The organism is Kitasatospora sp. NPDC101108 (assembly GCF_055584725.1).
In genome coordinates, this window is sequence record NZ_JBVJLM010000029.1 from 1 (window position 1) to 54862 (window position 54862).

Consider the following 54862-nt stretch of genomic DNA (forward strand, 5'->3'; position numbering starts at 1 on the left):
ACCGTTGGCAGTCTGAAAATCACCCGTCACGCCCCCTTCCGCACCCACCCCCTCCACCGCCCCCTCCCGCAGCGCGTCCCTCTCGCCTGGGTTGGGTGTGGGGGTGAGGGGTGTGGGGTGGGCGCGCGGGGCGTTGCCCGCGCGCCCTGGGAGGGGGAGGAGGCCGCCTCCTGCAGGGCTTTCCGCGGTCGCTCCACGGACGGGGCAGGCGCGGGGGCGGTGGGGTGCCGAAGGGGTGACAGCTGGTGGTTGTCGTTGCTGTCCGGTGGTTGTTGGACCCGGGGGTGGTGGGGGCGGTGGAGTGGGGGCTCCGGTGAGGTGAGGAGTGGGGATGAAGGCGCTGGTGGCGACGGGGGATGCGGGGGAGCCGGTGCGGTTGGCGGAGGTGGAGCAGCCGCGGCCGGGGCCGGGGGAGGTGTTGGTGAAGGTGGAGGCGTTCTCGGTGAACCGGGGGGAGACGTTCCAGCTGGAGGCGCCGAGGGACGGGTGGCGGCCGGGGAAGGACGTGGCCGGGCTGGTGGTGCAGGCTGCGGCTGACGGGTCGGGGCCTGCGGTGTGTCGGCGGGTGGTGGGGCATCCGCCGGCGGCGGGGTGGGCCGAGTACGTGTGTGTGCCGGTGTCCTCGTTGGCGGAGCTGCCGGACAGTGTGGATGCCGTTCGGGCGGCTGCGTTGCCGTTGGCGGGGCTGACGGCGCTGCGGCTGTTGCGGACGGTGGGGGCGGTGGCCGGGCGGCGGGTGCTGTTGACGGGGGCGTCCGGTGGGGTGGGGCACTACTTCACCGAGCTGGCCGCGGCGGCGGGGGCCGAGTTGACCGTCGTCACGGCTTCTCCGGAGCGCGGTCGGAGGCTGGCCGAGCTGGGGGCGGCCGAGGTGGTGCACGAGCTGGGCGAGGCCCGGGGGCCGTACGACCTGGTGCTGGAGTCCACCGGTGGGGCGAACCTGCCGCTGGCGCTGGCCCGGTTGGCCCGGCGGGGCACTCTGGTCTGGTTCGGGCAGGCCTCGCGCACGCCGGCCACGCTGAACTTCTTCGACTTCTTCGCCGGGCCCGAGTCGGCCGTCCTGCGGCACTTCCACTACGCCGACTCGGACGTCCCGGACGGCGAGGACCTGGCCACCCTGGTGCGTCTGGCGGCGGCCGGCCGGCTGACTCCGGAGATCGGCCTGGTCGCGCCCTGGGAGCGGACCGCGACCACCCTCACCGACCTGCGCGACCGGCGGATCCGCGGCAAGGCCGTGCTGACCGTCGCCTGATTGCTGGAAAGGAACTCTCATCGTGTCATTCGTCGATACCCCTGGTCTGCTGCCCGCGTTCATCGCGGAGACCCGACCGCGCGCCCACGGTGCCGGTCTCGACCTGTACGAGTACGACCGGGTGACCGGTTCACTGGGTTCGCTGCGCGACTGGCCGGCCGCGTTCGGGGCCGTCGGGCGCCGGTACGCCGCCGAGGCCGGGGTCGCCGCCGCCGAGGGGCGTACGGTCACCGCGGGCGGCGCCTACCGCAGTGCCGCCCGCTGGTTCCACGCGGCCGGACTGATGCCGCACCCCGACCGGGCCGGCGCCGCCCGGCTGGCCGCCGAGGCCGACGAGGCGATGCGGCGGTCGTTGGCGCTGCTGGAGCCGGAGGCGGCGCGGGTCGAGGGCGAGGGCTTCGCGGGCTGGCTGCGTCGGCCGGCGGCGGGTGGCGGCCCGGTGGTGCTGATCGTGCCGGGCATGGACTCGGGGAAGGAGGAGTTCCACGCGCTCGCCGACGCGCTGCTGGCCAGGGGGCTCGCCGTGCTGGCGATCGACGGGCCGGGGCAGGGCGTCCTGGCCGCGGGCAGTGCGCCGGAGCCGGACTACCACCGGGTGGTGGGCCGGGCGCTGGACGCGCTCGCGGCGTACGACGGTCTGGATCTGGGTCGCACCGCGGTGGTCGGGCTCAGCCTGGGCGGTTACTACGCGGCGGTGGCCGCCGCCCACGAGCGGCGGCTGCGCGCCGCGGTGGCGGTCAGCGGGCCGTACCGGCTGGACTGGGCGGGCCTGGTGCCGTTCGTCACCGAGACGCTCGGCCAGCGCTGCGGCGGCCCCGAGGCGGCCCGGGCCTTCGCCGACCGGCTCGACCTGACCGAGCTCGCGCCGACGATCACCCTTCCGTTGCTGGTGGTCGAGGGCGGTGAGGACCGCATCCCCGGCATCACCAACGCCACCGTCCTTGCCGAGCGGGCCCCGAACGCCGAGCTGCTGCTCGTCCCGCACGGCAACCACCTGCTCGGCACCGCCCTCCCCGACTGGCTCCCGGCCACCGCCGACTGGCTGACGGCCCGGCTCGCCCGATGAGGGGCGGTCAGCCGCCCGCTGCGGCAGGGAGGTAGCGGGAAAGCCCCGGAGAGTTCTCTCCGGGGCTTTCCCGGCGGTGGCCGGGGCCGGGGTCGAACCGGCGGCCTCGGTGCCGGTCAGCGGGTGGGGCTGCCCGTGGCGTGAACCGCTCGTCCACGCGCCGGCGGGCCGCACCCGATCGCGATCACCGTGGATCGGGCGGGGTCAGCGCTGGAGGGTGAGGACGCCGGGCCGCCACGGCAGTCGGTCGTAGGGGCCGGTGGCGGTGGGGGACTTGCCTTGGTAGAGGAGTTGGAGGTTGCAGGGGTCGATGGTCATGGTCTGGTCGGGGTTGTTGCGGACCAGGTCGCCGTGGCTGATGTCGTTGGTCCAGGTGGCACCGCTGTTGGCCTTGCCCGCGAAGGGGTTGTTCTCGCTGGCGGCCTGCGGGGTCCAGGAGCCGTTCAGGCTGGAGGCGGTGAAGGAGCGGAAGTAGCGCTGCTCGTTCGCGCCGCGGGCCTCGACGATCATCAGGTACTGGTTCTGGCCCTTGACCTTGTAGACCTGCGGGGCCTCGAAGAGGTTCTTCTCCGAGTCGCTCATGACCGTGGTGTAGGAGGAGCCGAAGTTGCCCGGGAAGTTGCTGATGGGCATGCTCGCCCGGTAGATGCTGCCGTTGTCACCGGCGAAGAACAGGTACATGTTCTGGTCGTCGGCGATCAGGGTCTGGTCGATCGGGCCGGTGCCGGAGTTGGGGATGCTGCCGGTGAACAGCGGCTGCGGCGCGGACCAGCCGTTGGGGTTGGTCGGGTCGCTGGACGTGCGGTAGACGAACGGCCACTGGCCCCACTGGTAGGCCAGCACCCAGATCTTCTTCGGCGCGAAGTAGAACAGCGTCGGCGCCACCGCGGCCTGGCTCATCCCGGTCTGGGGGGCCGAGGCCATGTCGGACCAGTTGGTGAAGGGGCTGAACATCATCGAGCCGTACGAGGAGCCGTTCACGTTCGACGCGTAGACCAGGTGCTTGCCGTTGTAGACCACGTCGGTGAAGTCCTTCACCGCGCCCCAGCCGTTCGCCGGCTGGGCCAGTGCGCCGGTCGAGGACCAGTGGTACGTCGACGGGAGGGTGCAGGTGCCGCCGGCCGTCGGTGCGGACGAGACGAGGTTCCAGTGCTGGTTGGCGGCGCCCCAGGAGTCCCAGACCTGGACGGAGGTGCCGTTGGCGCTCTGGCCGCCGGGGAGTTCGAGTGCCCGGCCGCTGGCGACGTTGATCAGGGTGTAGGAGCCGTCGGCGTTGCGCTCGGCGCGCCAGTGCTGGTTGGCACCGCCGTTGGCGTCCCAGACCAGCGGCTTGGTGCCGTTGGCCGTCCGGCCGCCGGGCTCGTCCAGGACCCGGCCGCTGGCGAGGTTGGTGAACGTGTAGGAGCCGTCGCCGTTGCGGTCGGCGCGCCAGTGCTGGTTGGCCGCGTCGCCGTTGGCGTCCCACACCTGAAGCGGGGTGCCGTTGCCGTTCTGTCCGGCGGGCTCGTCCAGAACGCGTCCGCCGACCGCTGCGGCGAGCGAGTAGACGGTGCCGGAGCTGATGCCCCCGCCCTGTGTGCCGCCGCCGCCGCTGCTGCTGCCGCCGAGGGCGGTGAGCGCTGCGGCGTAGGCGGGCTTCTTGTTGCCACTGGCGTCGAACAGCAGCGGGTTCTCACCGCCGCGCCACGAGTCGCTGTCGCGGATGCCCCACACCGAGATGCCCGTGCAGCGGGCGACGTCGAGGCAGTCCCGGACGGCGTCGGTGTACGCGCTCGCGGGGGCCTGGGCGATGTCGAGCTCGGTGATCTGGACGTCCACGCCGAGCGCGGCGAAGCTCGACAGGGTGGTCCGGAAGTTCGCCGGCGGGCCGCCCGCGCCGAAGTGGCTCTGGAACCCGACGCAGTCGATCGGCACGCCGCGGGACTTGAAGTCCTTGACCATGTTGTAGACGCCCTGGGTCTTGGCGTCGGACCAGTTCTCGATGTTGTAGTCGTTGTAGCAGAGCTTCGCCCCGGGGTCGACGCCCCGGGCGGTGCGGAACGCCTCTTCGATGAAGCCGTTGCCCAGCACGTTCTGGAACACCGAGCTGCGGTGCTGGCCGCTGGGGCCGTCGGCGAAGGCCTCGTTCACCACGTCCCAGGCGTAGATCTTGCCCTTGTAGTGGGTCATCTCCTGCGTGATGTGGTTGTCCATGACGCTGCGCAGGGTGTTGGCGTCGTTGATCGAGCCGACCCAGCCGGGCAGCTGGGAGTGCCAGACCAGGGTGTGGCCGCGCACCTTCTGGCCGTGCGCGGCGGCGTGGCCGACGATCGCGTCGGCGGGGCCGAAGTTGAACGAGCCCCGGGAGGGTTCGGTGCTGTCCCACTTCATCTCGTTCTCGGGGGTTACCGCGTTGAACTCCCGGTCGAGGATGGTGGAGTACGTCGAGTCCCCGAGCCTGCCCGCGGCCACCGCCGTGCCGAAGTAGCGGCCGCTGCCGGCCGCCCCCGCGCCCAGCGTGGTCGGCGTGCTGGCGTTCGACGTGAACGCGGCCTGAGCGACCAGCGGCACGGCGGCACCCACGGCGGCGAGGACAACGGCGGCGGCGACCACGCGGCGGGTTGCCGGACGGCGGCGATGAGAGCGGTTCTGTTCTGGCAAAGGCTTGTCCTTCTGGCGCTGGGGGCCTCCGTCTAACGCCCCGGTTACCCGTCAGTTGCCGCGGCCCGCGGGAAGGTTGCCGTTCGGAAGAAGAATTTTCCGCCGGACGGATGGGCACGGCCCCGCCCGTTGTTGTGTCATGCATCCTTCAAGTCCCGCGACGCCGACGTGCACGGGCAGGGCCACTTGATGAACCGGGGCAGGCTACCGATTGGTACGCTTCCGCTCCCCCGCTTTCGGATGTGAGCGCCAACAACGCACTGAGAGGCTGCCGACGGACATGCTCTTCGATGATGCGTCCGCGGAGTTCCATGGATTCTTCGAACGCCATTACGCCGAACTCGCCCGCTTCGCCCACCTCCTGACGGGCGAAGCGGATGCGGCCGACGACCTGGCGGCTGATGCGCTGCTCGCCCTGTGGCAGCGATGGGACCGGCTGCGCGCAGCGGAGCAGCCGCTCGCGTATGCGCGGGGCGTCGTGGCCAACCTGGCGCGGGCCCGGATCCGGAGTTCGGTGCGTGAAAGGCGGCGGATCACCTTGTTCTGGTCCCACCGGTCGGAGCGGACCGAGGGCCCGGACGTGGCTGCCGTGGTGGACGTGAGGACGGCTTTGGCGCGGTTGCCGTTCCGCAAGCGGGTGTGTGTGGTGCTGCGGCACGCCTTCGACCTGTCGGAGCGGGACACGGCGCTGGCTCTCGGAGTGTCGGTCGGTACGGTGAAGAGCCAGACCTCGAAGGGTATGGCCGAGCTGGAACGGATGCTGGGCGCTCGCGCGGCCGGAGAACTGGTGACGGGCAGGAGGAGTCGTTGAACGAGGAGGTCGCTGGGCTGCTTCGCGATGCCGCCGAGCAGCATCAGCCCGACCGCGCCCGGATCCAGGCCCGGATGGAACGCGGCATGACACCCGCCGCGACCCGCCACCTCGGGCCGCGGGTGAGGCGGTCCTGGCCGAGGGCGGCTCTCGTTTCCGTCGCCACGGCGGGCATCCTGGCCCTCGGCGTGGCAGTCGCCGCCGTGGTCCGGAGTTCGCCACCACGGCCCGACATCGCGACCGCTCCCACATCCACCGCAACGGCGACGGTGAGTCCTACGCCCTTCGTCCCGCCCACCGGCAGCCCGACCCCGACCGTGCCGACGGGTGGCCCGAGCTCGACCGTGCCGACGGGCGGACCGACCCTGAACCTGCCGACGGGTGGCTCCGCCCCGAGCGTGTCGTCGGGCAGGCCGGTCCCGACCGTGCCGACGGGCGGCCCGAGCTCGACCGTGCCGACGGGCACTCCGAGCCGGTCACCGTCCGGCGGCGTGCAGGCCCAGCAGGGAGCGCTGTCGTCGGACGGCTCTGTCGACCCCCACAGCACGATCTACTGGGCGCAGAGCAACCTCACGCTCAAGACCACCCAACCGCTCGCCACCCTCACCGTCGAGCTGCGGATCGCCCAGACCGGCGGGGTGCAGAACACCGGCTACTGGCAGACCCTGCCCGCCGAGTGGTTCGCCGCCACCGTGCAGGACCAGGGCGGTGCGCTGGTCTACCGCTGGACGCTCAAGCCCGGCTGCACGGTGCCGCCGGGGCAGCACGTCTTCGCGGCCCAGTACAACCACGCCACGGGCCAGCGGGATCCGCGGGACGACACCTACCGTGCGGACGCCTCGGACTCCGACGGCGCCCTCGCAGTCGGGGGGCACTTCTCCTCCCCGCGGTGAGACGTGCGCCCGGAGGCGGCGCGCCCGGCCGGAAGGAGCACGCGCTTCCGCACGGCAACCTTTCGTGTCCCGACGGCAACTGATGGAGAATCCGGCCCGCGTCCGCGGGCCGCCGCTCCAGAAGGACCGACCGTTGCCAGATCTCGACCGACGCCCACACCGCCGACGCCCGGCGACCCGTCGCGTGCTCGCCACCGCCGGAGTCCTCGCCGTCCTGGGCGCCACCGTCCCCCTGATCGCCCAGGCCGCCCAGACCCCGAAGGCCCACACGCGATCGACCGTGCCGGCCGCAACAGCGACCGGTGACACCCGCCATGTCACCGAGCCCGCACTGCCCACCAGCGTCTGTGCCACCGTTCCCGCCGCCCGGACCATGCCCACCCGCACCGCCGACCAGGGCAGCGAAACCAGCCCACCGGACACGACCCGCATCCAGCACGCCCTCGACACCTGCGCCCGGACCGGACAGCAGACCGTGGCCGTCCGCCTGCAGGCGACGGACTCCAGCCGCAACGCCTTCCTCACCGGACCGCTGGCCGTCCACCAAGGCGAAGTCCTAGTGCTGGACAGCGGAGTCACCCTCTACGGCTCACGCAACCCCGCCGACTACCAGATCAGCGGCAAGCCGCGCTGCGGCACCCTCGCCTCCTCCGGCGGCGGCTGCAAACCACTGATCAGCGTCGCCGGAGCCAACGCCGGCATCGAGGCCGTCCGCGCCGCCGACGGCAGCCAGGGCCGGATCGACGGCCGCGGCGACCAGACCGTCCTCGGCACCACCACCAGCTGGTGGCAGCTCGCCGGCGACGCCCAGAAGGCCGGCTCCAACCAGAACAACCCTCGCCTGATCCAGGCCGACAACTCCGACAACTTCACCCTCTACCACGTCGACCTGCTGAACTCCCCCAACTTCCACGTCGTCTACAACGGCGGCAACGGCTTCACCGCCTGGGGCGTACGCATCAGGACCCCCGCCACCGCCCGCAACACCGACGGCATCGACCCGGCCGGCGCCGCCAACGTCACCATCACCGACTCCTCCGTCATGGACGGCGACGACGGCATCGCCATCAAGGGCGGCAACAGGCCCAGCAGCAACATCACCGTGACGAACAACCACTTCTACGGCACCCACGGCATCTCCATCGGCAGCGAGACCACCAGCGGCGTGACCAACGTCCTCTTCCGCGACAACACCCTCACCGGCACCGACGCCCTCGGCAACGCCAGCGGCTCCAGCACCGGCCTCCGCATCAAGAGCTCCCCCGCCAACGGCGGCCGGGTCACCGGCGTCACCTACCTGAACACCTGCCTCGACGCCGTCCGCGCCCCGCTCGTCTTCGACACCCACTACTCCGGCGGCAGCGGCCCCAACACCCCCTGGTTCACCGGGATCACCGTCGACGGCGTCACCGCGACCCACTCCCCCCGGGGCGCGAAATCCACGCTCGTCGGACTGGACAGGACCCGCCCGCTCGAACTGACCCTGCGACACGTCAACCTCGACGTCACCGCGGCGACCGCCGCCAACGCCCGCATCACCGCCACCGACACCAACCTCCAGCCGTCCGGCCCCGACGTCACCCTGACCACCGCCAACGGCCCGGGCAGGGCACCCACCTGCACCTTCCCCGCCTTCCCGGCCCTCTGACACCACCACCGGCCGAGCGGCGCCCGCCCCTCCGGACTCGCGGGAGTCCGCCCGGCCGGGAGAACGACTGTGGCCCCACCGAAGGGCGGGGCCACAGTCGTTCCTTCGCCTACTTGAGCGCTGTACCGCCCGAGTTGCGGTACGCGATCGTCTTGTTGATCAGGTTTCCGCCGTCGGTCTCGGGCGAGGTCTGTTCCTGCTGCCCCGAGCCGAACATCAGACCGGCGATGTGCGCGTTCGCCACCTGGTCCATGTGGGCGAAGAACCAGTCGACCTTGTCGTCCTTGTAGTGGTTGAGGGTGTTGTTCTGCGCCATGTTGCCCACGGGGATCTGCCACAGGACCACCGGCTTGCCCACGGACTCGGCCATCGTCTTGTAGAACGACATCTGGGCGGCGGCCTTCTGGTCGTTCCAGAACTTGTCGAGGCCGCCGTGGGCCGGCTGCGCGTACCAGCCCGCGTCGCGGTCCGACACGTCGGTGGCCAGGAAGTCGGCGTTCCGCGCCCCGAGGCTCGCGTAGTCCTTGACGCACTGCGGGGTGTTCTGCTGCCAGTCGAAGCAGGACAGGTGCATTCCGACGGCGGTGTTCGGAGCGTACTTGTGCGCCATCGAGATCAGGCACTGGGCGAGGCCGGCGGCGCTGTTCTCCTGCGATCCGCAGTCCGTCGAGTTCGAGGCCGTGACCTGCGCGGCGACCTGGTGCGGGTCGCCGAGCGACCGGACGTAGCCCCAGAAGTCGGGTTCGAGGTCGATCATGTCGTGCGAGGTGCCGATCTTCTGGAGGAAGAAGCGGTAGTCGTTCAGGTACCGGGTGAGCAGGTCGGCCCTGTTGATGGCCTTGACCTCGCCCGGACCGTCGCCCTGGCCCGCCGCGTCGCCGAGGTCGCGCAGCGAGTACCAGGTCCAGAGGAACTTCTGCGGGCGCGGCTTGCCCTGGTAGGTCTCCTGGGCCGCCTTGGCGTCCCGCCAGGTCACGTATGTGCCGGGCGCCGTGGTGCTGCCGTTCCAGCAGCCCCACCAGCCCGTCCACCCGTCCTGGCAGCGGGCCGCCGTGTAGTAGTCCGAGGAGGGCGCGGGCTGGCTGTGCACGTAGGCGTACTGCACGTCGAACGGCGCGGCGCTCGCCGACGCGTCGGACATCGAGCCGCCGATGAGCACCGTGTTGCTGCCCATGAAACTCTTCGCCGAGTTGCCGCCGCCGCCGCCGGCCGGAGCCGGCGCCGCAGACGTCGGGTGGTTACCGCTCGGGGCCTGGCCCGTCGGAGCGCTGCCGCCCGGCGTGGCAGGTTTGGTGGGCGTGGCGCCGCTGCCGGAGCCCCCCGGGTTCCCGGAGCCCCCTGGGTTCCCGGTGCCTCCGGCGCTGCCGGCCGGGACGAGCTGCCACTGCTGGTTGGCGCCGTTCCAGTCGTGGTACTGGGCGATCTGGCCGCCGTCGGTCTTGGAGCCGAGCGGGACCTCGACGGCCTTGCCGTTGAAGGTGTTGATCAGACGGACGTAGCCGTCCGACGACTTCTCCAGATGGAACTGCTGGTTGGCGCCGTTCAGGTCACGCCACTGCCTCACCTGGGAGCCTTCGGCCTTCGACCAGCCGTAGTCGTCCAGCACCTTTCCGGAGTACCGGTTCTGCAGCCGGTAGTTCCCGTCACCCGCGTCGATGAACTTCCACTGCTGGTTCGCATCGCCGGTGCGGCTCCACTGCACCACCGGGGCGCCGTCGTACCCGCCGTAGCCGTAGTCGTCCAGCACCTGGCCGGTGCCGCGGTTGACCAGCAGGTACCAGGGGTTCGTGTCCACGGCCACGGTGCCCGCCGAGGCCGTGTTGACGACGGTCACGGTGGCGCCCACGACCGCCAGGCCGACGGTCGCCCAGAAACCCCGGCGCTGGTACAGCCGACGGGCGCGATGCGACGGACGGGTTCCCCGCCCGTGCCCGCCCACCCGTGCGGCGCCACTGACGGCGTGGGGTGGGCGGGGGGCGTCTCTGTGCTCTCGTTCAAGGGACACGTCTGTGCTCTCTTTCAGCCGTCGCATCTGACCGAACCACTTGGCCGGACACCACTGAGTGGCCACGGAGACCGGAAAGGTTGCCGCGGAGAGCCGGAGATTTTTCGCCTTGACCGCCTGCGGTCCGCCGCGGAGCACGAGGGGCCCTCGGGTCGCTGAGTGACAAGCTCGGCTGAGCCGTTGGCGCACCGGTTGGCGCACGGGACATGAAAACGGCCCCGGAGAGCAATCTCTCCGGGGCCGTTCTGCCTTTTCAGGCGACTGTGGCCAGGGCCGGGGTCGAACCGGCGACCTTCCGCTTTTCAGGCGGACGCTCGTACCAACTGAGCTACCTGGCCGTACTGCGCCGTCTCTTGCGAGACGGAGCGATCCCGACGGGACTTGAACCCGCGACCTCCACCTTGACAGGGTGGCGAGCTAACCAACTGCTCCACGGGACCTGGTAGTGGCGAACCACTAAGGTCTTGCGGCACTGCACTTTACTACGGTACTGCGTGCCCCCAACGGGATTCGAACCCGTGCTACCGCCTTGAAAGGGCGGCGTCCTGGGCCACTAGACGATGAGGGCTTGCGGCCCGTCCGGCTGTTTCCAGCGTTCCGGGGACGTCGAGAAGCATATGGGATGCGGGGCGGATCGCCAAAACGGGTTTGCGCCGGGCGGGGCGGAGGTCAGGACCAGCCGAGTTCGTCGAGCTCGTGGTCGTCGAAGCCGAAGTGGTGGGCGACCTCGTGGATGACGGTGGTGCGGACCTCGTCGACGACCTGCTCGTGGGTCTCGCAGTGCCGCAGGGTGGGGCCGCGGTAGATCAGGATCCGGTCGGGCAGGACGCCGGCGTACCACTCGCCGCGCTCGGTGAGCGGGGTGCCCTCGTAGAGGCCGAGGAGTTCGGGGTCGCTCGGGTCGGGCTCGTCCTCGACGAAGACCGCGACGTTGTCCATCATGGCCGCGAGCTGCGGGGGGATCTGGTCCAGGGCGTCGCCGACCAGCGTCTCGAACTCTTCCCGGGTCATTTCCACCGGATCATTGTCGGGTCTCGGGTGACGGTGTGCCAGGCAGCGGACAGCGGTGTTTGATGGGATTCGTGGCGACCTCGGAGGACACGGTGGAGAGCACGACGCCGGTGCGCGAACGGCCGTCGGTGCTGCGCGGGCAGGGTCCGGTCGTGGCGGTGGTCGCGGTGGGTGGGGCCATCGGGGCGGTGGCGCGGTACGCGGCCGGGCTGGGCTGGGGGACCGGGCCGTCGGCCTTCCCGTGGACGACGCTGCTGGTCAACGTGGTCGGCTGCGCGGTGATCGGGGTGTTCCTGGTGGCGATCGCCGAGGGGCGTCCGGCGCACCCGCTGCTGCGGCCGTTCTTCGGTACCGGGGTGCTGGGCGGGTTCACCACCTTCTCGACGTACGCGGTGGACATCCGACGGCTGCTGGTGGCCGGGCGGCCGGGGCCCGGGCTGGCGTACCTGGGGCTGACCCTGGTGGGTGCGCTCGGCGCGGTGTGGGCGGCGGCGGCGCTGACCCGGCGCGTGATCCACCGCGGCGGTGCCCGGTGAGCCGGCTGAGCGGACCGGCGCTGCGGCTGACCGTGCTGGTGGGCGAGAGCGACACCTGGCACCACCGCCCGCTGTACAGCGAGATCGTGCACCGGGCGCGGGCGGCCGGGCTGGCCGGGGCGAGCGTGTTCCGGGGGATCGAGGGGTTCGGGGCCTCCTCGCTGGTGCACACCGCGCGGCTGCTGTCGCTGAGCGAGGACCTGCCGGTGGCGGTGGTGGTCGTGGACCAGGAGGACCGGGTGCGGGCGTTCCTGCCGCAGCTGGAGGAGCTGGTCACGGAGGGTCTGGTGCTGCTGGACCACTGCGAGGTCGTCCACCACCGGGGCCGGGGTGCGGGCGGGGGTTCGGAGTGAACTGGCTGCTGGTGGTGGCGGGCGCGGTGGTCGGCGCTCCGCTGCGGTACCTGGCCGACCGGGCGGTGCAGTCCCGGTACGACTCGGTGTTCCCGTGGGGCACCTTCGCGGTGAACGTGTTCGGCTGCCTGGTGCTCGGCCTGCTGGCCGGGGCGGTGGCGGCCGGCGCGGCCTCCTCGCACGTCCAACTGCTGGTCGGTACGGGCTTCTGCGGGGCACTGACCACCTACTCGACGTTCTCGTACGAGACGCTGCGGCTGGCCGAGTCCGGCGCCGGGCGGTACGCGCTGGCGAACGTGGCCGGGAGCCTGGCGGCCGGGCTGACGGCGGTGTACGCGGGGGCGGAGCTGGCCTCGGCGATCTGGGGCTGAGGCGGCCGCGGGGGCCGAGGCGGCCGAGGGAGCTGGGGCGGCCGCGGTTCCGGGCCGCCGGCGTCCTGCGGCGGCCGAGAACTGCCGCACCGACCCGTGTCCCGCGGGGCCCGGCGCGCGTTGGGCACCGAAAGCGGCCGCGCGCCAGTGGGCGGCCCGGGTGGGGCGGCAGGAGAGTGAGCGCGGTGGCTTCGGTGCGGGCGGTGCGATCGGGAGCGGCGGTGCGGGAGCCGGTTGCGCTGCGGTCGCGCGCGGTACGGGCGGCGGCGGTGCTGGCGGTGGCCGGGCTGGGGCTGACGGGGTGCATGTCGGTCGGTCCGGCGGCGGACGAGAAGCACGGCGGGGTGGCGCCGGTCGGGCAGGCCGGTCCGGCGGGCCGGCCGGGGGTGACGGGCGGTCCCTCGGCCTCGCCGGGCGTCGGGCACCCGGGGGGCGCCTCGGGGCGCGCGGAGCACCAGGGGGGCCTGCAGGCCGAGAACGCGCCGGCCGGGGCCACGACCGCCGCGCCGGGCGAGCTCACGCCCGGCGCGAACGGCACGGTGGCCGGCGTGGTCCCGGTGCCCGGGGCGCCCGCTCCCGAGGGCGCGCCCGGCGGCAACACCTCGACGGGCGGCGCGAATTCCAGCCCCGCACCGCACCCCGGCGGCACCTCGGGCGGCACCTCGGGCGGCGGTTCGACGGGCACCGGCGGTACCGGCGAGGGCCGTTCCGGCGGCGGTCCGGCGACCCCGTCGGCCACGCCGAGCGCCCACCCGTCCAGCACCCCCGCGCCCGAGCACACCACGCCTGCCGCGACCGTCCCGCCGGGCCCGGAGCCCTCCGCCGGCAGCTCCGGTTCCTCGGCCCCGAGCCCTCGAGCGGCCACCCAATAGCGGGCTGGCCTGGGCATTTGCCTCCGATCCCCAGGGTCCTCTATGGTGGTAGATCGTTCGTTTGATCCATTTGACTGGCGCCCCATTCCCAACTGGCGCCCTTGGCGCGTTCCGGCGATCCGTGGCTGACCGCATAGAGGCGGTTGTGAAACAGAACCCCGGACTTTGGCGCGTGCCACTTCCGGAAGGTTTTGCATGTCTCTCGTTGACGACGCCCGCTTCGCCATGCCCGCGAACGAGGCCGCCGCCGATGTCACCGATTCCACCGATCTGATCACCGAGGCCGCGGAGTCGGCCGAGGAGATCACCGCCGAGACCGTCGAGGAGACGGTCGAGGCCACCGAGCCCGCCGAGCCCACCATCACCTTCGGCGACCTGGGCCTGCACGACGACGTCGTCCGTGCCCTCGCCAAGCGCGGCGTGACCACCCCGTTCCCGATCCAGGCCGCGACCATCCCGGACGCCCTGGCCGGCAAGGACGTGCTGGGCCGCGGCCGCACCGGCTCCGGCAAGACCCTCAGCTTCGGCCTGCCGCTGCTGACCCGCCTGGCCGACGGCGAGCGCACCCGCGCCAAGCACCCGCGCGGCCTGATCCTGGTCCCGACCCGCGAGCTGGCCATGCAGGTCGCCGACGCCCTGGAGCCCTTCGGCTCGGTGCTCGGCCTGCGCCTCAAGGTCGTCTGCGGCGGCACCTCGATGTCGAACCAGATCTACGCGCTGGAGCGCGGCGTCGACATCCTGGTCGCCACCCCCGGCCGTCTGCGCGACCTGCTGAACCGCGGCGCCGCCAAGCTGGACGACGTCCGGACCGTCGTCCTCGACGAGGCCGACCAGATGGCCGACATGGGCTTCCTGCCCGAGGTCACCGAGATCCTCGACCAGGTGCCGGCCGGCGGCCAGCGCCTGCTGTTCTCCGCCACCCTGGAGAACGAGATCGACACCCTGGTGAAGCGCTACCTGAAGAGCCCGGTCACCCACGAGGTCGACCCGTCGGCCGGCGCCGTCACCACCATGACCCACCACATCCTCGTGGTGAAGCCCAAGGACAAGGCGCCGATCACCAACGCGATCGCCGCCCGCAAGGGCCGCACGATCATCTTCGTCCGCACCCAGATGGGCGCCGACCGCGTCGCCGAGCAGCTGATCGAGGCCGGCGTGAAGGCCGACGCGCTGCACGGCGGCATGACCCAGGGCGCCCGCACCCGCGTCCTCGGCGACTTCAAGGACGGCTACGTCAACGTCGTCGTCGCCACCGACGTCGCCGCCCGCGGCATCCACGTCGACGGCATCGACCTGGTCCTCAACGTGGACCCGGCCGGCGACCACAAGGACTACCTGCACCGTTCCGGCCGCACCGCGCGCGCCGGCCGCTCCGGTGCCGTCGTCACCCTGGTGCTGCCGCACCAGCGCCGCGGCGTCTTCCGCCTGATGGAGGACGCGGGCGTCGACGCCAGCCGCCACATCCTGGACCACGCCTTCGACGCCGAGGTCGCCAAGATCACCGGCGCCCGCTCGCTCACCGAGGTGCAGGCCGAGAGCGCCGCGAACATCGCCGGTGCCGCCGAGCGCGAGCTCGCCGACATGACCCGCCAGCTGGAGCGCGCGCAGCGCCGCGCCACCGAGCTGCGCGAGGAGGCCGACCGCCTGGCCGCCCGTGCGGCGCGCGAGCGGGCCGAGCTGGGCATCGAGGACGAGGCCCCGGCCGCCGCCGAGGCCGGCGAGGAGACCGCCCAGGCCGACGCCCCGGTCGCCGCGGAGGCCCCGGCCGCCGCCGCGCCGCAGGCCGAGGAGCGCGCCCCCTCGTACCGCGAGGCGCGCACCGAGCGCCCGGCCTTCGGCCGCGACCGTGACCGTGACCGCGACCGTGACCGCGACGACCGCCGTTCCGGTGGCTTCGGCGGCCGTGACCGCGACCGTGACGACCGCCGTTCCGGCGGCTTCGGTGCCGGCCGTGACCGCGACGACCGTCGTTCGGGCGGTTTCAACCGTGACGACCGCGGCGACCGCGGCGACCGTGGCGGCTTCAACCGTGACCGTGGTGGCTTCGGTGCCGGCCGTGACCGCGACGACCGTCGCTCGGGTGGCTTCAACCGTGACGACCGCGGCGACCGTGGCGGCTTCAACCGCGACCGTGGTGGCTTCGGTGCCGGCCGTGACCGCGACGACCGTCGCTCGGGTGGCTTCAACCGTGACGACCGCGGCGACCGCGGTGGCTTCAACCGCGACCGTGACGACCGCGGCGGCCGCTCCTTCGGCGACCGTCCGGCCCGTTCCTTCGGCGACCGCCCGTCCTTCGGCCGGGAGCGCGACGAGCGCGGCGGCAGCAGCAGCCGTCCGTTCTCGCGCCGCGACGACCACCGCTCCGGCGGCCGTCCGCAGTCCGACCGCGGTGGCTTCAACCGTGACCGCGGCGGCTTCGACCGCGACCGCGGTGGCTTCAACGGCGGCGGCTTCAACCGCGACGACCGCAAGCCGCGCTGGAAGAACTGACGCCTGACGCACACCCGAAGGGCCCGCTCCGTTTCCCGGAGCGGGCCCTTCGTGTTCCCCCGTGTTCCCCCGATCCCCCCGAACACCCCGCTGCTGCCCGCCCCCCGAGGTGTTGTTCTGGAGGTGAGAATAACCTGTGGCGCGCGATGCCGGTAGTCCCGTAGCGTCACGGCCATGAGCAGCAGACTGCATGACGTGGCACGGGTGAACGAGGAGATCGCCGCGCGGGGGAGCTACCGGACGGCCGGGGGCGAACTCGTGCAGGTGGGGGAGCAGCTGGCGGCGGCCAGGGCCGGCACGGTGTCGTACGCGCCGGCGGACCTCGACGCGATGCTGGCGGAGGGGGAGCGCGGGCCCGGGCCCGCGGGCGGGCGGATCGAGGTGACGGCCGAGGGGAGCATGGAGGCCGCCCGGCGGCTGGTCGCGGCCGGGGCCGGGCCGGTCGGGGTGCTGAACTTCGCCTCCGCCCGAAACCCCGGCGGCGGCTACCTGCGCGGCGCCCGCGCCCAGGAGGAGGACCTGTGCCGCAGCGCGCTGCTGTACAGCTGCCTGGTCGAGGCGCCGGACTACTACGAGGCGCACCGGGCCTCGACGGACCTGCGGTACAGCCACCGGGTGATCGTCTCGCCCGCGGTGCCGGTGATCCGCGGCGGCCGGGGAGAACTCCGGGCCCAGCCGTACCCGGTCACCTTCCTGACCTCGCCGGCGCCCAACGCCGGTCAGCTGGAACGGCGTTCGGCCGGTGCGGACGTCCGGCGGGTGCTCGCCGAGCGGGCCGTCCGGGTGCTCGCGGCGGCGGCCCGGCACGAGGTCCGCGCCCTGGTGCTCGGCGCCTGGGGCTGCGGGGTGTTCCGCAACGACCCGGCCCAGGTCGCCGAGGCCTTCGAGGGTGCGCTGGCCCGGTACGGGGGCGCGTTCGAGCAGGTGGTGTTCGCGGTCTGGGACCGCTCACCGGTCTCGGCGAACCGGGCCGCCTTCGAGGCGCGGTTCGGCGCGGCGGTGGTCCCGTCCCGTCCGGCGCGTCGGAACGCCTAGCGCCTGCGGGCCGACAGCACGGTCGCGGCCGCGGAAGCCGCGGCGACCACCCCGGTGACGGCGAACACGGACGGCCAGGCGCCGATCCGCTTCGCCAGCGGGTGCGAGCCGCCGAAGGCCGCCACGTACAGGCCGGTCAGCGCCGCCGCGGCGGCCGTGCCCGAGCTCCGGCGCCACTGCGCGGCCGCCCCGGCCCCGGCCACCGCCAGCACGGCGCCGCCCAGTTCGCGCCGACCGCTCCAGCGGGCCACGCCGTAACCGCCGACCAGACCGCTCGCCGCGGTCAGCGCGGCGGGCGCGGCGGCCGCGAGCGCGTTCGGGACCTTCGCCATCGTCGACTCCGTTTCGTGGGGCCCGTTCGTGGGGCTCGTAGGGACCGTGCGTCCGGCTTCCGACCATAACCCGGCGAACGGGAGGGCCACGGGCGGGTCCCTACCCGAAGGCCGAGACCGTGGACGTCCCCGGCACCGTCCGGGCCAGTCGGCGCGCCGCCTCCGCCGGGTCCAGCACCCGCTCCAGCCGCAGGTCGCCCGGGATCTCCTGGATGAAGCGCCCGGCCGACCAGCTGCGCTCGTACGGCAGCGGCTCCAGCACCAGGGTGCGCACCCCGTCCACCACCGGGATGTCGCTGGGCGTGCCCTCGTTCCAGAGCCAGGACCCGTCCGGCGCCACCAGGTTGAAGGCGCCGGTGGCGATCAGCCGGCGGCCGTCCAGGAACTCCGTGCGGGCCAGCGCCACCACCTCGGGGTCCTGCGGGTCGCCGGGCAGGTGGCCGCCGCCGATCAGCAGGTCGGCGAGCAGGGTGTGCAGCTGGAAGGTGTCGCTCAGGCCGCTCATCCGCAGCAGGTAGCCGGTGCCGGTGGGGCGGTCGAGCACCAGCAGCGGCTCGTCGTCGAGCATCAGCGCCAGGTGGGTCAGGCCCTTGAAGTCGTGCCGTTCGCCCTCGTAACGGTCGAACAGCTCCAGCAGCACCTCGGTGACGCCCGAGGCGCGGGCCTCGGCCCGGACCGATGCGTGGGCGTACACCGCCCAGGCGGCCTGCTGCCACAGGTGCAGCGTCCACCAGCCGACCACGGCCAGGTGGGCGTTCCAGGCGTCGAGGTGCCCGGGGCTCTCGATCCGGGCGTGCGCCTCGGCCGGATCGTCCTCCTCCTGGTCCGGCAGCGGGCCGCCGCCGGTGCGCGCCCAGCCCTCGACCAGCCGCTGGGCGCCGGTCAGCGCCCCGCGCAGGCCGGCCAGCACCGGTCCGGCGCAGGCCACCGGGTCGGCCCCGGACTCCACGCAGGCGCCCACCACCATCGCCAGGTGCGCCCGGGGGAACGGCGGGGCGTCCGGCAGCAGTGCGGCCAGCCGGGGCCCGGCGGCCCGTCGATCGGCCGGCCCGGCCGGGCCGAACAGCCCGCCGACCAGGCCGAGGGCCGGGCCGAAGCGCTCGTCGTCGCCGGCCGCGACCACCGCCTCCAGTTCGGCCACCGCCTCCAGGAGGGTGGGCTGCTGACGCTGCGACGGAAGCGGACCGGAGGTCGGCCCGGGGTGTTGTTCGGCGTTCTGCTCGGTGGACATTCGCCGCAGCATAGGCGGCCCGGTCGGTCCACCGGAAACGCCCCCGTCCCTCGCCGGGTGACGGTCACTCGCGCGGTGACCGCGTTCCCCCTTCCCCCTGGTGCCGGCGGGTGCACTTCGGGCCCGAGGACGCCGCCCGCGCCGGGCAGCACATGGCCGGGCCGGCCTCCGCCGAGCCCGACCGGGCGGCGCTGTCCGTCCACTACCCCGGCCACCTCGGGCTGCTGCCCGGCGGTCTTCGGCTACGAGGCGGTCTGTCAGCGCCCGGTGGGAGACTCCCGGCATGACTGACAGCGCGATCACCGACGGCCGCTACCGGATCCGCAACGTGGGCAGCGGCCTGCTGCTGGAGGTCGCCGAGGCCTCCCGGCGCAGCGGCGCCCGCATCCGCGTCGGCGCGGACGACGGCTCCGACGCCCAGCTCTGGCAGCTCGCCGCCGTCCACCCCGGGGGCGCCCTGTTCCACATCGAGAACGCCGGCAGCGGCAAGCGTCTCGACGTCACCGGCGCCTCCCCGGAGGACGGCGTCCCGATCCAGCAGTGGTCCGCCAATGCCTTCGGCGCCCAGGAGTGGCTGCTGGAGGCCCACGTCGACGCCCCGGGGACGTACGCTGTCACCAGCTTCATCAGCGGCAAGCCGCTGACCGCCCCCGAGGCCCCGGACGGGGTCGTCCAGCAGTGGGAGGACGTCGACTCCCCCACCCAGTGGTGGCGCTTCGAGCGCCAGGGGTGACGCTCGGGGTCCGACTCCTCAGGCCGAGAGGTTGGCCCGCAGGGCGTCCAGGTCGGTGTCGGTGACGCCGTGGGCGCGGAGGTAGCCGGGGAGGGTGCCGTGGTGGGTGCGGATCCAGGCGAGGGAGGAGGCGATGAGCTCGGCGCCGACCGGCCGGGAGAGGCGCTCGCTGCCGGTCTCGTCGATGTACGGGATCGGGCCCCGGTCGAGGCCGAGGCCGCGGTTGGAGAGCAGGAAGTCGGCGGTGACGTCGGCGTCCGAGGCGCCCAGCAGGGACTGCAGGACGGCGACGGTGAGGCCGGTGCGGTCCTTGCCGACCGCGCAGTGCACGATCACCGGCACGGCCTCCGGGGCGGCCAGTCGGCGGATGATCGCGCTGAGCGAGGGACCGGCGGTCTCCGGCATGAAGGTGTAGAGGGCGGCCTGGTCCTCGGGCCAGGGGCGGTCGAGGTCGGCGCGGTCGGCGGGCAGGGTGGGCAGGTGCAGGGACTCGTGGTCGAGGCCGTGCCGCTGGTCCGGCCAGGTCTCCAGCTCGAACGGGCTGCGCAGGTCGACCACCGTCCGCAGACCGAGGTCCTTGAGCTTCCGGGCGCCCTCCTCGGTGAGCGTGTGGAGGGAGCCGGAGCGGTACAGCACACCCCGGCGCAGCGCGCCGATCCCGCCCGCGTCACGGAAGTTGCGCACACCGGGGATGTCGATGAAGGCGTCGGTCATGGCCCCACGGTACGGGGGCGGACGGAGCGCGGGGAAGGAAACCGGAGAGGACCGTTCGGCGTCCGGTGGACGCCGAACAGGGTTCTCAGCGCCCGCCGGAGACCTCCAGGAACGCCCCCGTGGTGTACGAGGCGGCCGGCGACAGCAGGAAGAGGATCGCCTCGGCGACCTCCTCCGGCTCCCCGCCGCGCCGCATCGGCAGGTGGGGCGCGACCCGGTCGACCCGGCCCGGCTCGCCGCCGAGCGCGTGGATGCCGGTGCGGATCAGGCCCGGGCGCACGCAGTTGACCCGGATGCCCTCGTCGGCGACCTCCAGCGCCAGCCCGCGGGTCATCGAGTCCACGGCGCCCTTGGCGGCCGCGTAGTCGACGTACTCGTTGGGCGAGCCGATCCGGGAGGCGGCCGAGCCGACGTTGACGATCGCGCCGCCGCGTCCGCCGTGCCGGGTGGACATCCGGCGGACGGCCTGGGCCGCGCACAGGAACGGGCCGGTGATGTTGGCGGCCCAGATCCGGTTCAGCCGGTCCTCGTCGATCTCCTCCAGCCGGCACTGCCGCTCCAGCGTGCCCGCGTTGTTCACCAGCCCGGTGAGCAGCCCGAGTTCGGAGTCCACGACGGTGAACAGCCGTTCCACGTCGGCGCTGCGGCTGACGTCGGCCCGGACGGCGATCGCGGTTCCCCCGGCGGCCCGGACGGCGTCCACGACGGCGGCGGCCGAGGCCTCGTCCGTACGGTAGTTGACGCACACCCGGTAGCCGCGGCGGGCGGCCAGCAGGGCGGTGGCGGCGCCGATGCCGCGACCGGCGCCGGTGACGATCAGGACCTCGTCGGTGGTGGTGGTCGACATGGGCCGTACGCTACCGGGCCCGCCGGCCGACGGGCCCGAGGGCGGTCGCGGACGCCCGCAGCGCGGCGATCTTCGGGGCGCGGCTCTTCGGCGAGTCGAGGCTGAAGCCGCGGGCGTCGCCGAGTTCGTCCCGGACGAACGCCTCGGTGCGGGCCACCGCCTCGCGCAGCGCGTCGTCCGGGGGGACGAAGGACTGGTGGACGATCTCGGCCCGCTCGGTGTCGTACTCCCACAGGCCGACGATCCGGCCGCGGTCCAGGACCAGATGGGTCTGCGGGTCGGCCTCGCTGCCGAAGGTGCGTCCGGCCCGGCCGGCGGGCAGCGGGCGGGCGGCGTCGGCCGGGTCGAGCAGCCGGGACAGGTCGCGGTGCAGCAGGTGGATGCCGTCGATGCCGGCCAGCAGGGTGTAGTGCGGCTCGGTGGGCACCTCGAACTCGGCAAACTCCCGGGCGAGTTCCGGCAGCAGCAGCAGGTCGGAGCCGGGCGCGAGCGGGGCGGCTCCGGCCTCGGCGACGGCCCGGCGGGCGGTGGCCGCGGTGAAGCCGGAGAACCAGCGGAAGTGCCCCAGGGTGGCCGGCCCGGCCCAGGAGAAGTAGCGGCGGGCGAGGTCGACGGCGGCCCCGGCGACCGGCTGGTCCCAGCCGACGTAGCCGTAGCGCTGCTGGTCCAGGCGGCCGTTGACCGGCACCCGGCGGATCCGGCCGCGCGACTGCATCAGCCCGAGGGCGAGCGGCAGGGTGGTCGACAGGCCGCGCTTGCGGCCCGCCTCGCCGAGCGGCCGGACGGCGTCGCCGACCGCCTCCCGGATCGTGGTCGGATCCAGCGGACCGCTGTCCGACAGCGCCCGCTCGACGGCCAGGCAGAGCTGCTCCACCTCGTCCCGGCCGACCCCCAGGTGCTTCGCCGCGGCGGCCAGTTCACCCTCCGGGGCGGCCGCGCCGACCGCCAGGCCGAGCGCGAAGTCGGCGGCCGGCAGCACGTAGGTGCAGCCGCGGGCGGCCGGCAGCTCGTGCACCTCCAGCGCCGCCACCGCCGCGTCCACCTCCGCCCGCCCGAGCCCGGCCCGGGCGAACAGGCCCAGGTACGGGGCCGCGCCGCCGACCGAGCGGGCCCAGCCGGTGGCGGCCAGCACCTCGGCGGCGGATGCCCCGGTGTGCGGGCGGTCCAGCCACTGCCGGTGGGACCACCAGGCCCGCAGCTTCTCGATGCCGACGGTTTCCGGGAGGGGGGAGTGCTGCATGGGGCCAGTATCGACGGCCGGGCGGGCGCCGGTCCGGAAATCGCTCGCCCGGCGCGGCCCGTGAGGGGGAGGATGCGCTCTCCGGCCGCCCGTTCGAGAGGAGCCCCGTCCATGGCCACCGCTCCCGGCACCGTGCTGCTCTCCGGCATCGTCGGCTCCACCGCCTACGGCTTCGCCCACGCCGGCTCCGACGTCGACCGGCTGGGCCTGTTCGCCGTGCCCACCGAGGAGTTGCACGGCCTGCACCGCCCCGCCGAGTCGCACGTCACCACCGCGCCGGACGTCACCCTGCACGAGGCCGCCAAGTGGTGCCGGCTGGCGCTGTCCTGCAACCCGACCGCCTCCGAACTCGTCTGGCTGCCGGAGGACCTGTACGAGACCGTCACCCCGCTCGGCCGCGAACTGGTCGGCATCCGGTCGAGCTTCCTCAGCGCACCGGCCGTCCGCAAGGCCTACCTCGGCTACGCGGACCAGCAGTTCCGCAAGCTGCTGACCCGCGACACCGGCGTCGCCGCCACCCGTGCCCGGGCCGCCAAGCACGCCCGGCACCTCGTCCGGCTGGTCGAGCAGGCCGTCCGGCTGCACCGGACCGGCCACAACCTGATCCGGCTGCCCGACCCGGAACGCGTCCGCGACCTGGGCGAACGCATCGCCGACCGCCCCGACACCGCCGAACACCTGCTCGCCGACGCCGCCGACCACCTCGCCCGCCCCGGCGTCCTGCCCGACGCCCCCGACCCCCGCCCCGCCGAGGCCTGGCTCCGCCGGGTCCGCGCCACCCACTACGACCCGCCCCGGGTCCCGCTCCCCGCGCCCGGCGCGCCCAGCCAATCCACTGGCGGAGCCCTGGGGCCCACCGGGTAGGATCGCGGTGGCCCTCCCCACCCGGGACCAGCCCGCTACGGAGAGCCGCGGGGCATTAGCTCAATTGGCAGAGCTGCGGACTTTTAATCCGTAGGTTCAGGGTTCGAGCCCCTGATGCCCCACCCAACCGCATGGCTCGTGACCTGGGCGTTCTCCTCCGGGAGGGCGCCCTTCGTCGTGTCCGGGCCCGGGGAGGGGGCCGCCGGACCTGGGTGAAGGGGACTCAACTATCTTGACGGCATGGGACCTTTGAAGCCGGATCTTTCTCAAGTCGTCGTCGGACTCGTCTGCTTCTTCCTGATATTCGGCATTCTCGGAGCGGTGCTGCTGCCGCGGATAGAGAAGCTGCTGGGGGAGCGCCGGGATGCCACCGAGGGTGGTGTGGAGCGGGCCGAGGCGGCGCGGGCGGAGGCCCAGCGGGTGTACGAGGAGTTCCAGGCGGAGCTCGTCGCGGCGCGGCACGAGGCGGCGCTGATCCGGCAGACGGCCACCGAGGAGGGGGCGGCGCTGATCGCGCGGCTGCGGGCCGAGGGGCAGGAGCTGCGGGACCGGATGCTGGCCGAGACGCAGGTGCAGCTGGCGGCGGACCGGGTGCTGGCCGAGGCCGAGCTGCGGGAGGACGTGATCCGGCTGGCCGGTGAGCTCGCGGGGCGGGTGATCGGCGAGCCGGTCGCCGAGCTGCCGCGCACCCGGGCGATCGCCGAGGAGTTCTTCGCCGCGCACGACGGCAAGGCCGGCGTCGAGGCCTGACCTCCGGCTTCGTACTTCCCCACCAACGGCCCGGGTCCCGGGCAGTGGCTGAACCACTGCCCGGGACCCGGGCCGTTTCGGCGCGTGGGGCGGGACGCGTGGGGCGGGAGCGCGGGCGGGTGGGAGCACCGGTGGGGATGACGTTTGTCATGTCGCAGTGGTGCGCGCAGGCACTGACGGCGGTTCAGGGCCCGGCCGTAGATTCCAGGGCATGGAGATCACGAAGGACACCGAGACCCCGGCCCGCCGCACCGAGTGGAGCCTGGCCCTGCTGGGCGGGCTGAAGCACCGCGGCGGGTTCACGGCCCGCGAGCGCACGGTGCACATGGCCGCGGTGGGCGGGGCCAAGCTGGACCACACCGGGGCGGTGCTGCCGGAGGAGGGCACGCACCTGGTCAAGGCGGCGCTGGTCGGGGGCGCGGAGCTGGCCTACCCGGAGGGCGCCTCGGCCGAGGTGGACGCGTTCTCGGTGTTCGGCGGGGTCGACCTGACGGTCCCGGCCGGGACGTCGGTGGAGGTCAGCGGGTTCTCGCTGCTCGGCGGCCGCAGCAAGGGTGTGGCCGGTGAGCCCGGTGGCGCGGTGGTCAAGGTCCGCTCGTACTCGCTGGTCGGGGGCGTCAAGGTCCGCCAGGCCGGCTGACCGGGGGGCGTCACGGCCGGGCCGGGGCGGGTGTGGCGGTCCCGGGCGCCGGAGCGGGCTTCGGAGCGGGCGCGGGCGAGGGGGCCGCGGTCGCGCGGGAGAGCCGGACAGTGAGGCCGATCATGGCGAGGACGGCGGCGAGGGCGAGCCAGCTGGCGGCGGCCGCCGCGGTGGCGGGGCCGTGGTGGTCGAGGACGGCGAAGTAGCTGCCGCCGATCACGGCGACTCCGGTGACGGAGGCGAACTGCTGCGTGGTGGAGAGGGTGCCGGCGGCGGTGCCGGCCCGCTCGGGGGCGATGCCGGCCATCGGGGCGCCGATCAGCGAGGGCAGCACCAGGCCGTTGCCGATGCCGGTCAGGGCCATCGCGGTGAGCAGCCAGGGGAGGATGTCGCGCTGGTCGACGGTCTGCAGGGCGAGGGCGGTGAGCAGCAGTCCGAGGGCGGTGACCGCCCCGCCGACGACCGGGACGCGCAGCCCGTGGCGGGGGATCAGGCGCTTGCCGGTCAGCGAGCCGGCCATGGCGAGGACGGCCATGGGGGTGAAGACCAGGCCGGAGCGCAGCGGGCCGTAGCCGAAGCCGGTCTGCACGGTGAGGCTGATGACGAAGACGAAGCCGGCGAAGAAGGCCATGAAGGCGGCGTTGACGGCGAGGCCGGTGCGGAAGACCCGGCCGCGGAGCAGCTCCGGGTCGAGGAGCGGCTGTCCGCCGCGGGCGGCGAGCCGGCGCTCCCAGCGCAGGGCGGCGAGGAAGGCGGGGAGGGCGGTGGCGAGCATCGCCCAGGTCCAGAGCGGCCAGCCGGCCTCCCGGCCGAGGACGAGCGGGACGAGGGCGAGGGCGAGCGAGCCGGAGACCGCGAGCACGCCGATGCCGTCGAGGGCGGGGCGGCGGCCGGTGCTGGTGCGCGGCAGGACGGCGGTGGCGACGGTGAGGACGATCAGGCCGACCGGCAGGTTGACCAGGAAGACGGCGCGCCAGCCGAGACCGAACAGGTCGCCGTCGAGCAGCACGCCGCCGAGCAGCTGGCCGCAGACGCCGCTGAGTCCACCGGTGACGCCGAACCAGGCGAGGGCGCGGGCTCGGCCCTCGGCGGGGACGACGGTGGTGATCAGGGCGAGCACCTGGGGGACCATGGCGGCGGCGGTGAGTCCCTGGAGCATCCGGGCGAGCACCAGCTGGGTGGGTGACTGGGCCACTCCGCACAGCACGGAGGCCGCGGTGAAGGCGGCCATGCCGGTGAGGAACATCCGGCGGTGGCCGAGGATGTCGCCGAGCCGGCCGCCCAGGACGAGTCCGGTGGCGTAGCTGAACACGTAGCCGGCGACGATCAGTTCGAGGGCGGCCTGGCCGGCGCCGAGGTCGGCGCGGATGGCGGGGAGGGCGACGTTCACGACGTTGCCGTCGAACCCGTACATGAAGAAGGCCGCCAGGATGACGGGGAGCAGGGGCATGGGGTGTGGCCTCCGGCCGGAATAGTTATTGGTGGAAGTGCCAAAAACTTGGGTGCGAGGAAGCCCGGGCGGACCCGGGGCGGGGCGGTCAGGCGCGCAGGTCCTCGACGATCGCGTCGACGGTCGCGTGCAGGGACTCGGGTTCGAAGCCCGCCTTGGCCTGCAGCAGCAGGCCATGGAACCCGGCCATCACCTGGCGGGCGAGCACCTGCGGGGTGCGGTCCGAGCGGATCTCGCCGCGGAGCCGGCCGTTCTCGATCGCCGTCGTCAGCCGGGCCTCCAGTGGAACGAAGGCCTGGCGGGCCAGCTGGGCCAACTCGGGCTCGCGCAGGGCGAGTTCGGTGACGGTGTTGACCGCCAGGCAACCGCGGCGGTCGATTGAGGTCTGGTCCACCCCGGTCAGCAGCAGTTGCCGGATGAGCTCCAGCGGCGGCAGGTCGGCGGGCGCCGGGCTGCTCCCGGCCGTGCCGCCCTCGCGGTAGCGGCGCAGCGCCAGCTCGAACAGCTGCCGCTTCCCGCCGAAGGCGTTGTACAGGCTGCCGCGCAGCATGCCGGTGCTCTCGGCCAGGTCGTCGGTCGAGGTCGCGGTGTACCCCTTGGACCAGAAGGTGTTCATGGCCGCGTCGACCGCGGCCTCGGTGTCGAACTTCCTCGGGCGTGCCATGGGAGGAGCGTGGCAGTTGTTGGCTAACTTGTCAAAAACTCCGTCAGATCACGTCCCGGGGCTCGGCCGGGCGGGGCCAGGGCCCGAACTCGACCGCACCGCCCCCGATGCCACCTGAATCCCCCCGCCTCGCGGGCCCGGGCGCTTCGGACGTTGAGGTCGCAATCGCGCCAGCCGGGGCCCGGCACCGCTGTTGGACTGGCTGCGTGTCCACAACTTCTCTTCTCCCATCGCCGGTTGACGCTCGCAACCGGGTGCGCAGCTGGTTGGCCGTGGTCTCCGTGATGACGGGGATCTTCGCCATCGTGACCACCGAGATCCTGCCGATCGGCCTGCTCACCCCGATCGGCGGCACCTTCCGGATCTCGGACGGCACCGCCGGGTTGATGATGACCTTGCCGGGGATCATCGCGGCGGTCGCGGCGCCGGTCGTCACGGTCGCCGTTCGGCGGGTCGACCGGCGCCGTGTGCTCTGCGGGCTCATGTTGGCCCTTGCGCTCGCCGACGTCCTCAACGCGCTCGCACCGGGCTATTGGGCGGTGCTCGCCGCCCGGGTCGTGCTCGGGGTGGTGGTCGGAGGGTTCTGGTCGGTCGGGGCCGGGCTGGCGCCGCGGCTGGTGGTGGGGGAGGGGCGGCAGGCCCGGGCGAACACGGTGATCTTCTCGGCCGTTCCGCTGGGGTCGGTCCTGGGCGTGCCCGCCGGGGTGCTGCTCGGTCATCTGGCCGGGTGGCGGGCGGCTTTCGGGGCCATGGCGGTGCTGAGCCTCGCCGTGTTCGCCGCCCTCGCCGCGACGCTGCCCCCGCTGCCGCCGGAGGCACCGACCCGCCTCGCCGTCCTGCGCGGTCTGTTGCGCATCCGGGCCGTCCGTGCCGGGCTCGTGGTCACGCTTCTCCTGGTGACGGCCCACTTCGGCACGTACACCTACGTCACCCCGTTCCTGGAGGACGTCACCCACGCCGGGCCGGGCGCCGTCACCGCGCTCCTGCTCGTCTACGGGACCGCCGGAGTCGTCGGCAACGTCGTGGGCGGAGCCTGGGCGGGTCGGCGGCGCGCCACCTTCACCGCCGTCATCGGCCTGCTCGCGGCCGCCGTTCTGCTGCTTCCCGCCCTCGGGACCACGTCGTCGGGCGGGGCACTGCTGCTCGCGGCGTGGGGCCTCGCCTACGGCGCCGTCCCGGTCTGCGCCCAGACCTGGTTCGTCCGCGCGGCCCCGCACGCGCCGGAGGCGGCCACCGTCGTCTTCACCTCCTCCTTCCAGGCCACCATCTCGCTCGGTGCCCTGGTCGGCGGTGCGGTCGTCGACGCCTCGTCGCCGTCGACGGTGCTGCTGCTCGGCGGGTGCGTCGCACTCATCGCCGCAGCGGTGGCGCACGTTTCCGCCACTCGGGAACGGTAGAAGAGGAGCGGGAAGTCGGCCCGGCCGACTTCCCGCTCCTCGCTGTGCGTGCGGTGGCTATTCCGCCAGGAAGGTGTCGGTGAAGCTGGTGCCGCTGGAGCCGAGGCCGCTGGTGCGGGCCTCGTAGGTGCCGTTGGAGCTGGGGTCGAGCGCGACCGGGCTGTAGGAACCGAGGGACTTGCCGTTGACCGTCGCCGAGGTGAAGGTCAGCGTGCCGAAGTCGGGGTAGGACCCGGTCGGCGACTCGATGATGACCTCGGCGCTGGTCCGCTGCGCGGTGAGCGACTTGGTGGTGGTGAACGTCCAGCCGCTGGTGGAGTCGGTCAGCTTGAGGGTGTACCGGTTGCTCCCGGCGTAGGTCACCGACGCGCTGATGTGGTCGCCGGCCGACACCGGGTACGAGCTGAGGCTCAGGTAGACCGGGCTCGCCGGGTACATCTCGTACCAGGCCTGGTTCACCGGGCTGCCGCTGGAGCAGTCGGTCGCGACGCCGGTCTGCTCCACGCTGGACGAGCCGTACCCGTCGATGCCGACCCAGGGGGCGTAGAGGTCGTTGGTGGAGTTGCAGACCGCGTCCGGCTCGGTCCAGGAGGCCGAGACCGAGGTGAAGCCGCTGCCGGTGGCGGCGTAGCCGCCCCAGTTGTAGCCGTTGGTGTTGTACGAGAGGGGGCGGAACGGCAGGTTCTGGGCGGCTGCCGCGGTGGTCGGTGCCGCGGGGGCGGCGAGGGTCGTGGCGGCCGCCGCGAGCGTGACGAGGCGGATCATGAACGTGCGCATGCGGGCTCCTTCGTTGGGGGCGAGCAGGAGGTTCACGCGCCAGCCCGGCCGTGGGGGTCGGCCGTTGAGGGGTGGCAGTACAGAGTCCGCCGACTGTCATGTGCCCGGCAAGTCGGTTCCGGGATTGTTGGCCAGTCAATTGCCCTATGAAGCAAAAGAATTGGGAGAACTCATGACAGGCGCCTCTTCCCAAGGCGGGGGCCTTTCTGCTTCCGGCCGGGCGACGCGGCCGGCACCGAGCCCGTGCCGAGCCCGTTCCGTGCCCGCCCCGAGTGCGGGCGATTCTCTGCAAATGCCGCAGACAAACAGCAATGTGACGGTGCATCACTGATGTCGGGACGGTTCCCGGTTCCTCCGGCCGCTCCGCTCCGTCCAGGAGGCCGCGCCCGCCACCGTGGACGTGCTCAACGCCTCATCCGCCGCCGGCCACGTCGTGGTCGCCCCCCGGCGCCGCCGTCACCGGCGCCGCCGCTGACCGCCCCACCGCCGTCGCCGCTGACCGGCCCGGGCGCCCACGGGCACCGGCAGGGCCGATGGCCGACTCCCGGCCCGACGGGGGCCTTCCCCGCGTCTTCCGGCCCGGCCGACGGCACCGAGTCCGAATTGGGAGGTTTGGGGGGTTCTGTAGCGGGATCTCCCTGTGGCCGCCGGGGTCGTTGGTGTACCGGAGGTCAGTGATCACCTTTGGTCTCAATATGATCGGAAGCCACGATGGTCGGACTGTACCGACCTTCGTACGTACAACCAGGGAGCGGTTCTGACCGTCTCCCCCTGTGCGGTGCGCCAGATCGTCCGGGGCGTCGCTTCCGTCGGTGAAAGGTACGCGCATGTCAGGTCGGAGGGGCGAGAGCCCGGCTCGGGGCGAGGGCGCGCCCGACGCGCTCCCGGCGGAAGGTACACCGGGCACCGTGCCCGCGCCGCGCTCCGGCGGCCGGGCCGAGGCCCGTCGTGCCGCGCAGGGCAAGGGCGGCGGCGCGGCGGACGGCGCCTCCGGCGGACGGGCGGCGGCCCGGCGCGGGGCCAAGCCCAAGAAGAACGTGAAGAAGATCGTCGCCTGGTCGGCGGCCGGCGTGCTGGTGCTGGTCGCGGGCGCCGGCGGCGCGATCTACTTCAAGCTGAACGCCAACATCAAGTCCTTCGACGCCGACGCGATCGCCACCGACCGACCGCCGGAGGCCAAGGCCGACGCGGACGGCAACAAGCCGGTCAACGTCCTGCTGATCGGCTCCGACAGCCGGGGCGGCAACAACGCCGACCTCGGCGGCGGCGAGGACGGCGGCGCCCGCTCGGACACCACGATCCTGCTGCACGTCTACGCCGACCACAAGCACGCCGTCGGCATCTCGATCCCGCGCAACGCGATGGTGCAGATACCGTCCTGCAAGCTGCCCAACGGCAAGTGGACCAAGGGCGGCAACGACCTGTTCAACGCCGCCTTCTCGACCGGTGGCAGCGACAACGGCAACCCGGCCTGCACCCAGAACACCGTGGAGAAGCTCACCGGCATCCGGGTCGATCACACCATGGTGGTCGACTTCAACGGCTTCGCCGCGATGACCAAGGCCGTCGACGGCGTGGACGTCTGCCTGCCGAAGCCGATCTACGAGGGTGACATCAACCCCAACCTGCACAAGAAGGGCAACCTCGTCCTCCCGCAGGGCAAGCAGACCGTCCAGGGCCAGCAGGCGCTGGACTACGTCCGCCTGCGGCACGGCATCGGCGACGGCTCCGACATCGGCCGGATGAAGCGCCAGCAGGCCTTCATGAGCTCGCTCGCCACCAAGATGAAGAAGGAGGGGATGGGCCCCACCAACCTGCTGCCGCTGGCCGACGCGGCGACCAAGTCGCTGACCGTCGACCCGGGGCTGGACTCCGCGGACAAGCTGCTCTCCTTCGGCCTGTCGCTGAAGAACATCGACATGCACGACCTCAAGTTCGTCACGGCGCCATGGCGCTACCGCACCCAGGACGCCAACATCGACCTGGTCCAGCCGGACGCCAACAAGCTCTGGGAGACCCTCAAGGCCGACCAGACCATCGACGGCCAGAACGCCACCGGCCAGCAGCCGGACGCCGGCAGCAGTCCGAGCGCCGCCCCGCAGCAGGCCGCGCCCAGCACGCCCGCCGCCCCGGCCGGGGACGCCTCCAACGCCTCGATCAAGGTCGCGGTCTACAACGGCACCGTCGCCAACGGCCTGGCCGGCAAGGCGACCGACCTGCTCAAGGGCGCCAAGTTCACCGCCAGCACGGCGGGCCAGGCGGCGAGCACCAAGTACAAGACCACCACGATCGAGTACAGCTCCAGCCAGAAGGCGAACGCGGAGAAGGTCGCCGCGCTGTTCCCCGGCGCCAGCATGGAGCCCGGCAGCGCACGCGGCATCTCGGTGATCGTCGGGCAGGACTTCGCCGCGGCCAACGGCGTGGGGACGTCCACGGGCGGCACCGCGAGCAGCACCCCGGGCGCCCAGACGCCCGCGGCGCCGCTGCCCACCACCGTCACCAACGACGCCCGCTCCGCGGACGACGACATCTGCGCGAACACCACCTACGGCAGCGGCGGCTGACCGGGGGCAACGGAACGGCCGGCACGGCCCCGGGGCGCACGAGCCCCGGGGTCGTGCCATCGTGGGCGGGTGGAGGGGGCCCACCGGTCACCGAAAGGCGGATCCCGTGCCCGAGATCGCCATGCAGATCGACATCGCCGCGCCCCGAGCGGCCGTGCTCGACGCGCTCAACACCCACGACGGGCTGACCAGCTGGTGGACCACCGCGGTGGACCGCGACGGCGACGTGCTGCTCTTCGACTTCCCCGGCGTCCCCGAGCCGTTCCGGCTGCGCCGCGAGCGGGCCGACCGGGACCGGGTGCTGTGGGCCAACGCCGGGGCGTTCCCGCCGCACTGGGCCGGTACCTGGATCAGCTGGGACCTCTCCGACCAGCCCGACGCGCCCGAGCGCACCCGGCTGCTGTTCCGGCACGGCGGCTGGCAGCCGGGCAGCGAGGGGGGCGTCCCGATGGTGGCCGGCACCTGGGCCGAACTGCTGGTCCGGCTCAAGGACTACGCGCAGAGCGGCAAGGTGCAGCCGTACTTCGTCACCACGAAGCGCCACGACGAACAGTGACCGGCCCGGTGGCCTCCGGGCCGCCGGTCGCCCAGCAGGGCGCCGTCCGGTGGCGGGAACGCGGCGGCGGACCGAAGGTGGGCGGTGTACCCCCGTCGTACCGTCGTCCGTGCGGACGGCCGTACCGGCCGGGCCGGGCCCCCCGCCCGCCCGACGACCACAGCCGGCCACCACCGCCTCCGGGAGGCCCAGCAATGCCCGTAGTGACCGATCCGTACAAGCCCGGCACCCCGTGCTGGATCGACCTGATGGCGAGCGACCAGCAGGCCGCGCTCGACTTCTACCGCGACCTGTTCGGCTGGCAGGGCGAGATCGGCCCGGCCGAGTTCGGCGGCTACGCCGTGTGCACGCTGGGCGGCCGCCCGGTCGCGGGGATCATGGCGCAGTCCGGGCCCGAGGGCCAGCCGCTGCCGCCGGTCGCCTGGACCACCTATCTCGCCTCGGACGACGTCGACGCGGCCAAGGCCGCCATCGCCGACGCCGGCGGCACCGTCCTGTACGACCCGATGGACGTCGGCGCGCTCGGCCGGATGCTGGTCGCCGCCGACCCGACCGGCGCGGTGTTCGGCGTCTGGCAGGCGATGGACTTCATCGGCGCGGGCGTGGTCAACGAGCCCGGCGCACTGGTCTGGAACGAGCTCAACACCGCCGACACCGGCGCGGCCGGCCGCTTCTACCAGCCGGCCCTGGGACTGCGCCCGGCCACCATCCAGGGCATGGACGGCTACTACTCGCTGAACGTCGGCGACCGCACGGTGGGCGGCATGCAGGCGATCCCCGAGTACCTGGGCGCCGGCACGCCCTCGCACTGGATGCCGTACTTCTCGGTGGACGACACGGACTCCGTGGTGGACGCCGTGGTCAAGCGGAACGGCACGGTGCTCCAGCCGGCGTTCGACATGCAGTCCGGCCGGATGGCCGTGGTCAAGGACCCGCAGGGCGCGGTCTTCGCCGTCATCCAGACGGCCGAGGCCCAGCTGCCCGACTCGCCCTGACCCCACCGCCCGCCCCGACCCCGCCGCGGCGACCGACCCCGCCGCGGCGCCCGGAGCCGCCCTTCCCGCGACGCGCCGCCGGGATGGGCGGCATCCCTTGCGTTCCCTGGGGCAGACTGCACCCATGCTGGGGCTACCGGACGACATCCGTGCTTTCCTGTTCGACCTCGACGGGGTGCTCACCCAGACCGCCACGGTCCACGCCGCGGCCTGGAAGGACACCTTCGACGCCTTCCTGCGCGCCGAAGCCGCCCGTACCGGCGGGCAGTTCGTCCCCTTCGACGCCGTCACCGACTACGACACCTACGTGGACGGCCGACCACGCCTCGACGGCACCCGGGCCTTCCTGCACAGCCGGGGGATCGACCTGCCCGAGGGCAGCGAGGACGACCCGCCGAACGCCCGTACCGTGCAGGGGATCAGCCGCGCCAAGAACGACACCGTGCTGCGGCTGATCCGCGAGCAGGGCGTCGCGCCGTACGAGGGCTCGGTCGCCTACGTGCGCCGGCTGCGCGCACTCGGGCTGCCCAGCGCGGTGGTCTCCTCCAGCGCCAACTGCAAGGACGTGCTGCGCTCGGCGGGCATCCTGGACCTCTTCGACCTGATCGTGGACGGCGTGGTCGCCAAGCAGCAGGACCTGCCCGGCAAGCCCGCCCCGGACACCTACCTGTACGCCGCCCGCCGGCTCGGCGTCGAACCCGCGCACGCCGTCGTCTTCGAGGACGCCCTCGCCGGGGTCGCCTCCGGCCGGGCCGGCGGCTTCGGCGCCGTGGTCGGGGTCAACCGCACCGGGCAGGCCGACGAACTGCGCCGGGACGGCGCCACGGTGGTCGTCGACGACCTCTCCGAGCTGCTGGGGGAGAAGCCGTGAGTCCCGCCGACAACTTCAGCGTCGACCCCTGGCAGATCACCGAACACGGCGTGGACGCGACCTCGATGGCCCGCGCCGAGTCCGTCTTTGCGCTCTCCAACGGGCACATCGGCCTGCGCGCCAACCTGGACGAGGGCGAGCCGCACGGCCTGCCCGGCACCTACCTCAACGGCGTCTTCGAGCTGCGCCCGCTGCCGTACGGCGAGGGCGGCTACGGCTACCCGGAGTCCAGCCAGAGCGTCATCAACGTCACCAACGGCAAGATCATCCGACTGCTGGTGGACGACGAGCCCTTCGACCTGCGCTACGGCGAACTCGTCAGCCACACACGCTGGTTGGACTTCCGCGAAGGACTGCTGCACCGGCAGTGCGAATGGACCTCCCCGGCCGGGCGCACCATCCGGGTGCGCTCCTCCCGGCTCGTCTCGCTCACCCAGCGCGCCATCGCCGCCGTGGAGTACAGCGTCGAGGCGGTGGACGGGCCGGTGCGGATCGTGCTCCAGTCCGAGCTGGTCGCCAACGAGCAGCTGCCCGGCGGGCCCGAGGGCGACCCGCGTGCCGCCGCCGTCCTGGAGGCCCCGCTGCAGCCCGAGGCGCACCACGCCAGCGGCACCAAGGCCGTCCTGGTGCACCGCACCCGCTTCAGCGGCATCCGGGTCGCCGCCGGGATGGACCACGTGATCGAGGGCCCGGAGCGGCTGGACACCGTCGCCGAGGCCGAGTCCGACCACTGCCGGATCAGCGTCACCACCGTGCTGGAGCCCGGGCAGAAGCTCCGGCTGGTCAAGTTCATGTCCTACGGCTGGTCCGGCACCCGCTCACTGCCCGCCGTCCGGGACCAGGTCGAGGCCGCCCTGACCGCCGCCCGGTACACCGGCTGGGACGGCCTGGTCGCCGAACAGGCCGACTTCCTCACGGAGTTCTGGGAGACCAGCGACATCGAGATCGAGGGGGACGTCGAACTCCAGCAGGCCGTCCGGTTCGCCGTCTTCCACGTCCTCCAGGCCGGCGCCCGCAGCGAGGAACGCGCCATCCCCGCCAAGGGGTTGACCGGTCCCGGCTACGACGGCCACAGCTTCTGGGACACCGAGACCTTCGTCCTGCCGGTGCTCACCTACTGCCTGCCCGGCGCGGTCAACCAGGCCCTGCGCTGGCGGCACACCACCCTCCCGCTCGCCCGTGAGCGGGCCGCCCAACTCGGGCTTGCCGGCGCGGTGTTCCCCTGGCGGACGATCCGCGGCGAGGAGTGCTCCGGCTACTGGCCGGCCGGCACCGCCGCCTTCCACATCGGCGCCGACATCGCCGCCGCCGTCGCCCGCTACGTCCGGGCCACCGGGGACCACGAGTTCGAGCGCGAGTACGGCCTCGAACTCCTGGTGGAGACCGCCCGGATGTGGCGTTCGCTCGGCCACCACGACAGCGCCGGGAAGTTCCGGATCGAGGGCGTCACCGGCCCCGACGAGTACAGCGCCGTCGCCGACAACAACGTCTTCACCAACCTGATGGCGCAGTCCAACCTGCGCGCCGCCGCCGAGGCCGCCGTCCGCCACCCGCGCGAGGCCGGCGAACTCGGCGTCGACACCGAGGAGACCGCCGCCTGGCGCGACGCCGCCGCCGCGATGTACGTCCCGTACGACGAGGACCTCGGCGTCCACCCCCAGGCCGACGGCTTCACCCACCACCAGGTCTGGGACTTCGAGGACACCCCGCCGGAGAAGTACCCGCTGCTGCTGCACTACCCGTACTTCGACCTGTACCGCAAGCAGGTGGTCAAGCAGGCCGACCTGGTGCTCGCCATGCAGGTCCGCGGCGACGCCTTCACCGACGAGCAGAAGGCCCGCAACTTCGCGTACTACGAGCGGCTCACCGTCCGCGACTCCTCGCTGTCCGCCTGCACCCAGGCGGTCATCGCCGCCGAGGTCGGCCAGCTCGACCTCGCCTACGACTACACGGCCGAGGCGGCCCTGATGGACCTCCACGACCTCGGCGGCAACACCCGCGACGGCCTCCACATGGCCTCGCTCGCCGGTGCCTGCATCGCCCTGGTGGCCGGCTTCGGCGGACTGCGCGACCACGGCGAGGTGCTCGACTTCCGGCCCCGGCTGCCCGCCGGGCTGATGAAACTGAGCTTCTCCCTGATGGTGCGCGACCAGCTGCTCGGCGTCCGGATCACCCACGAGGGCACCACCTACACGCTGCGCCGCGGCGAGGTGATCCACCTGCGGCACGACGGCGAGGCGGTCCAGGTCAAGGCCGGTGCCCCGGTCACCCTGCCCACCACCGTCCCGCCGTCCCAGGAGCGCTGCGCCCAGCCCCCGGGCCGGGAACCCGCCCGCCGCCAGGCCCAGGCGGGGCTGGTCGCGGGCAAGCTCGGCCAGCAGGACCACCTGGCGGCGGAGTAGCCCACCCGACACCCGGAAGCGCGGGGCCGTTCTCCCGGCCCCGCGCCCGCCCGTCCGCGCGCACCTGTCCGCGCGCCCGTCCGCGCGCGCCCGTCCGCGCGCGCCCACCCGTTCGGCCCACCCCGGATGCACGCCCCCGCCGCCCCGTCGGAGGGTGCAGGTGTCCTGTGGCGATCGAAGGGAAGTCCCCGTGGCGACCGTGGCCGAACAGATGGTGGAGGTGCTCCGGCAGGCCGGGGTGGAACGGGTCCACGGCGTCGTCGGCGACAGCCTCAACCCCGTGGTCGACGCGATCCGCCGGGCGGAGGGCATCAGCTGGGTGCACGTGCGCAACGAGGAGGCTGGCGCCTTCGCGGCCGCCGCCGAGGCCGAACTCAGCGGCCGCCTCGCGGTCTGCGCCGGCTCCTGCGGCCCCGGCAACACCCACCTGATCCAGGGCCTGTACGACGCCCAGCGCAGCGGCCTGCCGGTGCTCGCGCTGGCCTCGCACATCCCGTCCGGGCAGATCGGCACCGGCTTCTTCCAGGAGACCCACCCCGAGCGGGTGTTCACCGACTGCAGCAACTGGTGCGAGATGCTCTCCACCCCCGCCCAGCTGCCCCGGCTGCTGCGGGTCGCGATCCAGCACGCGCTGGGCTCGCACGGCGTCTCGGTGCTGGCCTTCCCCGGGGACGTCGCCGCCCTCCCCGCCGCCGGACCGACCGGCACCAGCCACTTCCTCACCGAGCAGGCGGTCGCCGCGCCGCCCTGGTCCCAGGTGCAGGAGCTGGCCCGGCTGCTCAACGCGGCCCGCCGGGTCACCCTGTTCTGCGGCGCCGGGGTGCGCGGCGCGCACGCCGAGGTGATGGCCGTCGCCCAGGCGCTGAACGCGCCGGTCGGGCACTCGCTGCGCGGCAAGGAGTGGATCCAGTACGACAACCCGTACGACGTCGGGATGAGCGGCCTGCTCGGCTACGGCGCCTGCCACGAGGCGCTGCACGCCGCCGACCTGGTGCTGCTGCTCGGCACCGACTTCCCGTACGACTCCTTCCTGCCGCAGGCGCACACCGTCCAGGTCGACCACGACGCGACCAGGCTGGGCCGCCGCACCGCGCTGGAGCTGGCGGTGCACGGGGACGTCGCGGCCACCCTGCGGGCCGTGCTGCCGCTGCTGGACGCCAAGCAGGACCGTTCCTTCCTGGACGGCATGCTGAGCAAGCACTGCCGGTCCCTGGAGGACGTGATCGGCGCCTACACCAGGGACATCGAGAAGCACCTGCCGATCCACCCGGAGTACGTCGCCTCGGTGCTGGACGAAGTCGCCGCCGACGACGCGGTGTTCACCGTGGACACCGGCATGAACAACGTCTGGGCCGCCCGCTACCTCCAGCCGAACGGCCGCCGCCGGGTGATCGGCTCCTTCCTGCACGGCTCGATGGCCAACGCCCTCCCGCACGCGATCGGCGCCCAACTCGCCTGTCCGGGGCGGCAGGTGATCGCGATGGCGGGCGACGGCGGGATCGGCATGCTGCTCGGCGAGCTGCTCACGGTGGCCAAGCACCGGCTCCCGGTGAAGACGGTGGTCTTCAACAACGGCGCGCTCGGCATGATCAAGCTGGAGATGCTGGTCTCCGGCTACCCGGAGTCCGAGATCGACAACGGGGACGTGGACTACGCCGGCATCGCCCGGGCGATGGGCATCCCGGCCAAGCGGGTCACCGAACCGGCCCGGGTCCGGGAGGTGCTGGCGGAGGCGCTGGAGCGGCCGGGCCCGGCCCTGGTGGACGTGGTCACCGACCCCAACGCGCTGTCCATCCCGCCGCGGATCACCGCCGCCCAGCTGAAGGGCTTCGCGCTGGCGGCCGGGAGGACGGTGCTCTCGGGCGGCGTGGGGCGGATGGTCGACCTGGCGCGCAGCAACCTGCGCAACATCCCCCGGCCGTGAGCGCGGCCACTGGTCGGACCACTCCAGAAGGGTTTGCCTCTGAGGCAAATTTCTTGCCCGAGCGGCAGGCCGGGTGTCCACTGGTCACATGACCACCAGCTCCACCGGCACCCCCGACGCCGGCGACCAGCTCGACGACCAGGAGGTCGCCGGCCTCGCCGCCCGCCTCCGTGAGCACCGGCTCAGCAGCCGGCTGACCCTGGAGGTCGCCGCGGGCCGGGTCGGCCTCTCCCCAGCGTACTTGTCCCGGCTGGAGACCGGCCGCCGCCAGCCCTCGCTGCCCGTCCTGCTCGGCCTCGCCCGCGCCTACGGCACCTCGGTGTCCGGCCTGCTCGGCGAGGCCATGGTCGAGCCGGACCCGGTGGTCCGCGGCGGCGCCATCGAGCCCGGCCGGGCCGGCGGCTGGGGCTACCGCCGGGCCGGCGCCCCCGGCCGCGCCATGCAGGCGCTGCGGGTGCACGTGCCGACGGGCGTCCAGGACTCGGTGGTCCGGGTCCACCCCGGCGAGGAGTGGCTGTACGTGCTGCGCGGGGAGCTGCGGGTGACCCTCGGCGACCGCGTCCACCACCTCGCCCCCGGCGACTCCGCCCACTACGACTCGCTCACCCCGCACTGCATCGCCGCCGAATCCGGCTCCGGCGTCGAACTGCTCTTCGTCCACACCCTGTTGCAGAGCCCCGGCGGCGAGCTCTGCCTCGGTGGCGGCCCCGCCGCGACCCACTGACCCGCCGTCGGACCCTCGGAGGAGATCCCCATGGCCGATCCCACCACCACCGCCACCGCCACCGCGACCACCGCCGTCACCTCCGCCGCCGTCCCGACCGGGGCCGCCGACACCGCCACCGGCCCGAAGACCATGGACGCCGGCAAGTGGGCCAACAAGCGGGTCTACCTCCGCCTGGTCATCTACACCGCGGGCATCCACGTCTTCGCGGGCTTCATCATGCTGCTGTTCGAACTGGGCAGCCGCAACCGGTAGTCCGACCCGCCCCGGGCCCCGCTCACGACGCGCGGAGCACCCCGCACAGCGCCTCCAGGGCCGCCGGGAAGGCGTGCTCCGGCGGGGTCGCGTAGCCGATCACCAGAGCGGGCCCGGTGTCCTCCGCCGCCTCCGCCGCCTCCGCCGCCTCCGCCGCCTCCGCCGCCTCCGCCGCTTCCGGGGCGGCGGCGCGGTGCCAGCCGAGGCTGCTGAGCGCGAGCCCGGCGGCCTCCGCGCGGGCCACGAGTTCGGCCTCCGACGGGGAGCCGGGCGGGAGCTGGAGGACGGCGTGCAGGCCGGCCGCGATGCCGGTGACCCGCACGTGCGGGGCGTGCTCGGCGAGGGCCGCGACCAGCCGGTCGCGGCGGCGCCGGTAGTGCAGCCGGCAGCGCCGCACATGCCGGTCGTACGTCCCCGAGGTGATCAGTTCGGCCAACGTCAGCTGGTCCAGCACCGGGGACATCGTGTCGGCCAGCACCTTCAGCCGGGCGACCGGCTCGACCAGCGCGTCCGGCAGCGCCAGCCAGGCCAGCCGCAGGCCGGGGGCGAGGCTCTTGGCGGCCGTCCCCGCGTACACCACCCGCTCCGGGTCGAGCGCCTGCATGGCGCCGAGCGGCTGCCGGTCGTAGCGGAACTCGCCGTCGTAGTCGTCCTCGATCACGTACCGGTCCTGCTCGCGCGCCCACCGCACCGCGGCGGCCCGCCGGTCGGCCGACAGCGGGGCGCCGGTGGGGTACTGGTGGGCGGGGGTGAGCAGGGCGGCCCCGCTGCGGGCGTCGAGCCGGTCGACCAGCGCGCCCTCGCAGTCCAGCGGCAGCGCGACGGTGGACAGCCCCGCCGCCCGCACCACGGCGTGCTGCGGCGGCAGCCCGTACGCCTCGACGGCCAGCGACCGCGCGCCGCGCTCCCGCAGGGCCGCGCAGAGCAGGCCGAGGCCCTGCTGGACGCCGCTGCAGACGAGCAGGTGGTCCGGGTCGGTGCGCACGCCGCGGACCCGGGCCAGGTAGTGGGTGAGGGCCTCCCGCAGTTCGATCCGGCCGAGTGGGCTGCCGTATCCGAGCGCCTCGTGCGGCGCGGTGGCGAGGGCGCGGCGGGCGGCGGCGAGCCAGGCGGTGCGGGGGAAGAGCGACAGGTCGGGGCGCCCGGACGACAGGTCGTGCCGGACGGCCGGCCGCCGGGGCCGCGGCTTGGCGGCCCGTACGGCGGGGGCGGGCGCGGCCCGCCGGGCGACGGTGGTGCCGGAGCCCTGCCGGGAGTTGAGCCAGCCCTCGGCGGTGAGCTGGCCGTACGCCTCGACCACGGTGTTGCGGGCGATGCCGAGGTCCTCGCCGAGGGCGCGGGACGAGGGCAGCCGGGTGCCGGGGGCCAGCCGCCCCTGCTGGACGGCCTCCCGCAGGGCGTCCTCCAGGGCGGCCCGCAGCCCGGCGCCGGCGGCGCGCCGCTCGGTGAGGTCCAGGTGCAGGTCGCCGCCGAAGGAGGTCCAGGAGCCGTTCACGGCCCCATTCTCGCGTGGCCGGTGGTCACCAGGTGGCGCAGCGGGCGGTGCCGGTGGTGCGGGGGGTGCTGGTGGAAGCGGTGGTCACCGCGGTCTCCTCCGGTTCGGTTAGCGTCCGTCACTGATCCGACGGATCCCGACGCGAGGATGTGACAGATGAGCGGAGCGATTTCCCGGGCCGATTCCCTGGCCGCGCAGTTCGAGGCGGAGCGCCCCCAACTGCGGTCCGTGGCCTACCGGGTGCTCGGTTCGGTTGCCGAGGCCGAGGACGCCGTCCAGGAGGCGTGGCTGAAGCTCAGCCGCAGTGACGTGAGCGAGGTGCGCAACCTCGGGGCCTGGCTGACCACCGTGGTCGGCCGGGTCTGCCTGGACCAGCTGCGCTCCCGGGCCTCGCGCCGGGAGGACCCGATGCCCGAGCAGGACGGACAGGTGCGGCTGCCGGACCCGGTGGTGAGCGGGCTGGCGACGCCGGACCCGGTGCAGGAGATCCTGGTCGCCGACTCGATGGGGCTCGCGCTGATGGTCGTCCTGGAGACGCTCTCCCCGGCGGAGCGGGTGGCCTTCGTGTTGCACGACATGTTCGACGTGCCCTTCGACGGGATCGCCGAGGTGCTCGGCCGCACCCCGGCCTCGACCCGCCAGCTGGCCTCCCGGGCCCGCCGCAGGGTCCAGGGCGCCACCCCGGCCGCCGACTCGGACGACGGCCGCAAGCGCGCGGTGGTGGAGGCCTTCCTGAGCGCCTCCCGGGGCGGCGACTTCGACGCCCTGCTGGCCGTGCTCGACCCGGAGGTGCTGGCCCGCTCCGACGGCGGCACGCTGGTGCCGAGCGTGCTGCGCCGGGGCGCGGCGGACGTCGCGGGGCAGGCGATCACCTTCGCCCGCTTCGCCGCCGAGGCGCGCCCGGTGCTGGTCAACGGTTCGCCCGGGGTGGTGTCGTTCGCCGACGGCCGCGCGCTGTCGGTCATGTCGTTCACCATCCACCAGGGCCGGATCACCGGTCTGGACATCCTCACCGACCCGGTCCGGCTGGCCGCCCTCGGCCTCACCGGGTAGGCGCGGACGCGGGCGGGCCGCCGGTGGTCAGCCCAGACCGCCGGTGGCCCGGAGGTTCTGCCCGGTGATCCAGCGGGCGTCCGGCCCGGCCAGGAAGGCGACCACGTCGGCGATGTCCTCGGGCTGTCCGAGCCGGCGCAGCGGGGTCAGGGCCGCGACCCGTTCGAGTGCCTCGGGCGGGTTGGTGCCGCGCAGCAGGTCGGTGTCGGTGGCGCCGGGGGAGACGGTGTTGACGGTGATGCCGCGCGGGCCGAGCTCGGCCGCGGCGACGGCGGTGAGCTGCTCCACGGCGCCCTTGCTGGCGGCGTACGCGGCGATGCCGGGGACGGCGCGGGCGGTGTTCACGCTGGAGATGTTGACGATCCGTCCGCCGTCGCGCATCCGGCGGGCCGCGTAGCGGACGGTGGTGAACACGGCGCGGGTGTTGACGTCCAGCACGGCGTCGAAGGCCGCGTCGTCGAGGTCCGCGAGCGGGGTGGGCGTGAAGGCCCTCGCGGCGTTGTTGACCAGGATGTCCAGCCCGCCGAGGCGCTCCTCCGCCGCGGCCATCAGCCGCTCGGCGGCGCCCGGCTCACCGAGGTCGGCCCGTACCGCCCAGGCGCGTCCGCCGGCCGCCGCCACCGCGCCGACCACCGCTTCGGCGGCCGCCCCGTCGCTGGCGTAGCCGAGGACGACGTCCGCGCCCTCGCGCGCCAGTCGTTCGACGATCGCCCGTCCGATGCCCCGTGAGCCGCCCGTGACGACCGCCGCCCTGCCCTCGACCACCTTGCGCACCCGTCCTCCCGTCGTGAAGTCGCCCGCCCCGTCGGACACATCGTCGCCGACGCGACCGGCCGGCGCGCGCGAATTCGTTCGGGCGGGGCTCAGAGCGACAGGTAGACGGCGCTGCCGACGCCGGCCAGGAAGCAGTACACCGCGAACGGCGTCAGGCTGCGGGTCTCGAAGTACCTGGTGAGGAAGCGCACCGAGACGTAGCCGGCCACGAAGGCCGCGACGCTGCCTGCCGCGACCGGGCCGAGGACGGCGGAGTTCTCCGGCTTGAACAGCTCGGGCACCTTCAGCGCCGACGCGGCCAGGATGACCGGCGTGGCCAGCAGGAAGGAGAACCGGGCGGCGTCCTCGTGGTGGAGTCCGCGCAGGATGCCGGCGCTCATGGTGACGCCGGAGCGGCTGATGCCGGGGAACAGCGCGAGGATCTGGGCGGCGCCGATCCAGGTGCCCCGGCCGTAGCCGAGCCTGGTCAGCCGGACGTCGGAGGCGACCGCCGGGTCGAGGCCCGGCTCGTCGACGGGGGCGGCGTGCCCGGCCCGGCGGCGGCCGGAGCCGCCGCGCTTGAGCCGCTCGGCCCCGAGCAGCACCAGGCCGTTGAGGGCGAGGAACACCGCGGCGGGGACCGGCTTGCCGAGCGCGTGCCGCAGCGCCTTCTCCAGGACGAGGCCGGCCACGCCGACCGGGATGGTGGAGATGATGAGCAGCCAGGCGAGCTTCTCGTCCCGGGTTCGCACCCGGCGGTGCCGGATCGAGCCGACCAGGCCGCTGACCACCCGGACCCAGTCCCGCCAGAAGAACACCACCAGGGCGAGCGCAGTGGCCAGGTGCAGGGCGACCAGGGCGGCGAGGTAGGAGGAGCCGTCGGCGGTCATGTCGAGGTCCCGCTGGATCTTCCCGCCGATCACGGCCGGCAGCAGGATGCTGTGGCCCAGGCTGGAGACCGGGAAGAGTTCCGTCACACCCTGCAGCAGGCCGACGCCTATCGCTTCCGGGTAGGTCAGGGTGGACATCGCGCACCTTCGCTCGGAGGTCTGCGGCCCGCCGATTCCGGGGGCCTCCGCGAAGCTACTACCGGTATGTAGACGCCCGGCAGCCCCGCCGCCAGAAGTTCATCGAGCGTATGTCCGGGTGTCACCGGCCCCCGGCCGCCCGGACCAGCAGCCCGGTGACGACGCCCGGCAGCCCGGGCGACGGCAGGCCGGCGGCGGGTACCGCCCGGTGCACGGCGCCGCCGAGCAGCACGCCGGCGGTGACCGCCGCCGGGGCGCCCACCAGCGGCAGGGCGACGGCCAGGACGGCGGGCAGCAGGAGGGACGGTCGGTGCGGTGGGCGGGGACGGCGCGGGCGGTCCATCGGGAGCCTCCTTGGAGGGCGAGGGGTCGACGGACGCCCACGATGCCGCCTCCCGCAGCGTCAGGTTCAAGTCCTTTCCGGGCTTGCCCGGCTCAGACCGCCACCCGCCGCCAGCCCGAGCCGTCGGCCGGCACCGGAGCGGGCGCGAAGTCGTAGCGCAGCAGCTCCGGCCCGAGCGCCAGCAGGGAGATCGAGGAGGACCCCCAGATCTGCCCGTCGCCGAAGTCGCGGCGCTGGATCAGCGCTGCGTCCCCGTCCGGCGCCAGCCCGTCCCCGGTGACGATCGGCAGCCAGTCGCCCCAGGCCTGCTCCGCCGGTCCCTCGGCGGCCGGTTCGGGGCGGGGTGCGGCGGCGAAGCGGGCCCGGAAGTGGTCGGCCCGGGCGGCCATCAGCGCCCGGATCCACTCGGGGGCGGTGGGATTGGCGGCCAGCCCCTCCAGCCCGTCGTTGAGCACCACGCTGATACCGGTGGGCAGTTCGTGCTCGCTGAGCTGCCCGCCGCCCCAGCTGGTGACCCGGGCGCCGTCGGGGCTGACCCGGACGAGGTGGAAGGGATCGTACGGGGTCAGGTCGAGGTGCCCGATCCCGCCCTCGCGGACGGCGGTGAGCGGCAGTTCGCCGCGGCTGAGCCGGGTGCCGGCGGGGGCGGCCGGGCCGAAGCCGTTGAGCAGGCAGGCGGCGGTGCGCCGGGCCGGGTCGACGGCCAGCCAGGTGCCGCCGGCCGCGAGGTCCAGCCCGCCGAGCAGTTCGGGCCGCCGCGGCCAGTGGTGGTCCGGCGGCAGCCAGGCGCGGCCGAAGTACTCGTCCCGGACGGACAGCAGCAGCACCGGCACCGCCGAATCCGGTTCGATGCTGACGAAGGCCGTGCACACGGTCCCGTTCCCCCTGACGCCCGAAGATCCCTCTGTCAGTGATCCTCGCACGCCCGTTCGCATGCCGGAAGTGGCCCAAGCGACCGTGCGGCGAATGCACCAGGACCGCGGGCCAGTGGGCTCCTAGGCTGGGCACCGTGACGACGAACAGCACCCCGGACCCGACCGTGCCGGCCCCCGAGCAGCGCCTCCGGATGGACGGCCTCGCCCCCGACTACTACAAGGCGATGATCGCCGTGGACCGGGCCTCCCGGCAGGGGCTGGACCCGGTCCTCGCCGAGCTGGTCAAGGTGCACGCCTCGATGATCAACGGCTGCGCCTTCTGCATCGACATGCACGCCACCGACGCCCGCAAGCACGGCGAGCAGGACCACCGCCTGGTCTCCCTCCCGGCCTGGCGCGAGACCCCCTGGTTCACCGCCCGCGAGCGCGCCGCCCTGGCCCTCACCGAGTCGGTCACCCTGCTGACCCAGGGCCACGTGCCGGACGCCGTGTACGACGAGGCCGCCGCCCACTTCGAGCCGGCCGAGCTGGCCCAGCTGATCGCGCTGATCGCCACCATCAACGCCTGGAACCGGATCGGCGTGTCCACCCGCATGAGCCCGGCCGCGAAGTGAGCGGGGCCGCGATGACCTCCCAGCGGGAGAAGGCCCGGCTGCTCAAGGAGCTGCACCGCCCGGGCGAGCCGGTGGTGCTGGCCAACGTGTGGGACGCGGCGAGTGCCCGGCTGGTGGCCGGCGCCGGGGCGCGCGCGGTGGCGACGGCCAGCGCCAGCGTGTCCTGGTCGCTCGGCAGCCCGGACGGCGGCGGCGCCGACCGGGAAGAGGTGCTGGCCCGTACCGCCGAGGTGGTCCGCTCGGTCGACCTGCCGGTCACCGCGGACCTGGAGAGCGGCTACGCGGACACCCCGGCCGGGGTCGGCGAGACCGTCGCCGCACTGCTCGCCACCGGCGCGGTCGGGGTGAACCTGGAGGACGCGGAGTACGCCCCGCAGGAGGCCGCCGAGCGGATCGCGGCCGCCCGGGCGGCGGCCGACGCGGCGGGCGTCCCGCTGTTCGTCAACGGCCGCACCGACGTCTTCCTGCACGGCCTCGGCGAACCCGGGGACCGGCTCGACGAGGCGGTCCGCCGGCTGCGGGCGTACGTCGAGGCGGGCGCGGACGGCGTGTTCGTCCCCGGCGTCGCCGACCCGGAGACCATCGCCGCCCTGGTCGAGGCCGTACCGGCCCCGCTGAACGTGCTGGCCGCCCCCGGCTGCCCGTCGGTCGCCGAGCTGGCGAAGCTCGGGGTCGCCCGGATCAGCCTGGGCCCGGGCCTGGCCAAGGTGGCCTACGCGGCGGTCCGGCGCGCGGCCGAGGAGGTGTACGCGAGCGGCACGTACACCTCCCTGGACGGCGGACTGACCTACCCGGAGCTCAACGGCCTCTTCGCGGGCTGAGCGGCGCCGGGAACGGCGGGCGGCTGACCGGACGGGGGTCGGTCAGCCGCCCGGCACCCGGCCGTACGGGCGGCGGGCGGTCAGGGGTTGATCTGCCCGCTGAGCCCCGGGTGGGACATCTGGTTGGTGCCGATCGCCTCCACCTCGTCGGCGACGTGGCCGACCACCGGGAGCTTGCCCGCGGTCTTCAGCGCGAGGTCGGCGGGGGAGACTTCGAGCCCGTCGGTGAGGCCGCCGGTGGCGTCCGGCGAGCTGGCGATCTGGCCGGCGGCGGAGGCCGGCGCGGCGGCGAGGGCGAGGCCCGCCATGGTGAGGGCGGCCAGGGTGGCGAGTTTCTTCATGCCCTGCCGAACGACCGGACCGCCCGCAGGTAACCCCGCGGCGCCGACCATCACCCCCCGGACCGTCACTTTCGAACCGTCACCCCCGAACGGTCACCCCCGGACCGTCACCCGCGGACCGTCACCCTCGAACCGTCACCCCCGGACCGTCACCCCCGGACCGTCACCCGCAGGGTCCGCACGCTGTTGCTCACGAACGAGCCGATCGGCTCCGGCCGTTCGCCCTCCGCCAGGGCCAGCCCCGGGAACCGCCCGAACAGGTGCCGCAGGGCCGTCTCCGCCTCCAGCCGGGCCAGCCCCGAGCCGAGGCAGAAGTGCGGGCCGTGGCCGAGCGAGAGGTGCCGGGCGGGCTGCCGGGTGAGGTCGAAGCGGTCGGCGTCGGGGTAGTGCCGGCCGTCGCGTCCGGCCGCCGCGTACGAGGCGAGCAGCGCCTCGCCGCGCCGGATCACCGCGTCGCCGACCTCGATGTCCTCGATCGCGTAGCGCAGCGGGAACTGGCCGACCGGCGAGTCGTAGCGCAGCGTCTCCTCCACCACCGCCGACCACGGCCGCACGCCGTCCAGCACCAGCCGCAGCTGGTCGGGGTGGGCGAGCAGGGCCCGGACCGCGTTGGTGATCAGGTTGAGGGTGGTCTCGTGCCCGGCGACCAGCATCAGCAGCAGGGTGCCGACGAGCTCGGCCTCGCTGAGTGCGTCCCCGGCCTCGCGGGCGGCGATCAGGTCGGTGGTCAGGTCGTCGCCGGGCTCGGCCCGCTTGGCCGCCACTACCGAGGCCAGCAGGGCGTTCAGGTCCCGCTGGGCGGCGAGGGCCGCCTCCGGAGTGGCGGAGCTGGAGACCAGGGTGTCGGACAGCTCGTGCAGTCGGTGCTGCTGCTCCTCCGCCAGGCCGAGGAGCTCGCCGATCACCTGCATCGGCAGGGGGTAGGCGAAGTGCTCGCGCAGGTCGAACGGGCCCTCCAGCTCCGCCACCGCGTCCAGCAGGGCGACCGTCCGGGCCTCGATCGCGGGGGCCAGCGCGGCTGTCCGGCGCGGGGTGAAGGCCTGGCTGACCAGGCCGCGCAGCCGCTTGTGGTCCTCGCCGTCCGCGGTGATCATGCCGGGCACGGTGACGAAGTTGAGCAGCGGCCAGCCGTGCGGCAGCCGGCCCTCGCGGAAGGTGGTCCACAGCGCCGGGTTCTTGCCGACCCGGGGGTCGGCCAGCAGCGACTGCAGGGTGTCGTGGTGCGTTACCGCCCAGACCACCACCCCACCAGGGAGTTCCACCAGGACGGCCGGTCCGGCTGCCCGGAGCCGGGCGTTCTCCCCGTGCTGGTCGCGTCCGAAGGGGTCGAGCCGGACGGGCTCGGGTCGGACGGGCTCGGGTCGGGAGCCGCGGGGGGCGTCGGCGGTGTCCATGCGGGTGCGGGCCTTTCGGGAACTGGCGGGCGGGGCGGGGTGAAGGCGCTGTACAGCACCGGCAGGGCGACCAGGGCCCGCGACCAGGGGGACGGCCGCCAGGCCAACTCGCGGGACGGAACCGCCAGTTGGAGGTCCGGAAGGCGGTGCAGCAGGGTCTCGATCGCGGTCTCGACGATGATCCGGGCCGGGTGCTGGGCCGGGCAGACGTGCCGGCCCGCGCCCCAGGCCAGGTGGGCGCGGTTGCCGCCGAGCGAGCCCTGCGCGGCCGAGGCGGCGCCCTGGGCGGCCGGGTCGGCGTTGGCCGCGGCCAGGCCGAGCACCAGCATGTCGCCGGCGCTGATGTACTGGCCGCCGAGCACGGTGTCGCCGGTGGCCCAGCGGCCGGGGAAGTTCTGCGTCGGCGGGTCGCGCCAGAGCACCTCCTCCAGCGCGTCGGAGACGGTGAGCCGCCCGCCGGTCAGGGTGGCCCGGAAGCGCCGGTCGGTGAGCAGCAGCCGCAGGGTGTTGCCGATCCAGTTGATGCAGGTCTCGTTGCCCGCGATCATCAGCACCACCAGGTGGTGCGCCGCCTCCTCGTCGGTCAGTGCGGCCGGGTGGGCGAGCAGCCAGGAGGTGAGGTCGGCACCGGGGGAGGTCCGGCGGTGGCGGACCAGTTCGGCCAGGGTCGCCTGGAACTCCCCGGCGGCGCGCACCGATTCGGGCCCGCTGTCGACGAAGTGGCTGATCAGCTCGATCATCCGTGGCCCGCTGCCGGTGGGCAGACCGACCAGCTGGGTGGATACCAGCAGCGGCAGCGCGCGGGCGTACTGGCCGATCAGGTCGGCGGTGCCGTCCGGGCCCCAGCTGTCGATCAGGCCGTTGGCGGCGGCCTCGGTGGTCTCGCGCAGCTGCCGGTGGTCGATCTGGGCCAGGGTGTCCGAGACGGCGGCGCGCAGCCGCTGGTGCTCGGCGCCGTCCAGGTTGAGCAGGGTGGGCCGCCAGGCGGTCATCGGCTGCAGCCGCGAGTCGGGGGCCAGCCGGCCCTCGGCGGGGACCCGCCAGTGCCGCGAGTCCTTGGAGAACAGCGCCTCGTTGCGGGTGAGTTCGAGCAGCTCGGCGTAGCCGATGACCAGCCAGGCCTCGACCCCGGGCTCCAGCTCGATCGGCGCGACCGGTCCGTGGCGCTCGCGCAGCCGGGCGTACAGGCCGTGCGGGTCGTCGGCGACGGCCTGTCCGTACAGCGGGGTCAGCGGGACGCCCACGGGGAGCCCGCCGCCGTGCGGGGCGCCGCCGTACCCGGCTCCGTGCGCGGCGCCGTGCGCGACCGGGCAGCCGCCGGGCGCGAGCGGGGGCTCGGGTGCCGTCACGGCTGCAGCTCCAGGAGCGAGCTGCGGTGCAGGTGGTCGACGAAGTCGATCAGCAGGTCGTAGGACTGCCGGCGGTCCCGGGCGTCGCAGTAGAGGATCGGCACCTCCGGCAGCACGTCCAGCGCCGAGCGCAGCTCCTCCTCCGGGTAACTCGGGGTGTCCGGGAAGGTGTTGACCGCCACCGCGAAGGGGATGCGCTGCTCCTCCAGCCGGCCGAGCACGTCGAAGCTCTCGTCCGGCCGGCGCAGGTCGACCATCGCGATGGCGCCGAGCGCGCCGCGCGACAGGTCGTCCCACAGCGGCCAGAACCGCTGCTGTCCGGGCGTGCCGAACAGGTACAGCGCGAGGCGGGAGTTGAGCGTGATCCGGCCGAAGTCCAGGGCGACCGTGGTGGTCGTCTTGTCGCCGCGCCCGGTGAGGTCGTCCACGCCGCTGCTGGCGGCGGTCATGGTCTCCTCGGTGCGCAGCGGGGTGATCTCGCTGAGTGAGCCGACCAGGGTGGTCTTGCCGACCCCGAACGGGCCGGTGACCAGGATCTTCACCGCTCCCTGCACCGAGGACGGCAGGTACTGCGGCCCGGAGGGCCGGGAGGCGGGGGCTTCAGCGGAGTTGGCGGAGGCCAACGAGCACCTCTTCCAGGAGGGTTGTGGGCAGGCGTTCGGCCTGCGGGACGGGCGGGAGCACCTGCACGGCGCCGAGGTCCCAGAGGTCGCCGACCAGCACCTTGACGACGCCGAGCGGCAGCCCCAGGTGGGCCGCCACCTCGGCGACGGACAGCAGGCTGTGGCAGAGCCCGAGGATGCGCCGGTGCTCCCGGTTGAGCAGGACGTGCTCGGGCAGAGCCGGGGGCTCGGGCAGCCCTAACGGTCCGGGCAGGGCACTGACCAGGCTCTCGACGGCCAGGTCGGTGCGGGTCGGGCGGCTGCGGCCGCCGGTGATCACGTAGGGCCGGACCGGCCCGTTCACCGGTGGCCCCCCGCCGCGTGGTCGACGCGCGGCGGGCTGGTCAGGTGGGCGCCGATCCGCTCGACCAGGACCTGCATCTGGTACGCGACCAGCCCGGCGTCGACCGCCTCGCTGGTGACCACGGCCAGGTGGGCGCCGGCCCCGGCGGCGACGATGAACAGGTAGCCGCCGCCGTACTCGATGATGATCTGGCGGGTGGCGCTGCCCGGGCCGCCGAAGCCTGTCGCCACGCCGCGGGCCAGTGACTGCAGTCCGGAGCAGGCGGCGGCGAGCCGCTCGGCGTCCTCGCGGGCGATGTCGGCGCTGCGGCCGATCTCCAGGCCGTCGTTGGAGACGACCACGGCGTGCTGGACCTGCGGGACGGCGATGATGTCGGCGAGCAGCCAGCCGAGATCGGGGGTGGTGGTCATGGAACTCTCCGGAGCGCTGGGGAAGTCGGGGGAAACCGGGGGACTCGGGGAAGGTCGGGGGAAACGGGGCGGGGCCGGTCGGTGCGGGACGGTCGGCGCGGGCCGGTCGGTGCGGGCCGGTCAGTGCGGGCCGGGAGGCCGGCCCTGGGAGCGGGCGGCCGAGCGGCCGTTGGCCGTCCCGGCCTGGAACATCGTCATGAAGGTCTGGGCGTCCCGGGCCGAGCGGTACGGCGGCTCGGGCGGCGGCGGGGGAGCGGCGTGCTGGGCGGGGCGGTTCCCGCGGTCGCGCCGGTGGCTCCGGCGGGGCAGCGGCGGCGGTGCGTCGCCGGTCGCGGGCGGCCGGCCGGTGGGCGGGGGCTCCACCAGCGGGTGACCGGCGCCGGGGTGCGTGGCCCCGGAGGTCGGCCGCGGGTCGTGGGTGAGCGCCGGACCGGGGCGGAACGCCGGGTCGTCCCCGTCCCGCCCGAGCCCGAGCCCGGGCACGGTCGGCGGCAGCGGCTCGGTGAGCAGGGCGTTCGGCAGCAGCACGACGACGCGCACGCCGCCGTACGGGGAGGGCGCCGAGCTGAGGGTGACCCGGAAGCCGTAGCTCTCGGCCAGCCGGCCGACCGCGGCCAGCCCCAACTGCGGCACCTCGCCGAGCCGGGAGACCTCCAGGCTGCTCCCCCCGGCGAGCGCGTCGGCCGCCTTGGCGACGGCCTGTTCGGGCATGCCGACGCCGCCGTCGTCGATCTCGATGACGGCGCCGTTGTGCACCGGCATCAGGGTGACGAACACCTGGGTGCTGGGCGGGGAGTAGCGAGTGGCGTTGTCCAGCAGCTCGGCGACGGCGTGGATCAGCGCCTCGGCGGCGGCGCCGACCACCGCGGTCTCGATCCGGCTGCGGACGACCACCCGCTGGAAGGGCAGGATGCGCGACTGGGCGCCGCGCACCACGTCCTCCAGCGAGACCGGCTCCGGCCAGTGCCGCCCGGCCCGGGCGCCGCACAGCACGGCCAGGGTCTGGGCCAGCCGGGCCTGTTGGGCGGCGGCGTGGTCGGCTTTGAGCAGGCCCTCCAGCAGCGCCGGGTCGTCGTGGGTGCGTTCCATCTCGTCGAGCAGGGCCTGCTGGTCGTGGGCCATGACGAGGATCCGTCGGGCCACGCTGAGGAAGGCCCGCTGGGTGGAGGCGGTGAGCTCCTGCTCCTGCTGGACGGCGGCCAGGTCGGCGCCCCGGCGGGACAGCTCGGAGCTCAGCTGCTCGTGCAGCCGGGCGAGTTCGCCCTCCAGCCGGTCGGCCCGGCCGCGCTGGGTGACGGACACGGCGCGGTACCGCGCGGCGGCCACGAGGGCGAGGACGGCGAGCACGCCGGTAGCCGTTGCGCACCACTGAGTCATCGTCACGCGGCGAATTCTAGGGCGATGATCCTACGAAGGTGTGAACGGATCTCGCCATGTGACCGGATCTCGTCAATATCGAGTCAATACGCCGTCATCCCGGTGTCGTTCGGACGCGATCCCGCCGCACTGCCGGGCCGTGCGGTCGTTCGTCCATGGCCTTTCGGCCTTCTCCGGCGTGGCGGGTGGTGGCCGATTCGCTCACCGGGATGTGTGGGTTCGGTGTGCGCGGTGTTGTTGAACGAACGACATTCCGTGCGGGTGAACAATTCCGGCCCCGGTCACGGAAACGATGCCATCCGGTGCCCGTCCGCTCCGGCGCCGGAGGCATGACCGGGCGGGGGTGTTGCTACCCCTTCTCCTTGGGCCAGGAGCGGAGGCCCGTGGTGAGGGTGGTGACGAGGCGGTCGTGGGTGGTGCCGAGGTCTTCGCTGAGCTGGAAGGCGCCGGTGATGGAGAGGGCGGCGAAACCGTGGGCGAGGGAGCGGAGGGTGCGGGCGGCGTGGATCGCTTCGGAGTCGTCGAGGCCGTAGTCGCGGAGGACGGCGATGATGACGCCGACGAGGCGGGTGGCCGCCCGGGTGAGGTCGTCGTCGGGCCGGGGGGCCTGGGGGAGGGCGGTGTAGCGGTGCGGGTGTTCGGTGGCGTAGGCCTGGTAGGCCCGCAGGAGGGCGGTGACGGCGTCGTCCCCGCTGCGGCCGACCGCGGCCTCCGCGAGCCGGTCGGCGAGTTCGCCCGTGACCCGGACGGCGATGAGCCGACGGAGTTCGGTGAGCCCGCCGCTGACGTGCTTGTACAGCGAGGGGGTGGCGACTCCGGCGCGGGCGGCGACGGAGGCGAGGGTGAGGGCTTCGGTGCCCTGGTCGTCGATGAGGGCGAGGGCGTGGTCGACGACCTGGTCGGGGGTCAGTCCTACGCGGGGCATGGCTCTGGTTCTCCAGCGGGCGGGTTCGGTCTCAGGCGAGTTCGGCGAGGAAGGGCAGCAGCGCGTCGGCGACGGCCTGCGGGTTGTCGGCCATCGGGTAGTGCCCGGATCCCTCGATCATGACCTTCCGCGCGCCGAGCTTCTCGGCCTGGAGGTCGGCGACGGCCTCGGGCCCGGGGAAGTCGGGGTCCTTGCTGCCCATCAGCACGAGGGCGGGGCAGCGGACGGCCGCGGTCCAGCCGATCGGCGCGGAGTCGCCGGTGACGTGGCCGCGGGTGGCGGTGCGGCGACCGGGGGTGCGCAGGGCGGCGACCAGTCCGTCCACGTAGGCGTCGAGGTCGGCGGGCCGGGGGCCGGGGAAGGCCATCTTGCGGAGGTAGTAGCCCCAGACCGCGGGCCACCGGACCATCGCGGCGCCCATGACGACCATGACGCCCTTCATGAGCGCGTTCGCCCGGTGCTCGACGAAGGCGTCGATGAGCGCGATCCCGGCGACCCGCTGGGGCGCGTCCCCGGCGAGCTTGACGACGGTCGCCCCGGTGTAGGACTGCCCGACCAGGACGGCCCGCTCGATGCCGAGGTGGTCGAGCAGGGCGAGGACGTCGGTGGCGATCGCGGAGGGGCTGTAGTCGTCCCAGACGATCGAGGACTCGCCGAACCCGCGCAGGTCCATGGTGATGACCCGGCGCCCGGCCGCGGTGAGCAGCGGGTGGAGGTGGCGGTAGGCGCGGCGGGAGTCGAGCATCCCGGGGAGCAGCACGACGGGGGTGCCGTCGCCCTGCCGGGTGTCGTCGTACGCGAGGCGGCCGCCGGGAACGTCGAGGTACTGGGTGCTCGGGGTGAGGGTGTCGTTCATGGTGGGCCTCCACGGGCTCGCTCGCTGCTGCCGATAGCCACAAAGCTACGGCTAATAGCCTTAGCCGTCAAGCCTCCGGCCGGCACGGAACTCCCCGGTCACACCCCTTCGACCTTGAAGGGGTCGTGCTCGCTCAGCAGCTTCTCCAGCCGGGCCTGGTCGACCCGGGCGAGGGTGTCCGAGGACTCCTGGCGGTCCCGGATCACCTTGGCCAGCGTGAACGCGGAGGTGACGGTGTAGAGGAGGCCGATCCCGAGGAAGGCCCGGGTCCAGCCGCCGACGGGCAGGTAGGCGATCCCGGCGGCGAGGGCCGTGCCGGAGACGGCGAAGGAGAGGACGGCCTGGACGTGGTACGCGGCCGTGGTACGTGACTGCATCGGTGCGCTCATGGCGTCAGGATGCGGCGGGACGGCCGGGGTGCACATGAGTAGGAGTACTCAGATGAGCCGGGCGGTTGAGCGGTCGTTCGTTGACGTCCGATCATCTGCTCCCCTTCCGTGACGGACGGACGGCTTGGAATCAGGGCCTCCTAGGATTAACGTTTGATAACGCAGCGCGGTCGTCAACGCCGTACCCAGACGGCACCGTGCGCGTCGCCTAATCCCGCCGGCCGGCCTCCGGGCAGGCCAGGGAGCCGGGGAACCACGTTCCTTGGGGTGAATCGGCGGGGCTCCGGCCCGGCCGTAGGAGACCTTCCTGCTCCGAACCCGTCAGCTAACCCGGTAGGCGCGAAGGAAGGAAAGGAGCGCGCCTCCGTGGCGTCGACGCACACTCCGGCACACCCGGCCGGCCCCGCAGCCGGTACCCAGCTCCTCGACCACCCCGGCCCGAACGGTTCCGAGCCCCACGGCGCCGGCTCCGCCGGCCACGGCGACCCCTTCGCCCCGGAGGCCGAGACCAACCGCCACCGGATGCCGCGTCAGACCCGCGGGGCCTCCCCGCTGCTCGGCGTCACCGCCGTCGCCGCCACCCTGGGCGCCACCGGCTTCGCCTCCGCGACCCCGGCCGCCGCGCCCGCCGTCGAGGCGCCGGACGAGACCCCGGTCGCCCTGGCCGCCGACCCCGGCCTCGCGCTCGCCGCCCGCATCCAGCAGCAGGCCGACAGCCAGCGCACCGCCGCGGAGGAGACCGCCCGGGTACAGGCCGCCCAGGAGGCCGAGGCCAAGGCCGCCGCCAAGGAGGCCGAGGCCAAGCGCGCCGCCGAGGAGGCCGAGCGGGCCAAGGCCGCCGCACTCACCCTGCCGGTGAAGGAGTACAACCTCTCCGCCCACTACGGCCAGAGCGCCCGCTACTGGGCCCACCTGCACACCGGCCTGGACTTCGCCGCCGACACCGGCACCGCGGTCCAC

General features: G+C 73.8%; 54 protein-coding genes, 4 tRNA genes and 1 riboswitch (1 of these 59 cut by a window edge). Of the genes, 29 read left to right on the plus strand and 29 right to left on the minus strand.

Annotation, left to right across the window (positions count from 1 at the left end; genetic code table 11):
- Positions 1-331 precede the first annotated feature (331 nt).
- Together ACZ6Z8_RS35210 and ACZ6Z8_RS35215 are read left to right on the plus strand one after the other, a co-directional pair.
- Positions 332-1252 carry a zinc-binding dehydrogenase gene (locus ACZ6Z8_RS35210; protein ID WP_465614078.1) on the plus strand — a complete coding sequence of 307 codons (921 nt, stop codon included), beginning with the start codon at positions 332-334 and terminating at the stop codon, positions 1250-1252.
- A 22-nt stretch (positions 1253-1274) separates the two neighbouring features.
- Positions 1275-2318, plus strand: a complete 1044-nt coding sequence (locus ACZ6Z8_RS35215; RefSeq protein ID WP_465614079.1) for an alpha/beta hydrolase family protein — start codon at positions 1275-1277, stop codon at positions 2316-2318.
- A 204-nt stretch (positions 2319-2522) separates the two neighbouring features.
- On the opposite strand, the gene ACZ6Z8_RS35220 is transcribed toward ACZ6Z8_RS35215, so the two are convergent.
- Positions 2523-4910: a non-reducing end alpha-L-arabinofuranosidase family hydrolase gene (locus tag ACZ6Z8_RS35220; RefSeq protein ID WP_465614140.1), complete on the minus strand. Its 2388-nt coding sequence runs from the start codon at positions 4908-4910 to the stop codon at positions 2523-2525.
- A gap of 328 nt (positions 4911-5238) precedes the next feature.
- Here ACZ6Z8_RS35220 and ACZ6Z8_RS35225 point away from each other — a divergent pair, with 328 nt between their 5' ends.
- The 3 genes from ACZ6Z8_RS35225 to ACZ6Z8_RS35235 all read left to right on the plus strand — a co-directional run bounded on the left by ACZ6Z8_RS35225 (position 5239) and on the right by ACZ6Z8_RS35235 (position 8310).
- The gene (locus tag ACZ6Z8_RS35225) at positions 5239-5769 is read left to right on the plus strand and encodes a SigE family RNA polymerase sigma factor (protein WP_465614080.1); all 531 of its coding nucleotides are present in this window, start codon (positions 5239-5241) and stop codon (positions 5767-5769) included.
- A 491-nt stretch (positions 5770-6260) separates the two neighbouring features.
- Positions 6261-6662 (plus strand): hypothetical protein, encoded by a 402-nt coding sequence (locus ACZ6Z8_RS35230; RefSeq protein ID WP_465614081.1) that lies wholly within the window; start codon positions 6261-6263, stop codon positions 6660-6662.
- A 133-nt stretch (positions 6663-6795) separates the two neighbouring features.
- The gene (locus ACZ6Z8_RS35235; protein WP_465614082.1) at positions 6796-8310 is read left to right on the plus strand and encodes a glycoside hydrolase family 28 protein; all 1515 of its coding nucleotides are present in this window, start codon (positions 6796-6798) and stop codon (positions 8308-8310) included.
- A 109-nt stretch (positions 8311-8419) separates the two neighbouring features.
- Here ACZ6Z8_RS35235 and ACZ6Z8_RS35240 read toward each other — a convergent pair whose 3' ends face one another.
- From ACZ6Z8_RS35240 to ACZ6Z8_RS35260, 5 genes are all read right to left on the minus strand, one after another.
- Positions 8420-10156: an RICIN domain-containing protein gene (locus tag ACZ6Z8_RS35240; RefSeq protein ID WP_465614083.1), complete on the minus strand. Its 1737-nt coding sequence runs from the start codon at positions 10154-10156 to the stop codon at positions 8420-8422.
- A gap of 423 nt (positions 10157-10579) precedes the next feature.
- Positions 10580-10653, minus strand: a tRNA-Phe gene (locus tag ACZ6Z8_RS35245).
- Positions 10654-10681: 28 nt separating this feature from the next.
- Positions 10682-10755, minus strand: a tRNA-Asp gene (locus tag ACZ6Z8_RS35250).
- A gap of 55 nt (positions 10756-10810) precedes the next feature.
- Positions 10811-10883, minus strand: a tRNA-Glu gene (locus ACZ6Z8_RS35255).
- A gap of 101 nt (positions 10884-10984) precedes the next feature.
- Entirely contained in the window at positions 10985-11326 is a 342-nt protein-coding gene (locus ACZ6Z8_RS35260) for a metallopeptidase family protein (RefSeq protein WP_465614084.1), read from the minus strand.
- A 62-nt stretch (positions 11327-11388) separates the two neighbouring features.
- On the opposite strand from ACZ6Z8_RS35260, the gene crcB (ACZ6Z8_RS35265) reads away from it, so the two are divergent.
- From crcB (ACZ6Z8_RS35265) to ACZ6Z8_RS35290, 6 genes are all read left to right on the plus strand, one after another.
- Positions 11389-11862, plus strand: a complete 474-nt coding sequence (gene crcB / locus ACZ6Z8_RS35265) for a fluoride efflux transporter CrcB (RefSeq protein WP_465614085.1) — start codon at positions 11389-11391, stop codon at positions 11860-11862.
- On the plus strand, positions 11859-12215 hold the full coding sequence (locus ACZ6Z8_RS35270; protein ID WP_465614086.1) for a DUF190 domain-containing protein: 357 nt from the start codon (positions 11859-11861) through the stop codon (positions 12213-12215). Before crcB (ACZ6Z8_RS35265) ends, ACZ6Z8_RS35270 begins: the two co-directional genes overlap by 4 nt.
- A complete protein-coding gene (gene crcB, locus ACZ6Z8_RS35275; RefSeq protein ID WP_465614087.1) occupies positions 12212-12586 on the plus strand; it encodes a fluoride efflux transporter CrcB in 375 nt (124 codons plus the stop codon). The genes ACZ6Z8_RS35270 and crcB (ACZ6Z8_RS35275) overlap by 4 nt, the downstream gene beginning before the upstream one ends.
- 221 nt (positions 12587-12807) lie before the next feature.
- Entirely contained in the window at positions 12808-13458 is a 651-nt protein-coding gene (locus ACZ6Z8_RS35280) for a hypothetical protein (protein ID WP_465614088.1), read from the plus strand.
- Between the two features lie 195 nt (positions 13459-13653).
- Positions 13654-15948, plus strand: a complete 2295-nt coding sequence (locus ACZ6Z8_RS35285) for a DEAD/DEAH box helicase (RefSeq protein ID WP_465614089.1) — start codon at positions 13654-13656, stop codon at positions 15946-15948.
- A gap of 174 nt (positions 15949-16122) precedes the next feature.
- On the plus strand, positions 16123-16983 hold the full coding sequence (locus tag ACZ6Z8_RS35290) for a TIGR02452 family protein (RefSeq protein ID WP_465614090.1): 861 nt from the start codon (positions 16123-16125) through the stop codon (positions 16981-16983).
- Here ACZ6Z8_RS35290 and ACZ6Z8_RS35295 read toward each other — a convergent pair.
- Positions 16980-17315 carry a hypothetical protein gene (locus tag ACZ6Z8_RS35295; RefSeq protein WP_465614091.1) on the minus strand — a complete coding sequence of 112 codons (336 nt, stop codon included), beginning with the start codon at positions 17313-17315 and terminating at the stop codon, positions 16980-16982. The genes ACZ6Z8_RS35290 and ACZ6Z8_RS35295 overlap by 4 nt on opposite strands.
- Positions 17316-17415: 100 nt before the next feature.
- Positions 17416-18546: a hypothetical protein gene (locus ACZ6Z8_RS35300; protein WP_465614092.1), complete on the minus strand. Its 1131-nt coding sequence runs from the start codon at positions 18544-18546 to the stop codon at positions 17416-17418.
- A gap of 100 nt (positions 18547-18646) precedes the next feature.
- Here ACZ6Z8_RS35300 and ACZ6Z8_RS35305 point away from each other — a divergent pair, with 100 nt between their 5' ends.
- Positions 18647-19279, plus strand: a complete 633-nt coding sequence (locus tag ACZ6Z8_RS35305) for an RICIN domain-containing protein (RefSeq protein ID WP_465614093.1) — start codon at positions 18647-18649, stop codon at positions 19277-19279.
- Between the two features lie 18 nt (positions 19280-19297).
- Here the strand turns inward: ACZ6Z8_RS35305 and ACZ6Z8_RS35310 are convergent, their stop codons facing one another.
- From ACZ6Z8_RS35310 to ACZ6Z8_RS35320, 3 genes are all read right to left on the minus strand, one after another.
- Complete coding sequence (locus ACZ6Z8_RS35310) at positions 19298-19993, minus strand: tyrosine-protein phosphatase (protein ID WP_465614094.1); 696 nt, start codon at positions 19991-19993, stop codon at positions 19298-19300.
- An 85-nt stretch (positions 19994-20078) separates the two neighbouring features.
- Complete coding sequence (locus ACZ6Z8_RS35315; RefSeq protein ID WP_465614095.1) at positions 20079-20840, minus strand: SDR family oxidoreductase; 762 nt, start codon at positions 20838-20840, stop codon at positions 20079-20081.
- Between the two features lie 10 nt (positions 20841-20850).
- Positions 20851-22080, minus strand: a complete 1230-nt coding sequence (locus tag ACZ6Z8_RS35320; RefSeq protein WP_465614096.1) for a DNA glycosylase AlkZ-like family protein — start codon at positions 22078-22080, stop codon at positions 20851-20853.
- 111 nt (positions 22081-22191) lie between these two features.
- Between ACZ6Z8_RS35320 and ACZ6Z8_RS35325 the strand changes: the two genes are divergently transcribed.
- The 4 genes from ACZ6Z8_RS35325 (at position 22192) to ACZ6Z8_RS35340 (ending at position 24334) form a co-directional block, all read left to right on the plus strand.
- Positions 22192-22944 carry a nucleotidyltransferase domain-containing protein gene (locus tag ACZ6Z8_RS35325; RefSeq protein WP_465614097.1) on the plus strand — a complete coding sequence of 251 codons (753 nt, stop codon included), beginning with the start codon at positions 22192-22194 and terminating at the stop codon, positions 22942-22944.
- Positions 22945-22993: 49 nt separating this feature from the next.
- Positions 22994-23066: transfer RNA gene (locus ACZ6Z8_RS35330), tRNA-Lys, on the plus strand.
- Positions 23067-23184: 118 nt separating this feature from the next.
- Positions 23185-23694 (plus strand): F0F1 ATP synthase subunit B family protein, encoded by a 510-nt coding sequence (locus ACZ6Z8_RS35335; RefSeq protein ID WP_465614098.1) that lies wholly within the window; start codon positions 23185-23187, stop codon positions 23692-23694.
- 211 nt (positions 23695-23905) lie between these two features.
- Complete coding sequence (locus tag ACZ6Z8_RS35340; RefSeq protein ID WP_465614099.1) at positions 23906-24334, plus strand: hypothetical protein; 429 nt, start codon at positions 23906-23908, stop codon at positions 24332-24334.
- 10 nt (positions 24335-24344) lie between these two features.
- On the opposite strand, the gene ACZ6Z8_RS35345 is transcribed toward ACZ6Z8_RS35340, so the two are convergent.
- Entirely contained in the window at positions 24345-25784 is a 1440-nt protein-coding gene (locus ACZ6Z8_RS35345; protein ID WP_465614100.1) for an MFS transporter, read from the minus strand.
- A gap of 88 nt (positions 25785-25872) precedes the next feature.
- Positions 25873-26448, minus strand: coding sequence for a TetR/AcrR family transcriptional regulator (locus ACZ6Z8_RS35350; protein WP_465614101.1), 576 nt, complete (start codon positions 26446-26448; stop codon positions 25873-25875).
- Between the two features lie 254 nt (positions 26449-26702).
- Between ACZ6Z8_RS35350 and ACZ6Z8_RS35355 the strand changes: the two genes are divergently transcribed.
- The gene (locus ACZ6Z8_RS35355; RefSeq protein ID WP_465614102.1) at positions 26703-27845 is read left to right on the plus strand and encodes an MFS transporter; all 1143 of its coding nucleotides are present in this window, start codon (positions 26703-26705) and stop codon (positions 27843-27845) included.
- A gap of 57 nt (positions 27846-27902) precedes the next feature.
- On the opposite strand, the gene ACZ6Z8_RS35360 is transcribed toward ACZ6Z8_RS35355, so the two are convergent.
- On the minus strand, positions 27903-28622 hold the full coding sequence (locus tag ACZ6Z8_RS35360; RefSeq protein ID WP_465614103.1) for a G1 family glutamic endopeptidase: 720 nt from the start codon (positions 28620-28622) through the stop codon (positions 27903-27905).
- Between the two features lie 908 nt (positions 28623-29530).
- Here ACZ6Z8_RS35360 and ACZ6Z8_RS35365 point away from each other — a divergent pair.
- The 8 genes from ACZ6Z8_RS35365 to ACZ6Z8_RS35400 all read left to right on the plus strand — a co-directional run bounded on the left by ACZ6Z8_RS35365 (position 29531) and on the right by ACZ6Z8_RS35400 (position 38913).
- A complete protein-coding gene (locus ACZ6Z8_RS35365; protein WP_465614104.1) occupies positions 29531-31186 on the plus strand; it encodes an LCP family protein in 1656 nt (551 codons plus the stop codon).
- Positions 31187-31292: 106 nt separating this feature from the next.
- Entirely contained in the window at positions 31293-31742 is a 450-nt protein-coding gene (locus ACZ6Z8_RS35370) for an SRPBCC family protein (protein ID WP_465614105.1), read from the plus strand.
- Positions 31743-31936: 194 nt separating this feature from the next.
- Entirely contained in the window at positions 31937-32737 is an 801-nt protein-coding gene (locus ACZ6Z8_RS35375; protein WP_465614106.1) for a VOC family protein, read from the plus strand.
- 124 nt (positions 32738-32861) lie between these two features.
- Positions 32862-33608, plus strand: a complete 747-nt coding sequence (locus ACZ6Z8_RS35380; protein ID WP_402828782.1) for an HAD family hydrolase — start codon at positions 32862-32864, stop codon at positions 33606-33608.
- Positions 33605-36010, plus strand: a complete 2406-nt coding sequence (locus tag ACZ6Z8_RS35385) for a glycoside hydrolase family 65 protein (protein ID WP_465614107.1) — start codon at positions 33605-33607, stop codon at positions 36008-36010. The genes ACZ6Z8_RS35380 and ACZ6Z8_RS35385 overlap by 4 nt, the downstream gene beginning before the upstream one ends.
- Before the next feature lie 190 nt (positions 36011-36200).
- Complete coding sequence (locus ACZ6Z8_RS35390) at positions 36201-37934, plus strand: pyruvate dehydrogenase (protein WP_465614108.1); 1734 nt, start codon at positions 36201-36203, stop codon at positions 37932-37934.
- 88 nt (positions 37935-38022) lie between these two features.
- Positions 38023-38658, plus strand: a complete 636-nt coding sequence (locus tag ACZ6Z8_RS35395; RefSeq protein WP_402828785.1) for a helix-turn-helix domain-containing protein — start codon at positions 38023-38025, stop codon at positions 38656-38658.
- Positions 38659-38688: 30 nt separating this feature from the next.
- On the plus strand, positions 38689-38913 hold the full coding sequence (locus tag ACZ6Z8_RS35400; RefSeq protein WP_465614109.1) for a DUF6126 family protein: 225 nt from the start codon (positions 38689-38691) through the stop codon (positions 38911-38913).
- A 22-nt stretch (positions 38914-38935) separates the two neighbouring features.
- On the opposite strand, the gene pdxR is transcribed toward ACZ6Z8_RS35400, so the two are convergent.
- On the minus strand, positions 38936-40408 hold the full coding sequence (gene pdxR, locus ACZ6Z8_RS35405; protein ID WP_465614110.1) for a MocR-like pyridoxine biosynthesis transcription factor PdxR: 1473 nt from the start codon (positions 40406-40408) through the stop codon (positions 38936-38938).
- A 156-nt stretch (positions 40409-40564) separates the two neighbouring features.
- Here pdxR and ACZ6Z8_RS35410 point away from each other — a divergent pair, with 156 nt between their 5' ends.
- The gene (locus tag ACZ6Z8_RS35410; protein WP_465614111.1) at positions 40565-41461 is read left to right on the plus strand and encodes a sigma-70 family RNA polymerase sigma factor; all 897 of its coding nucleotides are present in this window, start codon (positions 40565-40567) and stop codon (positions 41459-41461) included.
- Positions 41462-41488: 27 nt separating this feature from the next.
- Here the strand turns inward: ACZ6Z8_RS35410 and ACZ6Z8_RS35415 are convergent, their stop codons facing one another.
- The 4 genes from ACZ6Z8_RS35415 to ACZ6Z8_RS35430 all read right to left on the minus strand — a co-directional run bounded on the left by ACZ6Z8_RS35415 (position 41489) and on the right by ACZ6Z8_RS35430 (position 44457).
- Entirely contained in the window at positions 41489-42235 is a 747-nt protein-coding gene (locus ACZ6Z8_RS35415) for a glucose 1-dehydrogenase (RefSeq protein ID WP_465614112.1), read from the minus strand.
- Positions 42236-42324: 89 nt separating this feature from the next.
- On the minus strand, positions 42325-43242 hold the full coding sequence (locus tag ACZ6Z8_RS35420; protein ID WP_465614113.1) for an undecaprenyl-diphosphate phosphatase: 918 nt from the start codon (positions 43240-43242) through the stop codon (positions 42325-42327).
- A gap of 121 nt (positions 43243-43363) precedes the next feature.
- Complete coding sequence (locus ACZ6Z8_RS35425; RefSeq protein WP_465614114.1) at positions 43364-43585, minus strand: hypothetical protein; 222 nt, start codon at positions 43583-43585, stop codon at positions 43364-43366.
- Between the two features lie 92 nt (positions 43586-43677).
- Complete coding sequence (locus tag ACZ6Z8_RS35430) at positions 43678-44457, minus strand: NRDE family protein (protein ID WP_465614115.1); 780 nt, start codon at positions 44455-44457, stop codon at positions 43678-43680.
- A 194-nt stretch (positions 44458-44651) separates the two neighbouring features.
- Here ACZ6Z8_RS35430 and ACZ6Z8_RS35435 point away from each other — a divergent pair, with 194 nt between their 5' ends.
- Positions 44652-45074, plus strand: coding sequence for a carboxymuconolactone decarboxylase family protein (locus ACZ6Z8_RS35435; RefSeq protein WP_465614141.1), 423 nt, complete (start codon positions 44652-44654; stop codon positions 45072-45074).
- A gap of 11 nt (positions 45075-45085) precedes the next feature.
- On the plus strand, positions 45086-45895 hold the full coding sequence (locus ACZ6Z8_RS35440) for an isocitrate lyase/PEP mutase family protein (protein ID WP_465614116.1): 810 nt from the start codon (positions 45086-45088) through the stop codon (positions 45893-45895).
- An 80-nt stretch (positions 45896-45975) separates the two neighbouring features.
- On the opposite strand, the gene ACZ6Z8_RS35445 is transcribed toward ACZ6Z8_RS35440, so the two are convergent.
- From ACZ6Z8_RS35445 to ACZ6Z8_RS35490, 10 genes are all read right to left on the minus strand, one after another.
- Positions 45976-46236, minus strand: a complete 261-nt coding sequence (locus ACZ6Z8_RS35445; RefSeq protein WP_465614117.1) for a hypothetical protein — start codon at positions 46234-46236, stop codon at positions 45976-45978.
- A gap of 149 nt (positions 46237-46385) precedes the next feature.
- The gene (locus ACZ6Z8_RS35450; protein WP_465614118.1) at positions 46386-47498 is read right to left on the minus strand and encodes a cytochrome P450 family protein; all 1113 of its coding nucleotides are present in this window, start codon (positions 47496-47498) and stop codon (positions 46386-46388) included.
- A complete protein-coding gene (locus ACZ6Z8_RS35455) occupies positions 47462-48979 on the minus strand; it encodes a cytochrome P450 (protein WP_465614119.1) in 1518 nt (505 codons plus the stop codon). The genes ACZ6Z8_RS35450 and ACZ6Z8_RS35455 overlap by 37 nt, the downstream gene beginning before the upstream one ends.
- Positions 48976-49602: a GTP-binding protein gene (locus tag ACZ6Z8_RS35460; RefSeq protein ID WP_046386144.1), complete on the minus strand. Its 627-nt coding sequence runs from the start codon at positions 49600-49602 to the stop codon at positions 48976-48978. Before ACZ6Z8_RS35460 ends, ACZ6Z8_RS35455 begins: the two co-directional genes overlap by 4 nt.
- Positions 49580-49945 carry a DUF742 domain-containing protein gene (locus tag ACZ6Z8_RS35465; protein WP_465614120.1) on the minus strand — a complete coding sequence of 122 codons (366 nt, stop codon included), beginning with the start codon at positions 49943-49945 and terminating at the stop codon, positions 49580-49582. Before ACZ6Z8_RS35465 ends, ACZ6Z8_RS35460 begins: the two co-directional genes overlap by 23 nt.
- A complete protein-coding gene (locus ACZ6Z8_RS35470; protein ID WP_402487351.1) occupies positions 49942-50355 on the minus strand; it encodes a roadblock/LC7 domain-containing protein in 414 nt (137 codons plus the stop codon). The genes ACZ6Z8_RS35465 and ACZ6Z8_RS35470 overlap by 4 nt, the downstream gene beginning before the upstream one ends.
- A 120-nt stretch (positions 50356-50475) precedes the next feature.
- Positions 50476-51732, minus strand: a complete 1257-nt coding sequence (locus ACZ6Z8_RS35475) for a sensor histidine kinase (RefSeq protein WP_465614142.1) — start codon at positions 51730-51732, stop codon at positions 50476-50478.
- Positions 51733-52081: 349 nt separating this feature from the next.
- Positions 52082-52657, minus strand: a complete 576-nt coding sequence (locus ACZ6Z8_RS35480) for a TetR/AcrR family transcriptional regulator (RefSeq protein ID WP_465614121.1) — start codon at positions 52655-52657, stop codon at positions 52082-52084.
- Between the two features lie 31 nt (positions 52658-52688).
- Positions 52689-53513, minus strand: coding sequence for an alpha/beta fold hydrolase (locus ACZ6Z8_RS35485; RefSeq protein WP_465614122.1), 825 nt, complete (start codon positions 53511-53513; stop codon positions 52689-52691).
- Between the two features lie 98 nt (positions 53514-53611).
- Entirely contained in the window at positions 53612-53902 is a 291-nt protein-coding gene (locus ACZ6Z8_RS35490) for a YiaA/YiaB family inner membrane protein (protein ID WP_465614123.1), read from the minus strand.
- Positions 53903-54097: 195 nt separating this feature from the next.
- A riboswitch (cyclic di-AMP (ydaO/yuaA leader) is annotated at positions 54098-54256 on the plus strand.
- 12 nt (positions 54257-54268) lie between these two features.
- On the opposite strand from ACZ6Z8_RS35490, the gene ACZ6Z8_RS35495 reads away from it, so the two are divergent.
- A protein-coding gene (locus ACZ6Z8_RS35495; RefSeq protein WP_465614124.1) for a M23 family metallopeptidase crosses the window boundary here: on the plus strand, positions 54269-54862 show its 5' portion. The gene runs 273 nt beyond the window's last position; only the first 594 of its 867 coding nucleotides appear in the window; the start codon lies at positions 54269-54271; its stop codon lies beyond the right edge, outside the window.

Excerpts from the sequence above, each read along its gene's own strand:
- ACZ6Z8_RS35425 (WP_465614114.1), bottom strand. The coding sequence starts at position 43,585 with ATGGACCGCCCGCGCCGTCCCCGCCCACCGCACCGACCGTCCCTCCTG.
- ACZ6Z8_RS35285 (WP_465614089.1), top strand. The coding sequence starts at position 13,654 with ATGTCTCTCGTTGACGACGCCCGCTTCGCCATGCCCGCGAACGAGGCC.
- ACZ6Z8_RS35420 (WP_465614113.1), bottom strand. The coding sequence starts at position 43,242 with ATGTCCACCCTGACCTACCCGGAAGCGATAGGCGTCGGCCTGCTGCAG.
- ACZ6Z8_RS35300 (WP_465614092.1), bottom strand. The coding sequence starts at position 18,546 with ATGTCCACCGAGCAGAACGCCGAACAACACCCCGGGCCGACCTCCGGT.
- ACZ6Z8_RS35335 (WP_465614098.1), top strand. The coding sequence starts at position 23,185 with ATGGGACCTTTGAAGCCGGATCTTTCTCAAGTCGTCGTCGGACTCGTC.
- ACZ6Z8_RS35445 (WP_465614117.1), bottom strand. The coding sequence starts at position 46,236 with ATGAAGAAACTCGCCACCCTGGCCGCCCTCACCATGGCGGGCCTCGCC.
- ACZ6Z8_RS35295 (WP_465614091.1), bottom strand. The coding sequence starts at position 17,315 with ATGGCGAAGGTCCCGAACGCGCTCGCGGCCGCCGCGCCCGCCGCGCTG.
- ACZ6Z8_RS35320 (WP_465614096.1), bottom strand. The coding sequence starts at position 22,080 with ATGCAGCACTCCCCCCTCCCGGAAACCGTCGGCATCGAGAAGCTGCGG.
- ACZ6Z8_RS35340 (WP_465614099.1), top strand. The coding sequence starts at position 23,906 with ATGGAGATCACGAAGGACACCGAGACCCCGGCCCGCCGCACCGAGTGG.
- crcB (WP_465614085.1), top strand. The coding sequence starts at position 11,389 with ATGGGATTCGTGGCGACCTCGGAGGACACGGTGGAGAGCACGACGCCG.
- ACZ6Z8_RS35480 (WP_465614121.1), bottom strand. The coding sequence starts at position 52,657 with ATGCCCCGCGTAGGACTGACCCCCGACCAGGTCGTCGACCACGCCCTC.
- ACZ6Z8_RS35345 (WP_465614100.1), bottom strand. The coding sequence starts at position 25,784 with ATGCCCCTGCTCCCCGTCATCCTGGCGGCCTTCTTCATGTACGGGTTC.
- ACZ6Z8_RS35225 (WP_465614080.1), top strand. The coding sequence starts at position 5,239 with ATGCTCTTCGATGATGCGTCCGCGGAGTTCCATGGATTCTTCGAACGC.
- ACZ6Z8_RS35400 (WP_465614109.1), top strand. The coding sequence starts at position 38,689 with ATGGCCGATCCCACCACCACCGCCACCGCCACCGCGACCACCGCCGTC.
- ACZ6Z8_RS35360 (WP_465614103.1), bottom strand. The coding sequence starts at position 28,622 with ATGCGCACGTTCATGATCCGCCTCGTCACGCTCGCGGCGGCCGCCACG.
- ACZ6Z8_RS35475 (WP_465614142.1), bottom strand. The coding sequence starts at position 51,732 with ATGACTCAGTGGTGCGCAACGGCTACCGGCGTGCTCGCCGTCCTCGCC.
- ACZ6Z8_RS35310 (WP_465614094.1), bottom strand. The coding sequence starts at position 19,993 with ATGACCGACGCCTTCATCGACATCCCCGGTGTGCGCAACTTCCGTGAC.
- ACZ6Z8_RS35440 (WP_465614116.1), top strand. The coding sequence starts at position 45,086 with ATGACCTCCCAGCGGGAGAAGGCCCGGCTGCTCAAGGAGCTGCACCGC.
- ACZ6Z8_RS35490 (WP_465614123.1), bottom strand. The coding sequence starts at position 53,902 with ATGAGCGCACCGATGCAGTCACGTACCACGGCCGCGTACCACGTCCAG.
- ACZ6Z8_RS35325 (WP_465614097.1), top strand. The coding sequence starts at position 22,192 with ATGGCCACCGCTCCCGGCACCGTGCTGCTCTCCGGCATCGTCGGCTCC.
- ACZ6Z8_RS35210 (WP_465614078.1), top strand. The coding sequence starts at position 332 with ATGAAGGCGCTGGTGGCGACGGGGGATGCGGGGGAGCCGGTGCGGTTG.
- ACZ6Z8_RS35375 (WP_465614106.1), top strand. The coding sequence starts at position 31,937 with ATGCCCGTAGTGACCGATCCGTACAAGCCCGGCACCCCGTGCTGGATC.
- ACZ6Z8_RS35410 (WP_465614111.1), top strand. The coding sequence starts at position 40,565 with ATGAGCGGAGCGATTTCCCGGGCCGATTCCCTGGCCGCGCAGTTCGAG.
- ACZ6Z8_RS35260 (WP_465614084.1), bottom strand. The coding sequence starts at position 11,326 with ATGACCCGGGAAGAGTTCGAGACGCTGGTCGGCGACGCCCTGGACCAG.
- ACZ6Z8_RS35350 (WP_465614101.1), bottom strand. The coding sequence starts at position 26,448 with ATGGCACGCCCGAGGAAGTTCGACACCGAGGCCGCGGTCGACGCGGCC.
- ACZ6Z8_RS35395 (WP_402828785.1), top strand. The coding sequence starts at position 38,023 with ATGACCACCAGCTCCACCGGCACCCCCGACGCCGGCGACCAGCTCGAC.
- ACZ6Z8_RS35485 (WP_465614122.1), bottom strand. The coding sequence starts at position 53,513 with ATGAACGACACCCTCACCCCGAGCACCCAGTACCTCGACGTTCCCGGC.
- ACZ6Z8_RS35470 (WP_402487351.1), bottom strand. The coding sequence starts at position 50,355 with ATGACCACCACCCCCGATCTCGGCTGGCTGCTCGCCGACATCATCGCC.
- ACZ6Z8_RS35315 (WP_465614095.1), bottom strand. The coding sequence starts at position 20,840 with ATGTCGACCACCACCACCGACGAGGTCCTGATCGTCACCGGCGCCGGT.
- ACZ6Z8_RS35290 (WP_465614090.1), top strand. The coding sequence starts at position 16,123 with ATGAGCAGCAGACTGCATGACGTGGCACGGGTGAACGAGGAGATCGCC.
- ACZ6Z8_RS35380 (WP_402828782.1), top strand. The coding sequence starts at position 32,862 with ATGCTGGGGCTACCGGACGACATCCGTGCTTTCCTGTTCGACCTCGAC.
- ACZ6Z8_RS35435 (WP_465614141.1), top strand. The coding sequence starts at position 44,652 with ATGGACGGCCTCGCCCCCGACTACTACAAGGCGATGATCGCCGTGGAC.